Below are 57,671 nucleotides of genomic sequence, written 5' to 3'. Positions count from 1 at the left end.
CCGGTGGAGCCGCCGGCAGGTGCTGCTGCGCGCCAACGTCGTCCGAGCGGGTCTGGTGGCCGTCGTGGCCGCGCTGGTGCTGGGCGGGGTCGGCGGCACGCCGTTCTACGTCGCGGGGCTGGCCGTCTTCTCGGTGAACCGGTTCGTCCTGGCCGCGCTGTCGGCCGGCCTGCCGCACACCGTGGACGAGCCGTCGCTGGTCTCGGCGAACGCGCTGTCGACGACGTCGGGCGCGGTCGCCACGGTGGTCGGCGGGGGTGCGGCGCTCGGGCTGCTGCAGGTGACCGGCTCCGGCGACGCGGGGTACGCCGTCGTCGCGGTGTCGGCGGCGCTGCCATACCTGGGCGCGGCCGCCGTCGTCTCCGGGTTCACGCGGGCCCACCTGGGGCCCGACCACATGGCCCGCTCGGCGCGGTTGTCGGCCCGCGAGGTGGCCGCCGGCATGGTGGCCGGCGCCCGGCACGCCTGGTCGCACCCGCCGGCCGCGGCGGCGCTCACGGCGATCAGCCTGCACCGGCTGTTCTACGGCGTCCTGACGCTGATGACGCTGCTGCTCTACCGGAACACCTTCGCGGGTTCGGGGCTCTTCCCCGGCGGGCTGGTGGGGCTGGGCGAGGTCGTCGGCGCCGGTGCGGTGGGCACCCTGACCGCCGCGGCGGTGACCCCGTGGGTGGTGCGGCGGATCGGCAAGCCGCGCTGGACGACGGCGCTGCTCGCCGGTGGCGGCCTGGCGCAGCTCGCGCTCGGGCTGCCGTTCGTGCCGCCGACCATCGTCGCGGCCGGCTTCGTGCTGGGGTTCGTGGGCCAGGCGGTGAAGATCTGCGTGGACACCACGCTGCAGGAGGCCGTCGACGACGACTTCCGCGGCCGGGTGTTCTCCGTCTACGACACGCTGTTCAACGTCACGTTCGTGGCGGCGCTGGTGTTCGGGGCCTTCGTGCTGCCGCCGTCGGGCGTCTCCTACCCGATGCTCGTGGCCGTGGGCGCCGGCTACCTCCTCACCGCCGCCCTCTACGCCCGCGCCACCTCCCGCCACCGACTTCCCGGAGTGGATTCGTCGGCGTAACCCGCACGGATCCACTCCGCTCAGGCGACGAGGCGCTGCATCTCCGCCCCGCACGCGGGTCCCTCGTCCCGCAGGCGGCGCACGGGGAAGCGCAGGAGCACGAGCCCGGCCCCGTGGAGCGCGTTCTGCCGCTTGAGGTCCTCACCCCAGTCGCGCGCGCTGAGGTGGTAGGCCATCCCGTCCGCTTCGGCGGCGACACGTCTCCGACGCCAGAGCGCGTCGACGAAGTAAGTGCCGTCGGCCGTCTCCACCGGCGCGTTCCACTCCGGCTCGGGCAACCCGGCCGCGACGACCACACGCCGCAGCTCGCTCTCGCCGACCGACCGCATGCCCCTGCCCGCGTCCTGGACGGCTGCGCGCAGCCATGCCGTCGCCACCCGACCCGCTCGCCGCGTCTCCTCGGCCAGCTGGTCGACGGTCGCCAGCCCGCGCTGGAGGACGTCGGAGACGACGTGGTCCACGTCGGCCCGCCGCCGGGCGCTGAGCGACACGTCGACGGCAGCCCGCGCCGCTCCGGTGGTCCGGAGTCCGGCCAGCTCGACGGCCTCGAGAGCTCGCCGGCTCTGGTGGACGACGACGAATCCGTGCGACGCCATGTGCTGCCCGTGCTCGCGCGAGACCTCCACCATGCCGCCCTCCGGCAGTGCCGCGTAGTCACCGAGGACACCGGCGACGCGACGAGCCGCGGCCAGCTCCTCCGCCTTCGCGCCCCAGAGCCTCAATGCACTGTGGTGGGACAAGCAGGCGCCGTCGCCTGCGTAGGCGAGGGCGACGAGCCAGCGCTCCCGCTGCGTGAGACCTCCCGCGTGGGGGACGACGACGCCACGGACGGGCTCCTGCCACCTGCCGGCCCGGAGCGCCGTCCGGATGCGCGTGTTGCTGATGCCCCGCGCGCGGAGCTGGCCCCGACGGGCGACGGGGAGGTCGGATGGGAACACGGACGACACGGGCACCGCGCGATGGTGGGGGCGTGCCGAGGCGCGCGGCGGTCGCTTTCCACAGCCTGCGCCCCAACGGAGTGGATCTGTGCGCGTTACCCCGACGAATCCACTCCAGTGCGGCGGGTGCGCCACCAGGTGAGGAGCTCGTCCTCCGCCTCCTCGGGGGAGAGCGGGCCGCGCTCGAGCCGCAGGTCCTTGAGGAAGCGCCAGGCCTCGCCGACCTCCCGGCCCGGCGGGATGCCCAGCAGCTCCATGATCGCGTTGCCGTCGAGGTCCGGGCGCACCCGCGCCAGGTCCTCCTTCTCGGCGAGCTCGGCGATCCGCGCCTCGAGGGAGTCGTAGGTCGCCGCCAGCGCCGCGGCCCGCTTGCGGTTGCGGGTCGTGCAGTCCGACCGCACCAGCTTGTGCAGCCGCGGCAGGAGGTCGCCGGCGTCGGTGACGTAGCGGCGCACCGCCGAGTCGGTCCACTCCCCGCGCCCGTAGCCGTGGAAGCGGAGGTGCAGGAAGGTGAGCTTGGCGACGGCGTCGATGACGTCCTTGGGGTAGCGGAGGGCCGTCAGCCGCTTCTTCACCAGCTTCGACCCGACCACCTCGTGGTGGTGGAACGACACCCGCCCGCGCGGCTCGTGCCGCCGGGTCGCCGGCTTGCCGATGTCGTGCAGCAGGGCGGCGAGGCGGAGCACGAGGTCCGGCGACTCGTGCTCGGGGTCGGCCTCCTCCAGCGCGATGGCCTGGTCGAGGACGGTCAGCGAGTGCGCGTAGACGTCCTTGTGCTGGTGGTGCTCGTCGATCTCCATGCGGAGGGCCGACAGCTCCGGCAGGACGACGTCGGCGAGCCCGGTGCCGACGAACAGCTCCAGCGCCGCCCGGGGCGAGCCCTGCAGCAGCGTCTTCGACAGCTCGACCTGCACCCGCTCCGGGGTGATCCGCCCCAGCTCCCCGGCGAGCGCGGTCATCGCCGCGACCACCTCGTCGTCCGGGGTCAGCTGCAGCTGGGCGACGAAGCGGACGGCGCGCAGCATCCGCAGCGGGTCGTCGAGGAAGGAGTCGACCGCCGCACCGGGGGTCCGCAGCCGGCGGGTGAGCAGGTCGCCGAGGCCGCCGTACGGGTCGGTGACCCGGCGGTCGGGCCCCAGCGAGACGGCCATCGCGTTGACCGTGAAGTCGCGCCGGGCGAGGTCGTCCTCGAGCGAGTCGCCCCACGCGACCTCGGGGTTGCGCGACTCCCGGTCGTAGCGGTCCGCCCGGTAGGTGGTGATCTCCAGCCGCGCGCCCCGCACCTCGGCGCCGACGGTGCCGAACTGGATGCCGGTGTTCCACGTGGAACTGGCCCACCCGCGCAGCAGCTCCAGGGTCTGCTCCGGCCGGGCGTCGGTGGTGATGTCGAGGTCCCCCGGCACGCGCGCCGCGCCCGCGCCGGCCGAGAGGAGTGCGTCACGCACCGAACCGCCGACGAGGTGGGCCTCGAACCCGGCCGCCGCGAACCGTTCTCCCAGCTCGGTCAGCACGGGGGAGAGGTCGACGAGCTCCCGCACCGTCTGCTGCACCGCCGGCGGCACGGGCTCGGGTTCGGGACGACTCGGGGGCTCTGCGGACACGACGAGCCAGGGTAGTGGCCGGACGCGCGCTACCCTCCTGGCATGGCTGGGACGGGCGGGCGCGGACGCCCCGGCCGCCGGTTGCGCCGGGTCGACGAGACCTCCGCCGGGGGCCTGGTCGTCGCCGACGACGGGGTCAACGAGCCCCGTGCCGCCCTCATCGGCCGCACCGACCGGCGCGGACGCCTCCTCTGGTCGCTGCCCAAGGGGCACATCGAGGAGGGCGAGACCCCCGAGGACACCGCCGTCCGCGAGGTCGCCGAGGAGACCGGGATCATCGGCGAGGTCGTCGCCCCCCTCGGGATCATCGACTTCTGGTTCGTCGCCGACGGCCGCCGCGTGCACAAGACGGTGCACCACTTCCTGCTCCGCGCGATCGGTGGCGCCCTCTCGGACGCCGACGTCGAGGTGACCGAGGTCGCCTGGGTCCCGCTGTCGGAGCTGTCCGAGCGGCTCGCGTACGCCGACGAGCGGGCACTGGTCGAGCGGGCACCCGCCCTGCTGGCCGACAGCGCGTGAGGGGAACGGCCGCCGACCCCGCCGACGGCCGCTCCCGGCCGGGGTCCCGGACGGTCCTCGCCGTCCTGCTCTGCCTGACGCTGCTCGGCGCACCGCTCCTGCTCGCACCGACGCGCGCCGCCGCGGCGCCCGCCGACGACACCAGCGACCCCGACCGGCCGGTGACGCTCGAGGTCAGCCGGTTCGAGCCGCGCAGCGTCGTCCCCGGCTCGACCATCACGATCACCGGCACGCTGACCAACAGCGGGGACTCCGCGGTCTCCGACCTCGCCGTCCGCCTGCAGCGCGGCGCCGTCCTCACCTCCCGCGCCGAGCTCGCCGCGGCCGACGACGACGCCGACCCGGCCACCACGGAGGTCCCGGCCTTCCAGCCCGTCACCGACGAGCTCGAGCCGGGCGACTCGGCGACCTTCACCTACTCGGTCCCCGCCGACGAGCTGCGGCTGGACCGCGACGGCGTCTACCCGGTCCTGCTGAACGTCAACGGCACCGTCGACGGGGAGGTCCGCCGCGTCGGCGAGCTGGCCACCTACCTCGTGCGGCAGCCGGCGATCCCCGCCGGGCGGACGTCGGTGGCCTGGCTGTGGCCGCTCGTCGAGCGCACGCACCGCACCCCCTCCGGCAGCTTCGCCGACGACGGTCTCGCCGCGGCCGTGACCGAGGGCGGCCGCCTGGACCGTGCCCTGTCCGTCGTCGAGGACCTGCCCCGCGCCGCGCCCGCGGGCGGCGGCGAGGCGGTGCCGACGGTGCCGGTCACCCTCGCCGTCGACCCGGCGCTGCTCGAGGAGCTCGCGCTGATGGCCGCGGGCCCCTACGAGGTGGCCGGGCAGGACGACCCGGGCGAGGGCACCGCGGCCGCCGAGGCGTGGCTCGAGCGGCTGCGCGCCGTCGCCGCCGTCCACCCGGTCGTCGCGCTGCCCTACGGCGACGTCGACGCCGACGCGCTGGTCGCCACCGGCCTGTCCGCCGTCCTGGCGCGCAGCCTGCCGGCGAGCGGGACCGCCGCGGCGACCGCGCCGTCCGACGACGCCACCGGGGCCGGCGCCGGCATCGTCGCCGACGTCCTCGGGGTCCAGCCGCGCACCGACCTCGGCTGGCTCGCCGGCGGCGCCGTGCGCCCCGAGACCCTCGCCGCGCTCCAGGCCGGCGGGGCCGAGCGGGTGGTCCTCGGCGCCGACGCCCTCACCGGCGGCGACGCCGCGCTCGGGCTGGGCACCGCGACCGCGGCCGCCCGGACCAGCGTCGCCCTGCCGCAGGGGTCGGTCGAGGCGCTCGTCGCCGATCCGGCCCTCGGTGCGGTCGCCGCCTCCGCCGGTCAGGTCGCCGGCGGGGTGCGCATCGCCGAGCAGCGCTACCTGGCCGAGCTGGCCCTGCTCAGCCTCACCGCGCCGGCCGACCCCGCCCTGGCCCCCACCGTGCTGGTCGCGCCGCCCCGGCAGGTCGGCGCGGACCCCGACGGCGTGCGGGCGATGATGTCCGACACCGCCGAGCTGCCCTGGTTGCGCGCGGCCGCCGTCGAGGAGCTCGGCGCCGGCCCGGTCGCCGACGCCGGGGCGCTCACCCCGTCGGCCGCGCCGCTCCTGGACGGCGGCGGGCTGGCCTCCGTCGCCGAGGCGGTCGCCGTCCGGGACGACCTCGCCGGGGCCGCCGTGGGGTCCCCGGACGCCGCGCTGGCCCCGCAGGACGCCGCCACTGCCCGCACCGCGGCGGTGGCCTGGCGCGCCGACCCCGCCGGCTTCCGCACCGCCGCCGAGGCCCTCGCCGACAGCATCGAGCGGCTGCGCGACCGCGTCACGCTGGTCGCCCCCGCCGACGGCACCTACAGCCTCGCCTCCAGCGACGCCCCGCTGGTCCTGACCGTGCGCAACGACCTGCCGTTCGCCGTCCGGGTGCGGCTGGACGTGCGGACCGTCGGCAACGTGGGGCTGCGGATCGAGGACATCGGCCTGCAGGAGCTCGCCCCCGGCGAGCGGACGACGCTGCAGGTGCCGACGTCGATCCGCCAGTCCGGCCGCGTGGCCGTCACCGCCGCCCTGACCACGCCCAGCGGTGGGCCGCTCGGCGAGCAGGTGCGCATCCAGGTCAAGAGCACCGCCTACGGCGCCATCTCGCTGAGCATCACCATCGGTGCGGCCGTGCTGCTCGGCCTGCTCTTCCTGCGCCGGCTCGTCCTGTTCCTGGTCCGCCGCCGCCGCGGCCCGTCCGACGGCATCCCGACCGGCCCGGCCCCCGAGGGCGCGTCCGTGCCGCTGCCGCCCACCCGGAGCCCGGTGTGACGCCCGGACCCGAGGGGCCCGTCGAGGAACGGGACCGGCAGAACGGCCCTGCTGCAGGGGCCCGTCGCGAGCTGGCGAGCGACGGGGCGCAGCAGGGTCCTTCGACTGTCCCGCCGGCCGCCCCGCGCACGCGGGCCGGGCGCGGGCCCGCGCCGCTGCCCCCGCCGCCGTACAAGGAGGCACCCCCGCCGTCGGTCCCGTCGGCCGACGCCCTGTCCGGCCGGCCGCCGTCGGCCGAGCGCCCCGCCGTCCGGGCGCCGGCGCCCCCGCCGGTACTACCGCCCGCCGCCCCGCCGGTGCCCCCGCCGCCGGCCTACCCCGCCCACGACGCGCAGCCCCGCCGGATGCCGCTGCCCCCGCCACCGCCCCCGCGGCGGCGGTTCGTGCCGCACCCGGAGGAGGAGTTCACCCAGCTCATCCCCGTGCTGCCGCCGGTGCCCCGCGCGGTCGAGGAGAGCGACGAGGAGGCCGAGCAGCGGGAGGGCGCCCCCGGGGCCAGCCGGGGCATCCTCCGGGCCGCCAGCACCATGGCGGTGGCCACGCTCGTCAGCCGGATCACCGGCCTGCTGCGCACCATGGTGCTCGCCGCGGCGCTGGGCGTCGGCCTGGTCAACGACGCCTACAACACGGCCAACACGCTGCCGAACATCGTCTACGAGCTGCTCATCGGCGGCGTCCTCACGTCGGTGATCGTGCCGCTGCTGGTGCACGCCCAGGAGCGCGACGCCGACCGCGGCACCGCGTACGCGCAGCGGCTCTCGACGCTGGCGATCACCGGGCTGGTCGGCGTCACCGTGCTCGCGGTGCTGGCCGCCCCGCTGCTCACGAACCTCTACGGCATCGACGGCGACCCCGAGCAGGTCCGGCTGGCCAACTGGCTGGCCCGCCTGCTGCTCGTCGAGATCGTCTTCTACGGCATCGGCGCGCTGGCCACCGCGATCCTCAACTCCCGCGACGTCTTCGGCCCGCCCGCCTGGGCGCCGGTGCTCAACAACGTCGTCGTCATCGCGACCGGCCTGCTGTTCATCGCGGCCAGCGGCCCGGGGGAGCTGACGCCGGCGACCATCACGTCCGGGCAGGTGTGGCTGCTCGGCATCGGCACGACCCTGGGCATCGCCGTCCAGGCGCTGGTGCTGCTGCCGCTGCTGCCGAAGGCGGGCGTGCCGCTGCGCCCGCGCTGGGGGCTGAAGAACACCGGCCTGCGCGAGGCCGGCACCCTCGGGCTCTGGGTCATCGGCTACGTGGCGGTCAGCCAGATCGGCGTCGTCGTCGCCACCAACGTGGCCAACGACGCCGGACGCGAGGGCGGCCTCGGGTCGAGCGCCTTCGCGATCGCCAGCCTGCTGTTCCAGATGCCCTACGGGATCATCGGCGTCGCCCTGCTCACCGCGCTGCTGCCGCGGATGAGCCGCGCGGCCTCGCGCCGCGACGTGCCCGGCGTGGTCAAGGACCTCGCGCTGGGCACCCGCCTGTCCGCGCTGGGCCTCCTGCCGGTCACCGCCGCGCTGGTGGTCCTGGGCCCGCCGCTGGCCACGGTCGCCTTCGCCCGCGGGAACACCAGCGTCGCCGAGGCCCAGGGCATCGGCACCGCGCTGGCCATCGGCGCGTTCGGGCTGCTGCCGATGGCGGTCACCCTCCTGCAGCTGCGGGTCTTCTACGCGATGAAGGACGCCCGGACGCCGACCCTCATCCAGATCGGCATGGTCGCCGTCCGCGTGCCGCTGCTGCTCCTGGTCCCGGTCGTCGTCGGTCCGGAGCACGTGGTGGCCGGGCTGATGCTGGTCACGAGCGTCACCTACGTCGCCGGCTGGGTCCTCGGCGACCTCGCCATCCGCCGCTCGCTCGGCGCCACCCGCGACCGCGAGACGCTGGGACCGGTCCTCCGGCTGGTCGCCGTGTCGGGCGCCGCCGGCCTCCTCGGCTGGGGCACGGTCACCCTTCTGGGTCACGTTTTGGGCACATCGGTGGCAGGCTCGCTCGTCACTCTCCTGGTCGGTACCGTGGTCATCGGCGTCGCGACCGCTGCTGGTCTCGTGGTCGCCCGCGTCCCCGAGGTCCGGGAGCCCCTGGCGGCGATCCGGTCCCGCCTCGGGCGCGGACGAGCGTGAGACCCGGGGCGGCGATGCCGGGCCCGGGGCGCGGCGCCGCCGGGAGCGATGCGAAGAGGAGGTCGTCCGCGTCCATGACCTCCACGGTCACCGGCCTCCCGGACCGCTACCGCCCGCTCGACCAGGTCGGTCCCGACGAGCCCACCCCCACGGGGGTCATCCGCACCTACCGGGCCAAGGACCGCGTCCTCAACCGTGACGTCGCCATCCGCGTGCACACCCCCGGCGGCCCCGCGGCGCACGCCTGGATCGCCCGCGCCCTGACCGCCGGCGGGCTGGCCACCCCCGCGCTGGCGATGGTCTACGACGCCGCCGAGGGCAACGGCGACGCGGCCGCCGCCGACAGCGCCGCCTACGTCGTCAACGAGTGGATCGACGGCGAGACCCTCGCGGAGCGGCTGACCCGCGGGCCGCTGCAGCAGCGCGAGGCGCGCACCGTCGTCCGCCGGCTGGCCGAGGGCGTGGCCGAGGCCCACCGCGTCGGGCTGGCCGTCGGCGGGCTGACCCCCGAGCACGTCGTCCTGCGGCCCAACGGGCTGGTGGGCCTGCGCGGCGTCCCCGCCGCCAGCGGCACCGTGCAGGGCGACATCACCGCGCTGGGTGCGCTGCTCGAGGCCTGCCTCGGCGGCCCGACCGCGGTCGAGGCCGCCGGTCGCGGGGTGCGCAAGGGCGCCGCCACCGTGCCGCCGGACCTCGCCGCCCTCGTGCGCCGGGCCCGCTCCACCGAGCCCGGGCAGGGCCTCTCCAGCGTGGCGGCCATGGTCTCCCTGCTCAACGAACGGCCCCGCGCCGGCGGCGCCTCGGCCCTCGACCGGCACGGGCCGGAGAGCGACCGGCTGCGGTCGGTCCGCCAGGACGACGTGCCGCCGCCCGCGCTGCCCGTCGCCCCGCCGGCGCCCACCGTCAGCGTCGACGCCCCCGTCCGACTGGACCCGATGACCATGCCGCCGGTCCCGCCCGTGCGCCCGGTCGCGCACGCCGCCCCGGCGACCCAGGCCACCCCGGTGGTGCAGCCGGGTCCGCCCGCGCCCCCGGTCGAGGACCCGTGGACGGCGACCGGCGACGGGTGGCGGCGCCCCTCCGACGACCTCGACGCGGTGCTGCACGAGCCCACCACCTACGACGACGTGTACGACGACTACCCCGACACCGGCAGCACGGACCTGCCGGAGGTCGAGGAGCCCGGCGCCCGCCGGCGGGCCGCCGTCATCGGCATCTCCATCGCCGCGCTCGCCGTGGTGATCGCGCTGGCGTGGTGGTTCGGCACCAACGTGCTCTCGGTCGCCGGCTCGGTCGACGAGGTCCCCGGCTCCACGCCGCCGCCGACCTCGACCAGCGGCAGCGCGAGCAGCTCGGCGCCGGCCACGGGCGCGCCGGCGGCCATCGTCAGCGCCGAGGTCTACAACCCCGAGGGCGACGGCGAGCCCGAGAACGACGACGACGTCCCGCTCAGCTTCGACGGCGACCCGGGCACCGCCTGGTCCACGCTCACCTACTTCCGCTCGCCCGCCTTCGGCAACCTGAAGAGCGGCGTCGGGATCATGTACGACCTGGGCAGCGAGCAGCAGCTGGCCGGCGTGACGGTGACCACGAGCACCCCGGGCATCACCGTCGAGGTGCGCACCGGCGGCGAGCCCGACGGCCCCCTCGACGCCTACCAGGTGGCGGCGAGCGGCACCGTCGACGGCGAGACCCCGCTGCAGTTCCAGCAGCCGGCGACCGCCCGGTTCGTCCTGGTCTGGGTCACCGGTCTGGTGCCCAGCGACGACGGCTTCGCCGGCGACATCGCCGAGGTCGCGGTCAGCTCGGCGGGGTGACGCGCGGGCGGGGAGGGCCGCCCCGCAGGGGAATGCCACCCCTAGCATCCACGTTGTGCCGCCCGTGACGAACTCCCAGCCGACTCCCGGACCCGCGGTCTCGACCGATCCGGCCCACCCGGCCATCCCGCCGGCGGAGCACGACGGCGTCCGCGACCTGATCATCATCGGGTCCGGCCCGGCCGGCTACACCGCGGCGGTCTACGCCGCGCGTGCCAACCTGCACCCGCTGGTGTTCGAGGGCTCGCAGTTCGGCGGCGCCCTCATGACCACCACCGAGGTGGAGAACTTCCCCGGGTTCCCCGAGGGCATCCAGGGCCCGCAGCTCATGGACGACATGCGCACGCAGGCCGAGCGCTTCGGCGCCGAGCTGCAGCCGCGCGACGTCACCGAGGTCGACCTGACCGCCACGCCCAAGATCGTCAAGGTCGGCGACGAGACCCACCTCGCGCACGCCGTCATCGTGGCCACCGGCTCCAAGTACCGGTACCTGGGCCTGGACAACGAGCAGCGCCTGCTCGGCCGCGGCGTCTCCGCCTGCGCCACCTGCGACGGCTTCTTCTTCCGCGACCAGGACATCATCGTGGTCGGCGGCGGCGACTCGGCGATGGAGGAGGCCACCTTCCTCACCCGCTTCGCCAAGAGCGTGACCGTGGTGCACCGCCGCCGCGAGCTCCGCGCCTCCAAGATCATGCAGAAGCGCGCCCAGGACAACGAGAAGATCCACTGGGCGCTCGGCAAGCAGGTGACCGACGTCCTCGGCGGCGACACCGTCAACGGCGTGCAGCTGACCGACGTCGAGTCGGGCGGCACCGAGGAGCTGCCGGTCACCGGCGTCTTCGTCGCCATCGGCCACGACCCGCGCAGCGAGCTGTTCGCCGGTCAGCTGAAGCTGGACGACGCCGGCTACATCCAGGTGGAGCACCCGACCACCCGCACCAACATCGACGGCGTCTTCGCCTGCGGTGACGTGGTCGACCACATCTACCGGCAGGCGATCACCTCGGCCGGCACCGGGGCCTCGGCCGCGATCGACGCCGAGCGCTGGCTGGCCGAGACCTTCGGCGAGCGCTGAGCCGGGCATAGATCCCCCACCACGCCGGTTGCACCGACCGGCGACCTTTCGAGCAACCGATACAGGGAGTACGACCCATGGCAGGCAACACCGTGACGGTCACCGACGCCAGCTTCGCCAGCGACGTCCTGGGCAGCGACAAGCCCGTTCTCGTGGACTTCTGGGCGGAGTGGTGCGGGCCGTGCAAGATGGTCGCCCCCGTGCTGGAGGAGATCGCGGCCGAGCACGGCGACAAGCTCACGATCGCCAAGCTGAACATCGACGAGAACCCGCAGATCGCCCGCGACTACCAGGTCATGTCGATCCCGACGATGACCGTCTTCCAGGGCGGCAAGCCGGTCAAGAGCATCATCGGCGCCAAGCCCAAGGGCGCGATCCTCTCCGACCTCGCCGACTACATCGGCTGACGGCCTGCCTGCAGGGTCCCACCGCGAGCGTGCGAGTGGTGGGGGGCAGGCAGGTCCTTCTGGTCACCGGGGCCCGTCCGACCACCCGGTCGGACGGGCCTCGTCGCGTTCGGGGCGACCCCGGCTGGGCCGGCCCGGGCACGGCGGGCGACAATCGGAGCACGATGAGCGACAGCCGCATGCACCCCCTCCGTCCCGGGGACAGCGGCCCGGCCGTGGCCGAGGTGCTGGCCGCGCTGCGCAGCCTGGGCCTGCTCCCGACCGCCCCCGACGGCCTCGCCGACAGCGCGGCGGTCTACGACGCCACGACCGAGCTCGCGGTCCGGCACTTCCAGCAGGTCCGCGGCCTGAGCGTCGACGGCCGCGTCGGCGAGGAGACCTACCGGGCGCTCACCGAGGCGCGGTGGTCGCTGGGTGACCGGCTGCTGCGCTTCGACCCCGAGCGCCCGATGCGCGGCGACGACGTCACCAACTTGCAGGACCGCCTGCACGAGCTCGGCTACGACGCCGGCCCCGTCGACGGCGTCTTCGGCCCCGAGACCGAGATCGGGCTGCGCACCTTCCAGCGCGACTACGGCCTCACCTCCGACGGCACGTGCGGCCCGGCCACCCTGCGCGCGCTGCGCCAGCTCGGCCGCAAGGTGGTCGGCGGGCGGCCGCAGCTGCTGCGGCAGAGCGCCTCGTTCGTCGAGAGCGGGCCGCACCTGATCGGTCGCCGGATCGTCGTCGACCCGGGCCACGGCGGCCCGGAGGCGGGGCACTCCTCCGGCGAGACGACCGAGGCCGACCTGGTGTTCGACATCGCCTCCCGCATCGAGGGGCGGCTGGCCGCCGCCGGCGCCACCGTCTACCTCACCCGCGGCCGCCACCAGAACCCCACGCACCTCGAGCGGACCACGTTCGCCAACCAGGCCCGCGCCGACCTCTTCCTCTCCCTGCACGTCGACGCCCACCGCTCCGAGCACGCCCGCGGGGTGGCCAGCTACTACTACGGCACCGGGTCGGGGGCCTCCTCCACCGTCGGCGAGCAGTTCGCCAACCTGGTCCGCCGCGAGGTCGTCGCCCGCACCGGCCTGCTCGACCTCGGCTCGCACCCCAAGACGTGGGACCTGCTGCGCACCACCCGGATGCCCGCCGTCCGGCTGGACCTCGGCTACCTGTCCCACCCCGTCGACCGGCTGCTGCTGCTCGACGCCCGGCTGCGCAGCACCATCGCGCACGCGGTGCTGGCCGCCGTCCAGCGGCTCTTCCTGGCGCCCGAGGCCGACCCGCCGACCGGCACCTTCGTCCTGCCGGCCAAGGGCTGACGCTGTGACGGATGGAGCGGGCGGGATCGGACCCGTCCGTCCGCCGGCCGTGTCCTGCAGGCCCCCCGGACGGCGCTGCCTACACTTCTGAAGGTGGCTTCCCTCCCGCCCGGTTCCGGCGCGCACCCCGGCCTGCCCCCTGTCCCGCGGTCCTCGCGGCTGGACCCGCTGGCGGACCGGTACGCAGCACGCACGCACGGGATGAAGACCTCCGAGATCCGCGCGCTGTTCTCGGTCGTCAGCCGGCCCGAGGTGGTCTCGCTCGCCGGCGGGATGCCCGCCGTCACCGCCCTCCCGCTCGACGCCGTCGGCTCGATGATCGGCGAGCTGGTCTCCGGGATGGGCGCGCAGACGCTGCAGTACGGCTCCGGCCAGGGCGACCCCCGGCTGCGGGAGCGGATCTGCGACGTGATGGCGCTGGAGGGCATCCGCGACGCCTCGCCCAGCGAGGTCGTCGTCACGGTGGGCTCCCAGCAGGCGCTGGACCTGGTCACCCGCGTCTTCTGCGACCCGGGCGACGTCATCCTCGCCGAGGGGCCGTCCTACGTCGGGGCGCTGGGCGTCTTCCAGGCCGCCGAGGCCCGGGTGCGGCACGTGCCCATGGACGACGACGGACTCATCCCCGAGGCGCTCGAGCAGGCGCTGCTCGACTCCCGCGCCCGCGGCGACCGCGTGAAGTTCCTCTACACCGTGCCCAACTACCACAACCCGGCCGGGGTCACCCTCTCCGAGCCGCGCCGGCGGGCGATCATCGACCTCGCCGACCGCTACGACCTGCTGGTCATCGAGGACAACCCGTACGGGCTGCTGGGCTTCGACCGGGAGCCGATGCAGGCGCTGCGGGCCCGCGACTCCCAGCGGGTCATCTACCTCGGCTCGTTCTCCAAGACGTTCTCGCCGGGTCTGCGGGTGGGCTGGGTGCTGGCGCCGATCGCGGTCCGCGAGAAGCTCGTGCTGGCCACCGAGGCGCAGGTGCTCTGCCCGCCGTCGCTCACCCAGTACGCCGTCGCGCGCTACCTGGACACCCAGCCCTGGCAGCAGCAGATCAAGCACTTCATCGAGCTCTACCGCGACCGCCGCGACGCCACCCTGGAGTCGCTCGACGCGCTCATGCCGGCCGGCACCACCTGGACCCGTCCGGACGGCGGCTTCTACGTGTGGCTGAAGCTGCCGCACGGCCTCGACGCCAAGCTCATGCAGCCGCGGGCGGTGAACAACCTCGTGGCGTACGTGCCCGGGATCGGCTTCTACGCCGACGGCAGCGGCAAGGAGTACATGCGGCTGTCCTACTGCTACCCGGAGCCGCACGAGATCCGCGAGGGCGTGCGCCGGCTGGCCCGGGTGATCGAGCAGGAGCTGGACCTGCACACGACCTTCGACTCGGTCGACACCGGCCGGTTCCGGGCGATCCGGCCCGACGGGTCGCCGCACGTGCCCGACGTCGAGCCGTTCGTCGGCCCGGCCAACAGCGACCGGTACACCGACCCGCGGTCCTGATTGCGTCCGTGACGTTTCAGCCGGCCGGCCGGAGCGTCTCCGTCAGGAGTCGCCCCGGCGGCCGGTGATGTCAGGCGCCATGAGACCGACGATCCGCTGCAGGTCGTCGACCGAGCCGAACTCGACGACGATGCGGCCCTTCGCCCGGCCGATCTGCACCTGCACCTTGGTCTCGAAGACGTCGGAGAGCCGCTGCCCGAGGTCCTCCACCCCGGGCGCGCTGATCTTGCGCGTCCGGCGCTTCGCGGTGGGCTGCTCGGCGGCGGCGACCGCGACGGCCTCCTCGGTGGCCCGGACCGACATCCCCTCGGCGACGATGCGCGTGGCGAGGGCGTCCATCGCCTCGGCGTCGGCCAGGCCGAGCAGCGCCCGCGCGTGCCCGGCGGAGAGCACCCCGGCGGCCACCCGGGTCTGCACCTTCACCGGCAGCTTCATCAGCCGGATGGTGTTGGTGACCTGCGAGCGGCTGCGGCCGATGCGGCTGGCGAGCTCCTCGTGCGTGGCGCCGAACTCCTCCAGCAGCTGCTGGTAGGCGGCGGCCTCCTCCAGCGGGTTGAGCTGGACCCGGTGGATGTTCTCCAGGAGCGCGTCGCGCAGCAGGGCGTCGTCGGTGGTGTCCCGGACGATCGCGGGGACCGTCTGCAGGTCCGCCGCCTTGGCGGCGCGCAGCCGTCGCTCGCCCATGATGAGCTCGTAGCCGCCGTCCGCCCGCTCGCGGACGACGATCGGCTGGAGCAGCCCGAACTCGCGCACGGAGTGGGTGAGCTCGTCCAGCGCCTCGTCGTCGAAGACCTGCCTCGGCTGCTTCGGGTTGGGGACGACGTCGTCGACGGACACCTCGCGCAGCTGGGCGCCCGGCACCCCGACGGCGTCCTCGACCGGCGCCGGGCCCGCAGGGCGGACGACGGGTGCGGGGGGCGCCTCGGCCGGCTCGTCGTCGGACGGCGGCACCGCGGCGGGCGCCGGGGCGGCGACGACGGCGGGGCGGTCGACCTCCGGCCCGGCGGGCGGGGGAGGAGCGGTGGGGATCAGGGCCGCCAGGCCGCGGCCGAGCCCGCCACGCTTGGTCATCGGTTCTCCGTCGGGTGCTCAGGGGTGGAGACGGCGGATCCGTAGGACGGGGGAGCGACACCGGCCGGCATCCGCCCCGGATCCAGCGGCGGCAGCGCGGCACCCCGTTCGGCGAGCTCGCGGGCCGCCTCCACGTACGCCGTCGCCCCGCGGGACCCCGGGTCGTACGTCAGGACCGACTGGCTGTAGCCCGGCGCCTCGGACACCCGGACGTTGCGCGGGATGACAGCGTTCAGCACGAGGTCGCCGAAGTGGTTGCGGACCTCCTCGGCCACCTGGTCGGCGAGCTTGGTCCGCCCGTCGTACATGGTGAGGAGGATCGTCCGGACGGCGATGCCCGGGTTCAGGTGCGCGCGCACCAGGTCGATGTTGTTGAGCAGCTGCCCCAGTCCCTCCAGCGCGTAGTACTCGCACTGGATCGGGATCAGCACCTCGTCGCCTGCCACCAGCGCGTTGAGGGTCAGCAGCCCCAGCGACGGCGGGCAGTCGATGAGGACGTAGTCCGGCTTGCGGTCCTCGGGCAGGGAGTGGACGTAGGCCTCGATGGCCCGGCGCAGCCGGTACTCGCGGGCCACGACGGAGACCAGCTCGATCTCGGCGCCCGCCAGATCGATCGTCGCCGGCACGCAGGTGAGCAGCGGGCTGGCGTTCGTCTGGTGCGTGACCTCCGACAGCGGGCTGTCGCCGACCAGGGTGTCGTAGACCGAGGGCGTCCCGACCGTGTGGTCGACGCCCAGCGCCGTGCTGGTGTTGCCCTGCGGGTCGAGGTCGATGACGAGCGTCCGCAGTCCGTAGAGGGCGAGCGCGACGCCGAGGTTGACCGCCGACGTCGTCTTGCCGACGCCGCCCTTCTGGTTGGCGATGGTGATGACCCGCAGCCGTCCCGGTCTCGGGAACGGCTCCTGGTCGGCGGCGTGCAGCACGCGGGTGGCCCGCAGGGCCTCCATCGCGATGGGGCTGTCGAAGTCCGCCGGAGCCCCCGAGGCGGCGTTGTCAGCAGCGAGACTGCTCCGCAACCGCTCGCCCGGGTCGGTCATCGCGGTCCTTTCCCCTCGAACCCGCACCCGTTTCACGTGGAACGGGTCCGGGTACAGCTGTCGGTTCCACGTGGAACAGGCGTCGGCGTGCCGCCGTCACCGCTCCCCGCGGGTCATCACCACCACGGTAGTGGCAGCGTTCCCGAGCGCGGCGCCGACAGCCCGCGGATGTACGTCACGCATGCCGGCGGCCTCCAGCTCGGGCACCAGCGCGGGCAGCTCGGCGACGGCGCGGGCCCCGACCAGGGCCACCAGGCGGGTTCCCGGCCGCAGGAGCCCGCGGCACCAGGCGACCAGCCGGGGCAGCGGCGCCACGGCCCGGGCGGTGACCACGTCGACCGGCCCGACGGCCGTGACGACGCCGCGGTCCTCGGCTCGGCCGCGGACGACCCGCCACGGCGCACCCAGCTCCGCGACGGCCTCCTCGAGGAACTCGACCCGCCGCGCCATCGGCTCCACCAGGGTCAGCGCCAGATCGGGCCGCGCGAGGCCCAGCGGGATCCCGGGCAGGCCGGCGCCGCTGCCGACGTCGACCACCCGGGCCCCCTCGGGCACGGCCTCGGCCACCGCGGCGCTGTTGAGCACGTGCCGGTCCCACAGCCGCCCGACCTCGCGGGGGCCGATCAGCCCCCGCGTGACGCCGTCGGAGGCCAGCCGGGCGACGTAGCGCTCGGCCGCCGGCAGCGCCTCCCCGAACAGCGCGGAGGCCGCCTCCGGCGTTCGCGGAACGGAATCGTCCGGAAGTGTCACGCGTCCGGCAGGACCACGACGCGCCGGTTGGGCTCCTCGCCCTCGGACTCGCTGCGCACACCGCTCACGGCGGCGATGACGTCGTGGACGACCTTGCGCTCGAACGGGTTCATGGGGGTCAGCCGCTCCGGCTGGCGGCTCTGCGCCACCCGGCGGGCGGCCTCGCCGGCCAGCGCGGACAGGTCGGCCCGCCGCTTGGCCCGGAAGCCGCCGACGTCGAGCATCAGCCGGCTGCGGACCCCGGTGGACTGGGCCACGGCGAGGCGGGTGAGCTCCTGAAGTGCCTCGAGGACCTGCCCGTCGGCGCCGATGAGGTCGTCGAGCTGGCCGCCGACGATGGCGACGGAGGCGCGGTCGCCCTCCACGTCGAGGTCGATGTCCCCGTCGACGTCGAGGATGTCGAGCAGCCGCTCGAGGTAGTCGCCGGCCACGTCGCCCTCGCGGACGAGCAGGTCGTCGGCGGTGTCGACGTCCTCGTCGTCGTCGACGTCCTCGACCAGGGCGTCGTCACCGGTCGCGTCGGGATCGGGCAGCGCGGGCTGACCGTCGGGCTCGACCGCGGTGCCGGGAGCCGGGCTGAGCACGGCGCCCGACGTCACCTCGGCGGTGGCGGCGGTGTCCGGCTGCTGCGGAGCACTCACGGGGGTTCCTCCTCGGAAGGTCGGACGTCAGGTCTGCGGGCCGGCAGCGGCCGGCCGGGCGTCCGGGAGGACGCCGGAGCGCCGGTCAGCGGCGCTTTCGTTTGGCCTTGGTGGCACCGGAGCTGCCGGTCTTCGGCGTCGTCCCGTTCGACGCCGCTCGACCGCCCGCGCCGCTACCGGTCCCGCCGTCGGCGGCCGGCGTGCCCCCCGAGGTGGGGGTGCCGGAGCCGGCGGTGCCCGCCGACGTGCCGCCGTCGGCCGGGGTGGCCGGGCCGGCCGGCGCGGCCGGGCCGACCGGCTTGCCGCCCTTGCCGCGCACCGGCTTCGCGCCGGGCTTGGGGGCGAGCGCCTTCGGGTCGATCGCGGGCTTCTCGGCGGCCGCCTGGGCCAGGGCGGCGGGGGAGCCGGGGGGCGGCGGCAGCTTCTTGAGGACGTAGAACTGCTGACCCAGCGTCCACAGGTTGTTGGTGAACCAGTACAGGAGGACGCCGATCGGGAAGAAGAAGCCGGAGACGAAGAGGCTCAGCGGCATCCCGTAGAGCATGAACTTCTGCACGAGCGCGGCCTGGCCCTCGACCGGGCCCGACCGCCGCATGATCTGCTTCTGCGTGAAGTAGGTGGTCGCGCACATGATCACGATCAGCACGAACGCGACGATGCGGATGTTCGTGTAGGTGGCGATCTCGAGGATCGCCTGCTCCTTGGAGCCGGACATGTTGAACGACGCCGAGATGGGGGCGCCGAAGAACTTCGCCCGGGCGGCCTCGTCGGTGAGCTGGTCGCTCCAGCTGTAGAGACCCTCCGCGCCGGGCGCGATCCGCCGCAGCACGTGGAACAGTCCGATGAAGACCGGGATCTGCGGCAGGATCGGCAGGCAGCCGGCCAGCGGGTTGACCCCGCGCTCCTTCTGCAGCGCCATCACGGCCTGGCTGAAGCCCTGCCGGTCGCTGCCGTACTGCTTGCGCAGATTCTGGATCTCCGGCTGGATCTCCTGCATCGCCCGCTGCGACTTGATCTGCTTGACGAACAGCGGGAACAGGATGATGCGGATCGTCACGACGAGGAAGACGATCGCCAGCACCCAGGCCAGGCCACCGAGGACGCTCTCCGGGTTCGGATCACCGAACAGGGCGTTCCACAGGGAGTGCCACCGCGCCATCACCCAGGAGATGGCGGTGTAGATCCAGTCAAGCAATGGAGGACTCCTCCCGCGGGGCCCGCGTGGTCGCACGGTCGGCGTGGTGGGGACCGTCGGCGCCGGGGACCGCGGCCGGTGCCGCAGTGCTCGACGTCCGTCCGACGGCGGTGGTTCCGGGACGCGGCTCCGGCACGAGGTCGACGCCGCCGGGGTGCCAGGGGGCGCACTTCGCCAGCCGGCGCAGCGCCAGCCAGGTGCCCCGCGCGGCGCCGTGCCGCTCGATCGCCTCCAGCGCGTACGCGCTGCAGGTCGGGTAGAAGCGGCAGCGCGGCGGCAGCGCGGGGCTGATCGCCCGCTGGTAGAAGCGGACCGCGGCGAGCAGGGCCGCCCTCACGAGCGGACCCGCTCGCCGAGCAGGCGGTCCAGGCCGCCGGCCAGGTCGCGGCGCAGCCGCTCGGAGGTCGCCTCGGCGGCCTCGGGACGCGCGCGCACGACCAGGTCGGCCGCCGCGGGCAGCCGGTCCAGCTCGTCGCGGACGACCGCGCGCAGCCGGCGGGTCACCCGGTGGCGGACCACCGAGTTGCCGACCGCCCGGCCCACGACGAACCCCGCCCGCGGGCCGTCGGCGACGGCGCCCGGCGGAGCGGGACGCTGGGGGAGGTAGTGGAGCACCATGGTCGGCCGCCCGACGCGCCGCCCCGACCGGACGACCGCGGTGAACTCCGGACGCCGGCGCAGGCGGGCCTGCGCGGGCAACACCTCAGGCGGAGAGCTTCTCGCGCCCCTTGCGCCGACGGCCGGCGATGATCGCCCGGCCCGCGCGGGTGCGCATCCGCAGCCGGAAGCCGTGGGTCTTGGACCGACGACGGTTGTTCGGCTGGAACGTGCGCTTGCTCACGAGGTACTCCCACTACACGACATCGGCGGTCGCGCACCCGCCGGCCGACGGGGGCGCTCGGGGTGCGGACCCCGGAAGCTGGTTCCTGCGAGAAGCCCGGGAGACAGGTGCGACCTGCGCAGGCGCCCCGGGCGCTCTGCAGACTCGGACCAGCATAGCCGAGGATCGGCGTCGCCCGGTGGCCGGGCCGGACGACGACCGCCCAGGCTCGCCCACCGCCCGCCGTCGGCTCCCGAGGCACGCCGTGGTGACGACGGTCGGAACTCGGATCGACGCGCCCGGGAACGGCGGGCGAGCGTTGCCCGGCTGTGGACAGGGCTGTTAGCGTCGCCGTCGCTCCGCGTCGGTCCCCGCAGGTCCGACGCCGGGGCCGACCCGTCGGTCGGACCGGCGCGGCCGATCCCAGTCCGTCTGCGAACACAGGGCTCTGACCAGCACACACGTCCTCACGGAGGACCGCCAGCGGCGGCCCGCGAGGAGACGTGCGCCGGTAGTGCACAACCTGTGGACAGAGATGTGGAACGCGCCTGTGCGGGTATCCACATCCCCAGGGCCCGGGGAGTCGGCACGACGGGGCCGGGCCGGGAGCCCGGGGTCGACGACAGCACTGGGAGGACGACGGGCATGACCGATGCCACGCTGGACCTGGCGACGGTCTGGGACCAGATCCGCGAGCGGCTGGCCACGAGCCTGTCCCCACAGCAGAACGCGATGCTCAACCTGACCCGGCCGCTGGGTCTGGTCGAGGACACCGCCGTGCTGGCCGCGCCGAACGAGTTCACCCAGACCGTGCTCGAGTCGCGGATGCGCCGCGTGCTGTCCGAGGCGTTGTCCGAGCAGTTCGGCCGCGACATCCGCGTCGCCGTCCAGCTGGAGGACGCCCCGGCCGAGCCGCCGGCCGCGCCGGAGGAGCCGCCCACCCGGCGGCCGTGGTCGGCGGCCGGGAACCACCGCGCCGAGGAGGACCGGGAGAGCCGGGACCGGGCCGACGACGGCCGCAGCGCGTTCGGCGTCCGGGCCGGCGCCGCCCCGGTGTGGGAGCGGGAGACCCCGGCGTGGCCGCACGAGGGCCCGGCCTGGGACCGGGAGCCGGCCGACCCCGTGTCGGCAGCCGCCGAGCCGGGCCCGCGGCCGGTGGCCGACCGCGGGGCCCCGGAGGACTGGAGCCCGGCCGTCGCCGCGGCCGCACCCCCGGCGGCCGACGAGCACACCGCCGACGTCCTGCCGTTCGACCTGGAGCTGCCCGCCGACACCGGCCGCCGGGCCGGGGGACGGCGCGCCGAGGGCGGCCGCGCCGCCGCCCGGGGCGCGGAGACCGACCGCCGGCCGGCCGCCGCCGACCTGGGCCTCAACCCCAAGTACGTCTTCGACAGTTTCGTCATCGGCAACAGCAACCGGTTCGCCCACGCCGCGGCGGTCGCCGTCGCCGAGGCCCCGGCCCGCGCCTACAACCCGCTGTTCATCTACGGCGAGTCCGGGCTGGGCAAGACCCACCTGCTGCACGCGATCGGCCACTACGCCGCGCGCATGTTCCCGAACGTCCGGGTGCGCTACGTCAGCACCGAGGAGTTCACCAACGAGTTCATCAACCTGGTGCACTCCGGCCGGGCCGAGGACTTCCGGCGCCGCTACCGGGACATCGACTTCCTGCTCATCGACGACATCCAGTTCCTGGAGCGCGCCGAGCGGACGCAGGAGGAGTTCTTCCACACGTTCAACACGCTGCACAACGCCAGCAAGCAGATCGTCATCACCTCCGACCGGCCGCCGAAGAAGCTGACGACGCTGGAGGACCGGCTGCGGACCCGCTTCGAGTGGGGACTGATCACCGACGTCCAGGCGCCGGACCTCGAGACCCGCATCGCGATCCTGCGGAAGAAGGCCTGGGGCGAGCGGCTCCAGGTGCCCGACGCGGTGCTCGAGTTCATCGCCAGCAAGGTGCAGACCAACATCCGCGAGCTCGAGGGCGCGCTCATCCGGGTCACGGCCTTCGCCAGCCTCAACAAGCAGCAGGTCGACCTGCCGCTGGCCGAGCTCGTGCTCAAGGACCTGATCAGCGACGAGCAGGGCCCGCAGATCACCGCGGCGATCATCATGGCCGCCACCGCCGAGTACTTCTCCGTGACGATGGAGGAGCTGCAGGGCACCAACCGCAGCCGCACGCTGGTCAACGCCCGGCAGATCGCGATGTACCTCTGCCGCGAGCTCACCGAGCTGTCGCTGCCCCGCATCGGCGCCTCGTTCGGCGGCAAGGACCACACCACGGTCATGCACGCGGTCAAGAAGATCACCAACCAGATGAGCGAGCGCCGCGCGACGTACACGCAGGTCACCGAGCTGACCGCCCGCATCAAGAGCCGCGCCCGCCAGTAGAAGGACCCCGTTCCTCCCCACCCTCCGCAAGCTCGGGCGGGTCCCTGGAACGGGGCCGTTCCATCCGGTCACCTCGCCTGCGGCGGTCGACTTATCCCCACCTGTGGGGAACCGTGTGCATGGCGTAAGCGCACGTCCTGCGCGGGCGGGCGCGGGTCGTCGCCGCGGACGCCGTCGACTCGTCGAGAAGTTGTCCCCAGGGATGTGCACAGGTTGGGGATGTCTCGTGTGTGCCGGCTCACATCCGGTCACCGGCACGCGCGCCGCGGCCACCCGACCCTTGCGGACGGGTACCCGGCCGTACTCGACCCCCCGTGTAACTACACGCGTGTGACCTGCACGTTCACCTGTCTGCGCGGAGGTCCGTGATCGCGCCGACGAGGCCTGCGGACGGACTGGGGACCGACCGGGGGTGCAGCAGGGGACAGCCCGTGGACGACGGGGGTGCCGTGTGCACGGCCGTCGAGTTGTCCACGTGTCGACACAGGTGCGCCGCCGGCCGCCCACAGCGCACCAACATGTCGACTTCTCGGCCGACCTGCACGAACGGCCGTCGTCCCCAGGATCCACACCGGTGATGACGAGGATGAAGGAGATGTCCCGGAGAATTCTCGAACCCCAGTCTGGGTGGGGACGCTGCGCTGGGAGGGGCCTCCAGGGGGCACGGTTTCCACTGGAGCAGCCGCACCAGGCACGATGAGCACGACGGGGGAGCACGGCACAGGAGCACGGGAGATCCCGCGGAGGGTGGGGACGACGACGTCCTCGCTCCCCGGGAAGAGCTGGGGTGGGTCGAGACATGAAGTTCCGGGTGGCACGAGAGGTGCTCGCCGACGCCGTCGCCTGGACGGCGCGCAGCCTTCCGCCGCGACCGTCGGTACCGGTCCTCGCCGGCATCCTGCTGGAGGTCGACGGCAACCAGCTCTCCGTCTCCGGCTTCGACTACGAGGTCTCCGCGCGCGCGGAGGTCGACGTGCACGCCACCGAGGGCGGGCGCGCGCTCGTCCCCGGCCGGCTGCTCGCCGAGATCACCCGGGCGCTGCCGCCGCACCCGGTCGAGATCACCGCCGAGGGCGCGCGCCTCGCCATCGCCTGCAGCAACGCGCGCTTCAGCCTGCCGACGCTGCCGGTCGAGGACTACCCGTCCCTGCCGTCGATGCCGTCGTCGGCGGGCGTCGTCGACAGCGACGTCTTCGCCGAGGCGGTCGGCCAGGTCGCCATCGCCGCCGGCCGCGACGACACCCTGCCGATGCTCACCGGCGTCCGGCTGGAGATCGAGGACGACCGGATCACCCTGGCCGCCACCGACCGCTACCGCCTCGCGGTCCGCGAGTTCGCCTGGCGGCCGGAGACCCCGGGGACGTCGGCCGCCGTCCTCGTCCCGGCGCGCACCCTGGCCGACGCCGCCAAGACGCTGACCAGCGGCCCGGAGATCGTGGTGTCGCTGTCCTCGGGCGGCTCGGGCGAGGGCATCCTCGGTCTCTCCGGCAAGGACCGGCAGACCACCACCCGGCTGCTGGACGCCGAGTTCGTCAAGTACCGGGCGATCATGCCGAGCGAGTCGAGCGCGCACGCGGTGCTGCCGGTCGGGCTGTTCACCGACGCGGCCAAGCGCGTCGCCCTGGTCGCCGAGCGCGGCACCCCGCTGCGCTGCGAGTTCACCCCCGGCCAGGTCACCCTGCGCGCCGGCGGCACCGACGACGAGGGCCAGGCCGAGGAGCGCTGCGACGTCGAGTTCGAGGGCGACCCGCTGACGATCGGCTTCAACCCGACGTTCCTGCTCGACGGGCTGGCCTCGGTGCACTCGCCGCGCGCGCGGATGGACTTCACCAGCCCGCTCAAGCCCGCCGTGCTGTCCGGCGTCGACGAGCCGGCCACCGACGACGAGGGCAGCGGGTCCGAGGGCGCGCCCGCCCGTCCGGCCGAGCGCGCCGGCTCCTACCGCTACCTGATCATGCCGGTGCGCCTGCCGGGCTGATGAAGGACCCTCCTGCCCCCACCGCTCGCAGGCTCGCGGCGGGAACCTGCAGGAGGGCCGAGGTGTCGGGGCACGGCCGCCCGGGCACCGCGACCGCTGGGAACTCCGCAGTTCGTTCGAGAGGGGACTTCGCCGTGCAGCTGGGGCTGGTCGGTCTGGGCAAGATGGGCGGCAACATGGCCGAGCGGATCCGCCGCGCCGGTCACGAGGTGGTGGGCTACGACAGGTCCTCGCCCAGGCGGGACGTGACCAGCCTGCAGGAGCTGGTCGACGCGCTGCAGGCGCCGCGGGTGGTGTGGGTGATGGTGCCCGCGGGCGAGGCCACCCGCTCCGTCGTCCGCGAGCTCGGCGAGCTGCTCAGCGCCGGGGACGTCGTCGTCGACGGCGGGAACTCCCGGTGGACCGATGACGAGGTGCACGCCGAGGCGCTCGGCGCCAAGGGCATCGGCTACCTCGACTGCGGCGTCTCCGGCGGGGTCTGGGGCCTGCAGAACGGCTACGCGCTCATGGTCGGCGGCGACAAGGAGCACGTCGCGACCGTGCAGCCGATCTTCGACGCGCTCAAGCCGCCGTCCCCCGGCACCGACGAGTCCGGGCAGGAGCTGCCGGCCGCGGGCTTCGTGCACGCCGGCCGCGCCGGCGCGGGCCACTTCTCGAAGATGGTCCACAACGGCATCGAGTACGCGATGATGCAGGCCTACGGCGAGGGCTACGAGCTGCTCGAGGCCGCCGACCTCGTCGACGACGTCCCCGGCGTGGTCGCGTCGTGGACGCAGGGCACCGTCATCCGCTCGTGGCTGCTCGACCTGCTGGTCCGGGCGCTCGACGAGGACCCCACGCTGGAGCGCATCCGCGGCTACGCGGAGGACTCCGGCGAGGGCCGGTGGACGGTCGAGGCGGCCATCGAGCACGCCGTCCCCATGCCGGCGATCGCCGCGTCGCTCTTCGCGCGGTTCGTCTCGCGCCAGGAGGACTCCCCGACGATGAAGGCGGTCGCGGCGCTGCGCAACCAGTTCGGCGGGCACGCCGTCCGCGCGGTGGCGGCGCAGGAGGCCGAGCGCCCCGCGTGAGCGGGCACTGAGGTGCACGTCCGGCACCTGCAGCTGGCCTCGTTCCGGAACTGGGAGCGGGTCGACCTCGCGCTGCGCCCGGGCCCGACGGTGCTCGTCGGGCGCAACGGCGAGGGGAAGACCAACCTGGTCGAGGCGGTCGGCTACCTGGCCACGCTGAGCAGCCACCGGGTGTCCACCGACGCGCCGCTGGTGCGCACCGGCGATCCGCAGGCGGTGGTGCGCGCGGCGCTGCGGCGCGGCGACCGGGAGCTCCTGGTGGAGATCGAGGTCAACCCGGGGCGGGCCAACCGGGTGCGGGTCAACCGCGCGCCGCTGCCCCGGCCGCGGGAGCTGATCGGCGTGGTCAAGACCGTGCTGTTCGCCCCCGAGGACCTCGCGCTCGTCCGCGGTGACCCCACGGAGCGGCGCCGGTTCCTCGACGAGCTGCTGGTCAGCCGCACCCCGCGGCTGGCGGGCGTGCGGGGCGACTACGACCGCGTGCTCAAGCAGCGCAACGCGCTGCTCAAGACCGCCCGCCTCGCCCGCGGCGACGCGCTCGCCACCCTCGACGTCTGGAACGGGCACCTCGTCGACCTCGGCAGCCAGCTGCTGGCGGCCCGCCTGGGGCTGATCGCCGACCTCGCCCCGCACGTGGCCGAGGCCTACGCGGCGGTGGCGGGGGCGGGCGCGGCCCCGGCCGGGCTCGGCTACTCGAGCACCGTTCCGCTCGCCGGGGACGGCGGCGCCCTGACCCCGGGGGCGGCGCTGCCGACGGCGGCCGAGCTGGCCGCGGCGCTGCGCGAGCGGGTGGAGGAGCGGCGCCGCGACGAGGTCGACCGCGGCATGACGCTGGTCGGGCCGCACCGCGACGACCTGGTCATCCACCTCGGCGGCACGCCGGCCAAGGGCTTCGCCAGCCACGGGGAGTCGTGGTCGCTGGCGCTGGCCCTCAAGCTGGCCACGTTCGCCCTCTTCCGGGCCGACGGCGAGGAGCCGATCCTGGTCCTGGACGACGTCTTCGCCACGCTGGACGCCGATCGCCGGGCCGCGCTGGCGGCGGTGGCCCGGTCGGCCGAGCAGACGCTGATCACCGCCGCCGTGCTGGAGGACGTGCCCGTGGAGCTGCGCGGTGCGGTGGTGCTGGTGGCCGGGGGGACGGCGACGGCGCTGGACGAGGCGGCAGCGGGAGCCGAGCTGCAGGAGGTGCCCGGTGAGCGATGAGCGGCCGGCGCGGCCGAGCGACATCGCCCGCGCCGCGCTCGAGGCGGCCCGCGCCGCCTCGGCGGCCCGGCCGCAGCCGACCCGCCGGCGGATCGCCGGGCCGCGGCGGGACTGGACCGGGCCGCGGCCGGGCGACGACGACCCCCAGCCGCTGGGCCGGCTGGTGGACAACCTGGTCAGCGCGCAGGACTGGTCCGAGCGGACCAAGGTCGGCACGGTGTTCGGCCGGTGGTCGGCGCTGGTCGGTCCCGACATCGCCGCGCACTGCACCCCGCAGACGCTCACCGACGGCGAGCTGCTGATCCAGGCGGAGTCCACGGCGTGGGCCACCCAGCTGCGGCTGCTCGCGCCGACGATCCTGGGCAAGCTGCGGGCGCAGGTGGGCGGGGACGTCGTGACGAAGTTGCGCGTTGTGGGACCGACGGCGCCCAGCTGGAAGAAGGGGCCGCGCTCGGTGCGCGGCCGGGGGCCCCGCGACACGTACGGCTAGGCGGACGGCGGCAGCACCGCCGGCCGCCACAGGAGGACGAGGCAGCGATGAGCAGGGACCGGGACGGCTTCGACGACCGCGGGGACGAGGGCGCCGGCTGGCAGGAGCCGGCGCACCTGGGCGGAGCGGGCGGCGACCAGCCGCCCGCCGACCGCGGCCCGTCGCGGCCCGACGAGCCGGCGCCGTGGGAGCCGCCGGGCTGGTCGCTGCCGCCGGCGCAGCGCGACGAGCACCAGCCGAACACCGTCGAGCAGCCGCCCGCGGACCAGCCGTCGGTGCACCAGCCGCCGGTGGGACCGCCCGCCGGCGAGCCGCGGCGGGGCCTGTTCGGCGGACCGCGGCGGCGCACGCCCGGGGCGGCCGAGCAGGTCTTCGCGTACCAGGGCGACCTGGCCGGCGCGCAGACCTGGGCCGTGCAGCACGGCTGGGCGGTCAGCGACGGCACCGGCCCGCAGGACGCCGTCCTGGCCGAGCTGATCGCCACCGCGCCGGTGCGGCTGACCAAGGACCACCGCCCCGCGGCGGTGGTGCGCGGCCGGGTCGGCACCACCGACCTGGTCGCGTTCGACGTCGTCTTCGAGTCCCGCCGCTACCGGGTGCCCGAGTACGCCGTCACCGCCGCGCCGGTCCTGCTGCCCCTGCCGCGCATGCGGCTGGTCCCGGCCCGGTTCTGGAAGCACGGCACCGGCGGGCTGCTGCAGATCCCGAGCGGCGACGAGGAGTTCGACCTGCGCTGGGTGCTGCTCGCCACGGAGGACAGCCCCGACCTGCGCCGCCTGGTGGGCGATCCGACGCTGCGCGGCCTGCTGCTCGGCAGCGACGACGGCGACGAGTTCTGGACCGCCGCCGGCCACGTGGCGGCCATCCGGCCCGACGGGCACCGCCCCTCGCTGATCGAGCACCACGCCCGGCTGCTGGGCGCGGTGCTCGCCGCGCTGGCCGGCAGCTAGCCCGGCCGCCGGCGGTGGGCACCGACGCCGCGCCGGAGGCGGCCGCGGCCGAGGTGGCCACCGCCCGGCCGCGCGACCTGCTCCCCCTGCTGCGCCCGCACCGGCGGGCCCTCGTGCTCGCCGCGGTGCTCAGCCTGGTGGGCGGCCTGGCGGCGCTGGCCCAGCCGGTCCTCATCGCCCGGGTCATCGACGCCGTCGGCCGCGGGGAGGGGCTGCTGCTCCCGGTCGTCGTCCTGCTCGTCGTGCTGGTCGCCGCCGCGCTGCTCGGCGCGGCCCAGCAGTTCCTGCTCCAGCGGACGGCGGAGGGCGTCGTCCTCACCACCCGCCGGACGCTGACCGACCGGCTGCTGCGGCTGCCGGTGGCCGAGTACGACCGCCGGCGCACCGGCGACCTGATGTCCCGCGTCGGCGCCGACACCACGCTGCTGCGCGCGACCGTCACCTCCGGGGTGGTCGAGGTGGCCGGCTCGGCGGTGGTCGGCCTCGGCTCGCTGGTCGCGATGGCGCTGGTCGACGTCTGGCTGCTGGTGGTCACCGTGGTCGCGGTCGCCGTCGGGGCGGGGGTGGCGGTCACCGCCTCGCGGGGGGCGCGGCGGCTGTCGCGGCAGGCGCAGGAGGCGGTCGGCGCGATGACGGCCGCGGTCGAGCGGGCGCTGTCGGCGGTGCGGACCATCCGGGCCAGCGGCGCCACCGCCCGCGAGGTGGCCGTGGTCGACCAGAGCGCCACCCGGGCGTACGCGGCCGGCGTGCGGCTGGCGCGGCTGGAGGCGCTGATCGCCCCGGCCGGCGCGATCGCCGTCCAGGGCGCGTTCCTCGCCGTCCTCGGCGTGGGCGGCTACCGGGTGGCCACCGGCTCGATCGGCGTGGCCGACCTGGTCGCCTTCATCCTGTACCTGTTCCTGCTGGTCATCCCGCTGGGCCAGGCGATAGGCGCGTGGACGCAGATCCAGACCGGGCTGGGGGCGCTGGGCCGCATCCGCGAGGTGCTCGCCCTCGAGCCCGAGCACGCCGAGCGCCCCCAGCGCGGGGCGGCGACCGTGCTGCCCCGCGCGCCCGAGCCGGGGACGGCGGTCCCGCTGCTGGAGTTGGACGACGTCTCGTTCGCCTATCCCGACGGCACCGCCGTGCTGCACGGCCTGTCCCTGTCGGTGCCCGCCGGCAGCCGCGTCGCGCTCGTGGGCCCGAGCGGCGCGGGCAAGTCCACGGTGCTCGCGCTGATCGAGGGGTTCTACCCGCTCACCGGCGGGGCGATCCGGTGGGCGGGCACCGACGTCCGCGACCTGCCGCGCGCCGCGCTGCGCGGCCGGCTCGGGTACGTCGAGCAGGAGGCCCCGGTCCTCGCCGGCACGGTGCGGGAGAACCTGCTGCTCGCCGCGCCGGGCGCCGGGGACGACGAGCTGTGGGCGGTGCTGGCCGACGTGGGGCTGACCGGCATCGTCCAGCGCTCCCCCCGCGGCCTCGACGTCCCGGTCGGGGACGACGGCGTGCTGCTCTCCGGCGGCGAGCGGCAGCGGCTGGCCATCGCCCGGTCGCTGCTGGCCCGGCCGGCGCTGCTGCTGCTCGACGAGCCGACGGCCAGCCTCGACGCCCGCAACGAGCAGCTGCTGCGCGACACCCTCGCCGCCGCGGCCGCCGACCGCTCGCTGCTGGTGGTCGCGCACCGGCTGTCCACGGTGCTCGACAGCGACCAGATCGTCGTCCTCGACGCCGGGCGGGCCGTGGCCCGCGGCACGCACGCCGAGCTGGTCGAGACCAGCCCCCTGTACCGCGAGCTCGCCGCGGCTCAGCTGCTGGTCTGAGCCTCGGCGCTGCGCGCGATGCCGCGGACCATGCCGCCGAACACGACGCCGTGGAACGGGGCGACGGCCCACCAGTAGAGGTGGCCGAGCAGGCCGCGCGGGTGGAACGTCGCCTTCTGCCGCAGCCGGCCGTGTTCCACGTGGAACTCCAGCCAGGCGAGGCCGGGCAGCCGCATCTCCGCCCGCAGCCGCAGCAGCCGCCCGTCCTCCACCTCCTCGACCCGCCAGAAGTCCAGGGCGTCCCCGACGTAGAGGTTCTCCGGGTCGCGCCGGCCCCGGCGCAGGCCGACGCCGCCGACCAGCCGGTCCAGCCACCCGCGCACCCGCCAGGCGAGCGGGAAGGAGTACCAGCCGGTCTCCCCGCCGATGCCCTCCACCACGCGCCAGAGCGCCTCGGGCGACGCCGTCGTCTCGCGCACCCGCTCGTCGACGTACAGGCTGCCGCCGGCCCAGTCGGGATCGGTCGGCAGCGGGTCCGACGGCGCACCGGGGACCGAGGCCGACGACCACCGGGTGGCGACGGTGGCCTCCTTGACCCGCTGCAGCGCCAGGGCGACCGCCCGGTCGAAGCCGAGCAGGCCCTCCGGCGGGTCGGGGACCCACCGGGCGATGTCGTGCTCGCCGCAGACGACGGTGTTGCGCAGCGACTCGACGAGCGGCCGGGCGATCGACGCCGGGACGGGCGTGATCAGGCCGACCCAGTGGCTGGACAGCGACGGCGTCAGCACGGGCACCCGGAGGATCCGCCGGCGGCGGAGGCCGGCCACCTGCGCGTACCGCTGCATCATCTCCTCGTAGGTCATGACGTCGGGGCCGCCGATGTCGAAGCAGCGGTGCACCTCCGGCGGCAGCGTCGCGCAGCCGACCAGGTAGCGCAGCACGTCGCGGACGGCGATCGGCTGGATCCGGCTGCGCACCCAGCTGGGCGTCACCATCGCCGGCAGCCGCTCGGTCAGGTACCGCAGCATCTCGAACGACGCCGACCCCGACCCGAGCACGACCGCCGCCCGCAGCACGACGGTCGGGACGCCGGACCCGAGCAGGATCTCCGCGACCTCCCCGCGCGAGCGCAGGTGCGGCGAGAGCTCCTCGCCCTGCGGCTGCAGCCCGCCGAGGTACACCAGCCGGCCGACCCCGGCCGCGCGCGCCGCCCCGGCCACCACGCCGGCGGTGCGCCGGTCGGTCTCCTCGAACGCCGGCCCGCTCCCCAGCGCGTGGATCAGGTAGTAGACGACGTCGACCCCGGCGCAGGCGGCGGCCACCCCCTCGGCGTCGGCGGCGTCGGCGCGCGCGATCTCCACCTGCCCGGCCCAGGGGTGGTCGCGCAACCGCTCCGGTGAGCGGCTGAGCACCCGCACGCGGTGGCCGGCGGCGAGCAGCTCGGGCACCAGCCGCCCGCCGATGTAGCCGGTCGCGCCCGTCACCAGGCAGGTCAGGGGTTCGGTGGTCCCGGGCTCGTCCACCCCCCGAGTGTCCGCCCGCTCGAGTCGCGACCACCTCCCGGCGGCACCATGATCGCGCCATGGCGGAGACCTCCACCGACGAACGGGCCGGCGCCGACGGTCAGCCGGGCCTGCGGCGGGTCATGGGGCCCGGCCTGCTGCTGCTCTTCGTCGTCGGCGACGTGCTGGGCACCGGCATCTACGCGCTGACCGGCACCGTCGCCGCGGAGGTCGGCGGGGTCGTGTGGCTGCCCTTCCTCATCGCGTTCCTCGTCGCGCTGATCACCGCGTTCAGCTACCTCGAGCTGGTCACCAAGTACCCCCAGGCCGCGGGCGCCGCGCTCTACACGCACAAGGCGTTCGGCGTGCACTTCCTGACCTTCATCGTCGCCTTCGCGGTGATGAGCTCGGGCATCACCTCGGCGTCCACCGCCGCCCGGGCGTTCAGCGCCAACTTCGCCGAGGTCTTCGACCTGGGGCTCGGCGAGGGCGTCGGCATCACGCTGGTCGGCCTCGGCTTCATGACCCTGGTCGCGCTGGTCAACCTGCGCGGCGTCGGCGAGAGCGTGAAGACCAACGTCGTCCTCACCTGCGTGGAGCTCTCGGGCCTGCTGATCGTCATCGGCGTGGGCCTGTGGGCGCTCGGCTTCGGCGAGGGCGACTTCGGGCGGGTCACCGACTTCGACACCGGCGACAGGTCCGTGTTCGCCGGCGTGGTCGCCGCCACCGGCCTGGCGTTCTTCGCGATGGTCGGCTTCGAGGACTCGGTCAACATGGCCGAGGAGTGCAAGGAGCCGCGGCGGATCTTCCCCAAGGTGCTGCTCACCGGCCTGCTGCTCACCGGCCTGATCTACGTGCTGGTCTCCATCTCGGCGATCGCGCTCGTGCCGCCGGACCGGCTCAGCGAGGGCGACACCCCGCTGCTGCAGGTCGTCGAGGCGGGCGCCCCCGGTTTCCCGCTGGGCCTGTTCGGCGTCATCACGATGTTCGCCGTCGCCAACACCGCGCTGATCAACATGCTCATGGCCAGCCGGCTGGTCTACGGGCTCTCCCGCGAGGGCGTGCTGCCGGCGTTCCTCGGCCGCGTGCACCCGCGCCGGCGCACCCCGTGGCCGGCGATCCTGTTCACCACGGCGCTGGCGTTCGGGCTCATCACCTTCGTCGGCCGGGTGCCGGCGCTGGGCGGCACCACCGCGCTGCTGCTGCTCTGCGTCTTCACCGTCGTCAACGTCGCGGTGCTGGTGCTGCGCCGCGACCACGTGGACGGCGACCACTTCCGCACGCCGACCGTGCTGCCGCTCGTCGGGACGCTCGCCTGCGGTTTCCTCGCCACGCCCTGGGCGGGGCGGCCGGCCGAGCAGTACCGGATCGCCGGCATCCTGCTGGGCATCGGCGTCGTCCTGTGGGTCGTCACCGTGCTCGCGAACCGGTCGCAGGGCCGCTCGGCCGCCCGGCTGGACCCGACCCGGCTCTCCGACTGAGCCGCCCGCCCGGGCGAGCGCCCCGGGGACGGCGTGTCACCCCCCGGGGCTGCACCGGTGGTGGCTGGCGAGTCGTTTGTGGCGCAGATGCCGTCTGAGGGCGTGGACGACGGCATTCCTGTCGGTAAGGCAGGTAGACTGGACGACGGAAACCCCCAGCAACCGGCTGAGCGCCGTTCTGCGCCCTCCGTGCCCTTCAGCGTCGACGGGCCCGCGCGCGCCGGTTGCGCGAGAGAAAGGCCCCTCGTGGTCGCTCGACCCAAGACCGACAACTCGTACTCCGGCAGCTCCATCACCGTCCTCGAGGGGCTCGAGGCGGTGCGCAAGCGCCCCGGCATGTACATCGGCTCCACCGGCGAGCGGGGCCTGCACCACATGGTGTGGGAGGTCGTCGACAACGCCGTGGACGAGGCGCTCGCCGGCTACTGCGACACCGTCAAGGTGACGCTCCTGGCCGACGGCGGCGTCCGGGTCGAGGACAACGGCCGTGGCATCCCGGTCGACATGCACCCGGTCGAGAAGCGCCCGACCGTCGAGGTGATCATGACCGTCCTGCACGCGGGCGGGAAGTTCGACGGCAAGAGCTACGGCGTCTCCGGCGGTCTGCACGGCGTCGGCGTCACCGTCGTCAACGCGCTGTCGACCCGGCTCGACGTCCGCGTGTGGACCCACGGCAAGGAGTGGCACCAGTCCTACGACCACGCCAAGCCGGGTCCGCTGGAGGAGGTCGGCCCGACGAAGAAGCGCGGCACGGCGATCACCTTCTGGGCCGACGGCGACATCTTCGAGACGACGCACTACTCGTTCGACACCATCAGCCGGCGGCTGCAGGAGATGGCCTTCCTCAACAAGGGCCTGAAGATCGTCCTGCGCGACGAGCGGCCGGGGCAGGGCAAGGCCGAGACCGGCCTGGCCGACGAGATCTCGGTCGCCGAGGTGGCGCCGGCGCCGGGCGCCGAGCCCGAGGCGTTCGAGGCCACCGAGGTCACGTACCACTACGAGGGCGGGCTCATCGACTACGTGGGCCACATCAACGCGAAGAAGAGCCCGATCCACAAGTCGGTGATCAGCTTCTCCGCCGAGGGCACCGGCAAGAACGACATGCGCATGTCGGTCGACGTCGCGATGCAGTGGTCCGAGGCGTACTCCGAGTCGGTCTACACCTTCGCCAACGTCATCAACACGCACGAGGGCGGCACGCACGAGGAGGGCTTCCGCGCGGCGCTGACCTCCATCGTGAACCGGTACGCGGTCGAGAAGAAGCTGCTCAAGGACAAGGCCGAGGACAAGCTCACCGGCGAGGACATCCGCGAGGGCCTCGCCGCGATCGTCTCGGTGAAGATCGGCGACCCGCAGTTCGAGGGCCAGACGAAGACCAAGCTCGGCAACACCGAGGTCAAGGGCTTCGTGCAGCGGATCTGCAACGAGCAGATCGGGCACTGGTTCGAGGCCAACCCGTCCGAGGCCAAGACGATCATCACCAAGGCGAGCTCGGCGGCCCGCGCCCGCCGCGCGGCGCAGGACGCGCGCAAGCTGGCCCGCAAGAACGTCCTCAACAACAACTCGCTGCCGGGCAAGCTGGCCGACTGCCGCTCGACCGACCCGCGCAACTCCGAGATCTACATCGTCGAGGGCGACTCGGCCGGCGGTTCGGCGAAGTCCGGCCGCGACTCGATGTTCCAGGCGATCCTGCCGATCCGCGGCAAGATCATCAACGTCGAGAAGGCGCGGATCGACCGGGTCCTCAAGAACACCGAGGTCCAGTCGATGATCACGGCGTTCGGCACCGGCATCCACGACGAGTTCGACCTGTCGAAGCTGCGGTACCACAAGATCGTGCTCATGGCCGACGCCGACGTCGACGGCCAGCACATCCGCACGCTGCTGCTGACCCTGCTGTTCCGCTTCATGCGGCCGCTGGTCGAGGCCGGGCACGTCTACCTGGCCCAGCCGCCGCTGTACAAGATCAAGTGGGGCGGCAAGACCGGTGACGAGTACGTCTACACCGACAAGGAGCGCGACGCCGTCCTCAAGGCCGGCGCCGAGGCCGGGCGCAAGCTGCCCAAGGACGACGCGATCCAGCGGTTCAAGGGTCTCGGCGAGATGAACGCGACCGAGCTGTGGGAGACCACGATGAACCCGGAGACGCGGATCCTGCTCCAGGTCACCCTCGAGGACGCCGCCACCGCCGACGAGCTGTTCAGCGTGCTCATGGGCGAGGACGTCGAGGCCCGCCGCAGCTTCATCACCCGCAACGCCAAGGACGTCCGCTTCCTGGACGTCTGATCGAGGACCCCCTCGCCCCCACGCCTCGCTCCGCTCGGCGTGGGCCCCTGCGAGGGGGCCGACCCGACGTCGCCATCGCACTGGACCTTGAGGACTTGAAACCGTGACGGAGACCCCCTTCCGCGACCGCGTCGAGCCGGTCGACCTCCAGCAGGAGATGCAGCGCAGCTACATCGACTACGCGATGAGCGTGATCGTGGGCCGCGCCCTGCCGGAGGTCCGCGACGGGCTCAAGCCGGTGCACCGGCGGGTGCTGTTCGCGATGTACGACCAGGGCTTCCGCCCCGACCGCGGCTACGTCAAGTGCGCCCGCGTCGTCGGTGAGGTCATGGGTAACTACCACCCGCACGGCGACTCGGCGATCTACGACGCCCTCGTGCGGCTGGCCCAGCCCTGGGCGATGCGCTACCCGCTGATCGACGGCCAGGGCAACTTCGGCTCCCCGGGCAACGACCCGGCCGCGGCCATGCGCTACACCGAGGCCCGGCTGACCCCGCTGGCCATGGAGATGATGGCCGGCATCGACGAGGAGACCGTCGACTTCCAGCCCAACTACGACGGCAAGAACCAGGAGCCGCTGGTCCTGCCGTCGCGCATCCCCAACCTGCTGATCAACGGCTCGGCCGGCATCGCGGTCGGCATGGCGACCAACATGCCGCCGCACAACCTGCGCGAGGTCGCCGAGGCCGTCTACTGGATGCTCGACCACCCGGAGGCCGAGCCGGAGGAGGCGCTCACCGCCTGCATGGCCCGCATCCAGGGGCCGGACTTCCCGACCTACGGCCTGATCGTCGGCCGCGAGGGCATCGAGGACGCCTACCGGACCGGCCGCGGCTCGGTCCGCATGCGCGCCGTCGTCACGGTCGAGGAGGACACCCGCGGGCGGGTGCAGCTGGTCGTCACCGAGCTGCCCTACCAGGTCAACCCCGACAACCTGGCCGAGGCGATCGCCGACGCCGTCCGCGACGGCCGGCTGCAGGGCATCAGCGAGATCGCCGACGAGTCCAGCGACCGCGTCGGCCGCCGGCTGGTCATCACCCTGCGCCGCGACGCCGTGGCCAAGGTCGTGCTGAACAACCTCTACAAGCACACCCAGCTGCAGACGACGTTCGGCTGCAACATGCTCTCGATCGTCGACGGCGTCCCGCGGACGCTGCGCCTCGACGAGCTGGTGCGCTACTGGGTGCTGCACCAGATCGAGGTCATCGTCCGGCGCACCCAGTACCGGCTGCGCAAGGCCGAGGAGCGCGCGCACATCCTGCGCGGTCTGGCCAAGGCGCTGGACATGCTGGACGCGGTCATCCAGCTGATCCGCAACGCGGCCTCGGCCGACGCCGCGCGCGGCGGCCTGATGGAGCTGCTCGACATCGACGAGATCCAGGCGACCGCGATCCTGGACATGCAGCTGCGCCGGCTGGCCGCCCTCGAGCGCCAGCGGATCTACGACGAGCTGGCCGAGCTCGAGGCCCGCATCGCCGACCTGCAGGCCATCCTCGCCTCGCCGGAGCGGCAGCGGCAGATCGTCCGCGACGAGCTCAAGGAGATCGTCGACAAGTACGGCGACGAGCGTCGCACCAAGTTCGTGCCGAACGAGGGCGACGTCTCCATGGAGGACCTCATCGCGGAGGAGGAGGTCGTCGTCACCATCACCCGCACCGGCTACGCCAAGCGGACCAAGAGCGACCTCTACCGGTCGCAGCGCCGCGGCGGCAAGGGCGTGATGGGGGCCCAGCTCAAGCAGGACGACATCGTCGACCACTTCTTCGTGGGCTCCACCCACGACTGGATCCTGTTCTTCACGAACAAGGGCCGCGTCTACCGGGCCAAGGCCTACGAGCTGCCCGAGGCCAACCGCACCGCCCGCGGCGCGCACGTGGCGAACATCCTGGCGTTCCAGCCCGACGAGCGGATCGCCCAGGTCATGCAGATCAAGGACTACGGCGTCGCGCCGTACCTGGTCCTGGCCACCGCCAACGGCCAGGTGAAGAAGACCCGGCTGACCGACTTCGACTCCCCGCGCAGCGGCGGCATCATCGCGATCAACCTGCGCGAGAGCGACGAGCTCATCGGCGCCGCGCTGATCGACCCGGAGCAGGACCTCCTGCTGGTCACCAAGAAGGCGATGTCGATCCGGTTCAAGGCCGACGACACGACGCTGCGGCCCATGGGCCGGGCGACCGAGGGCGTCCGCGGCATCTCGCTGTCCGACGACGACGCGCTGCTGTCGATGATCGTGGTCGAGGAGGGCGTCGACGTCCTGGTGGCCACCGAGCGCGGCTTCGCCAAGCGGACCGGGATCGAGAACTACCCGGCCCAGGGCCGCGGTGGCAAGGGCGTGCTCACCGCCGACCCCAAGGCGCGCAAGGGCAACCTGGTCGGCGCGCTGGCCGTCACCCTCGGCGACGAGCTCTACGCGATCACCTCGGGCGGCGGCGTGATCCGGACGCCGGTCAACGGCGTGCGCCACAACAAGGACCGCGCCACGATGGGTGTCAAGCTCATGAACTTGCCGGAGGACGTGAGCATCGTGGCTATCGCTCGTACCACGGACAATGACGAGGCCTCAGCCTAGGGTGAGCGTTGACAGGCGAGGGTCCGGCTCCGCGTCGTAACCTGCGATGGCGGACCGCGTCCTGTCGAACCACGGACCTGACCGCTCCCCGGGTGCTGCTCGGCACGCACCCGGGGGACCGGTCGACAGCGAGCGGCGCGCGGCGCCGGGGGACGGGAGACTGGGATGAGCGACCGGCAGGGCTCGGTGCGCACGCAGGACGCCGCCGGCGACCCGGCCGCCGCGTCGGTCTCGACCACGCAGGCGATCCCCACCACCGGGAGCCAGCGTGCCCAGGTCGCCGGCGGCGCGTCCCCGGCGACCGGCGCGTCCCCCGCCGTCGCGCCGGTCGGTGCTCCCGCCGGTGCCCCCGTCGCACCGGCGGGCGCCCCCGCCGGTGCCGTGGCGGCGCCGGCCGGCGGCAAGAAGCCCGGCCGGCCGGGCAAGGCATCTGGTCGCGGCCCGCGGCGGGCCCGGCTGCAGCTGCGGCACGTCGACATCTGGTCGGCCTTCAAGATCTCGCTGGTGCTGTCGATCGCGCTGTTCTTCATCTGGATGGTGGCGGTCGGGATCCTCTACGGCGTCCTCTCCGGCCTGGGCGTCTTCGACACCCTCAACGACCTCTTCGGTCAGCTCGGCAGCGCCTCGGGCGGCGACGGTGGCAGCGAGGTCATCACCCCGGGCATCGTCTTCGGCGGCGCGGCGGTCATCGGCGCGATCAACGTGGTCCTCATGACCGCGCTGTGCACCGTCGGCACGTTCATCTACAACCTCTGCTCCGACCTGGTCGGCGGCCTCGAGCTGACCCTGTCCGAGCGGGACTAGGACCCCGGCGCCCGGCCCCGTCCTGAGGCCGGTTAAACTGTTCGAGGTTCACGGGCCTGTAGCTCAGGCGGTTAGAGCGCATCCCTGATAAGGATGAGGCCGGAGGTTCAAGTCCTCCCAGGCCCACCCGTGTGCCGGTGGCCCCGGCGCCCCGAGGAGGTAACCCGTGCTGAAGAAGCTGGCCCTCGCGGCGGCCGTCGCCGGCGCGATCACCGCGATCCGCAAGCGCTCCGCCGGCAAGGCGGAGGCCGACCTGTGGCACGAGGCCACCAGCGGCCCCGGCGCGGTCAGCACCCCCACCGCGCGCTAGACCCCGCACCTCCGGGGTCACCCCCGGGGACGTAGCTCAATTGGCAGAGCACCGCCTTTGCAAGGCGGGGGTTAGGGGTTCGATTCCCCTCGTCTCCACTCCTCCCCCATCCGGGACGAGCCGGTCCGAGCGGCGCGCGACCCGCATCGGCGGCACCCTCCGGTCATGCCGACGTCCGCCGTCCCCGGTCGGCCCCGGCGCCGGTCCGACCCGGTGCGGTGACCGTCGGCCTCCTGCTGACCCTGCTCGTGCTGCTCGCCGGCACCGTCGGCGCCGGGTGGCTGCCGCCGCGGGCGCGGGAGGGCAACCGGTCGTCCTCGCTACCGCGGTGCGCACCACCCGACGGACGTCCTCGCCAGCGCGCTGTTCGCCGTCCCGTGGCTGCTCACGGTCCTGCGGCTGCTTCCCCTCCCACCCCGCGCGCAGCGAGGGGTGGGAGAGTGGGGGACGTGACCGAATCGACTCCCGCGCGCAGCGCCGTCCTGCACACCAACCACGGCGACATCCGCGTGAACCTGTTCCCCGACCACGCGCCGAAGACGGTGGCGAACTTCGCCGACCTGGCGGAGGGCCGCCGGGAGTGGACGCACCCGGAGACGCGGCAGAAGACCACCGAGCCGCTGTACGACGGCACGATCTTCCACCGGATCATCGACGGCTTCATGATCCAGGGCGGCGACCCGCTCGGTCAGGGCTACGGCGGTCCGGGCTACCAGTTCAAGGACGAGTTCCACCCCGAGCTGCAGTTCGACCGGCCGTACCTGCTCGCCATGGCCAACGCCGGCCCCGGCACCAACGGCTCGCAGTTCTTCATCACCGTCGGCAGGACCCCGCACCTGAACATGCGGCACACCATCTTCGGCGAGGTCGCCGACCAGGAGAGCCGCGACGTCGTCGACCGCATCTCCAAGGTGTCGACCGGCCGCAACGACCGCCCGGTCGAGGACGTCGTGATCCAGTCGGTCGAGGTGCAGCGCAGCTGAGCGAGCCCCAGCCGGCCCCGCCGACCACCACCTGCTACCGGCACCCGGACCGCGCCACCGGCATCTCCTGCACCCGCTGCGGGCGGCCGATCTGCCCCGAGTGCATGGTCCCGGCCTCCGTCGGTTTCCAGTGCCCGGAGTGCGTGCGCGCCGGGCAGGCCGGCGTGCGCCGCGTCCGCGGCGGCGGGGTGCGGTCGGCGGGGCGCCGCTGGGGGCCGGTGACCCTCACGCTCATCGCGGTCAACGTCGCGATGTTCGTCGTCACCGCGGTCTCCGCCGGTGTGGCGGGGCACAACCCGCTCGACAACTACGACTCGACGGTCTTCTTCTGGCTCGCCCAGTACCCGATCCTGGTCGACCAGGGCGAGGTGTGGCGGCTGGTCACCGCCGCGTTCCTGCACGTCGGCCCGGTGCACCTGGCGCTCAACATGCTGGCGCTGCTGATCTTCGGCTCCGAGCTCGAGCACGCCCTCGGCCGCTGGCGCTACCTGGCGCTGTACTTCCTGTCGATCCTCGGCGGCGCGGCGGCCGTGGAGCTGTTCAGCCACCCCGGCATCCCCGTCGCGGGCGCCTCCACGGCCCTGTACGGCCTCATGGGCGGGCTCGCCGTCCTCATGGTCGCCCGCCGGCAGGACCTCCGGGGCATCGTGACGCTGCTCGTCATCAACGTGCTCGTCAGCGTCCTGGTCCCGGGCATCTCCATCGTCGGCCACCTGGGCGGCCTGGTCGCCGGCATCGCCGCGAGCGCGCTCCTGGTGGGCGCCCGGCGCAACCGGCCGGTGCAGATCGCCGGCGTGGTCGTGCTCGCCGTCGTCCTCCTCGTGCTCTGCCTGACCGTGCCGACGGTCGCCGTCCTCTAGCGGGCCAGCCCCCGGAGGGTTCGCGCGACCTCCTCCGGGTCGGTCCCGAGGTCGCGCCGGCCCAGCAGCACCAGGACGCCGTCGTCGTCCGGCCCCGCGGCGGTGTCCAGCTCCAGCGTGCGGCTGCGCAGTCCCCAGCGCGACGTGGTGCGCACCTGCACCCGCAGCCCGCCCCACGGCAGCAGCCGGCGGCCACCGAGGGTGCGGACGACGACGCCGTCCGGCTCGGCGGACAGCCGGGGTCGCAGCAGGGCGTCGCGCGCCGCCAGCCCGAACATGAGCAGGGCCGCCGCGCCCACGAGCACCCGGCCCAGCGGGTCCACCAGCAGGACGGCGAGGGCGAGGCCGAGTCCGATCGCGGCGAGCGCGGCCGTCTCGGCCGCCCGGGGGGACCACTGCACGGGCCCAGGCTGCCAGCTCCCCGGTCCACAGGGCGGCGGGTGTGCCCGCACCGGTGCGCACGGTGAGCGCCGCGCGTGCGGATCCCCACCCCCGGGGAAGGGAAAGCCGCAGGTCACCGCCTCGCGCAGGCACACAAGTCGACTTCTCCACAGCTGTGTGCACAGCTGGGGACAGACTCACACGGGTGTAGTTACGCCGGTGGGGACGTCGTCCCACGAGTCTCAGCGACGGCGAAATCGCAGGTCAGCAGTGTGACGACCGGGTCCCTCTCTCCACACTCGGTGGACAACCCTGGGGGTGGAGCGTCATGTCGACCTGTGGACGGGGCGGGGCGCTGTGCACAGAATCCCCAGCCGGGAACGACCGAGGCCCCCGTCCCCAGGGGGACGAGGGCCTCGTGTAGGAGTGGGGACCGGCTCAGCGCCAGCGCATCGACATGACCAGGCCGGCCACCATGGCGCCGAAGCCGATCGCGAAGTTCCACGCGCCGAGCGAGACCATCAGCGGGATCTTGTCGCCGGCCACGTAGTACACGACGATCCAGGCCAGGCCCAGCAGCATGAGGGCGACCATGAGGGCGGCGTACCAGCGGGGGCTGGGCTGCGCCGCCTTGGCGCGGGCTCCGCGCGCCTCCAGCACGTCGGCCGGGGGCGTGTAGACCGACTTCTTGCGCACCTTGGACTTGGGCACGTGCGAACTCCCTCCGCGGGCCGGTCCGTCGTCCCCGGCCGTGACTGCCTCCCAGCCTAAGCTCCGGAGGGACGCCGGTGGTGGTGCGCCGTGGTGTTCCTCCCCCAACGTGGGCGACCGACGCCGGAAGGAGGCCGACCGTGGCCCTCTCGGCGCTGCGCGTGCGGCGGCCGCTGCGCCGTCCGTCGGCCTGGTCGGCGCTGGTCCCCGTCGTCGCCCTCGCCGCCGGCCTGCTCTTCGCCACCTCCGGCCGCACGGCCCAGGGCACCGACCTGCGCGCAGGGGAGGTCACCGAGCTGTCGGAGCTGATCGTGCAGCGCGGGCAGGCGATCGAGAGCCAGCAGGCCCAGCTGACCGAGCTGCAGGGGGAGGCGGAGCGGCTCACCGACCTCGCGGCCTCGCGGGACGGCGACGTCGCCGCCGTGCAGGAGGCGGGAGAGGCCGGGGAGCTGTCGGCGGCGCTGGTCGCGCTCACGGGGCCGGGCATCGAGATCGTGTTGGACGACGCCCCGCCGCGCAGCGACGGCACCCTGCCCGTGAACGCCCGCCCCGACGACCTGGTCATCCACCAGTCCGACGTCCAGGCGGTCGTGAACGCGGTCTGGGCCGCCGGCGCCGACGGCGTGGCCATCATGGACCTGCGGCTGATCGCCACCAGCGCGGTGCGCTGCGTCGGCAACGTGCTCCTGCTGCAGGGCCGCACGTACTCGCCGCCGTTCGTGATCACGGCGATCGCCGACGCCGACGCCGTCCGCGCGCAGCTGGCCGCCTCGCCGCAGGTGGCCGTGCTGCAGCAGGCGGTGCAGGCGTTCGGGCTGAGCTTCACCGTCCGCGAGCGGCCCCAGGTGGACCTGCCCGCCTACGCCGGGGCCCTCGACCTGGCGTACGCGACGGCCCGCTGAGCAGCGGGAGCACGCGGGCGGGGGGCGACGGGCGCGCCGCGGCCGTGTACACCTGAGGGGTGCACGCCACCCGGCCGGTCCTCGTCGTCGACAACTTCGACAGCTTCGTCTACAACCTGGTCCAGTACCTGGGTCAGCTCGGCGTCCGCTGCGTCGTGCGGCGCAACGACGCCGTGAGCGTCGACGAGCTGGCCGATCTCGACGTGGCCGGGGTGCTGCTGTCCCCCGGGCCGGGGACGCCCGCCGACGCCGGCGTGACGGTGCCCATGGTCCGGGCGGCGGCCGAGGCCGGCACCCCGGTGTTCGGCGTGTGCCTGGGCCACCAGGGCATCGCGGAGGCCTTCGGTGCCGAGGTGGTCCGGGCGCCCGAGCTGCTGCACGGGAAGACCAGCGAGGTGGTGCACGACGGCGTCGGCGTCCTGGCCGGGCTGCCCTCCCCGTTCACCGCCACCCGCTACCACTCGCTGGCGGTCGACCCGGCCACCGTGCCCGACGAGCTCGAGGTCACCGGGCACACCCCCTCGGGCGTCGTCATGGCCCTGCGGCACCGCGAGCTGCCGATCGAGGGCGTGCAGTTCCACCCCGAGTCCGTGCTCACCGAGGGCGGTCACCACATGCTCGCCAACTGGCTCACCACCTGCGGACTGACGCCCGACCCCGAACGGCTCGAGGCCGCGGCGGCCGGTGCCCGCCGCCTGGCGGCGGCCTCCGCCTGACCGACGCAGAAGGGCCCCTCCCGGTCCCGGGAGGGGCCCTTCTGCATGTGCGCCTGTCCGGTCAGTTCTCCGGTTCGGTCGACGCCGGCTGCACGACGAGCTGGATACGCTCGCCGGCAGCCGCCTGCTCGCCGGCGCCGGGCTGCGTGCTGACGAAGGTCGCCCCGTCAAGGCTGGCCTCGTTGCCGTTGGGGTCGACGACCGCGATGTCGGTGAAGCCGAGGTCATCCAGCTGGTTGAAGGCGTCGCGGGCCGGGGTGCCCTCCTCAATGCTCGGCACCGTGATCGTCTCGGGCTCGGCGGGCGCGGACGCCACCTGCAGCGTGATCTCGGTGTCGGCCGAGGCCTGCTGGCCCTCGCCCGGCGTGACGCCCAGGACGGTGCCGGCCGGCTCCTCGGACTCGACCTGCTCGACGGTCACGTTGCCGAACCCGGCCTCGGACAGCGCCTGCTCGGCGGCGTCCTGCGGCTGGCCGACGACGGCCGGGATGGGGGCGTCGCCGTCGGACACCGACAGGGTGATCTCGGCGTCCAGCGCCGCCTCCGAGCCCTGCGCCGGGTCGACGTCGACCACCTCGCCCTCGGGGGCCAGGCTGTCGACCTGCTCGGTGTTGATGTTCCCCGTGAAACCGGCGCCGCGGAGGTTGTCGCGGGCCTCGTCGACGTCCAGGCCGATGACGGCGGGGACGGCGACGGTGTTCGGCCCGGCGCCCACCGTCAGGTCGACCTCGGTGCCCTCGTCCACCGAGGCACCCGCGGCGGGGTCGGTGGAGAGCACCTGGCCTGACTGCTCGGCCGTGCTGGGCGCGGTGGTGACGTCGCCGACGACCAGCCCGGCGCCGGTGATCTGGCTCTCGGCGTCGGCCTGGGCCAGGTTCACCACGTTGGGCACGGCGACCTGCTGGGTGGCGGGCGGCTGCTCGTCGTCGCCACCGAGCAGGAGGAAGAGGGCGACGGCGCCGCCGATGAGCACGACGGCCGCCGCGACGATCGCGATGATCCGGTTGCGGCGCTTGCGCCGGGCCGCCTCGGGGTCCTCGTCCCAGTCGTCGTCCCCCGGCGCACCCGGCCCGCCGGGCGTGGCCGCCAGCAGCGTCGTCTTCTCGGCGTCGTTCATCACCGGCGTGGCCTCGACCCGCTGTCCGGCCAGGGCCCGGAGCAGGTCGTTGCGCATGTCGGCGGCCGACTGGTAGCGGTTGGCCGGGTTCTTGCTCATCGCCTTGAGCAGGATGGCGTCGAGCTCCGGCGGGACGGCGGGGTTGATCGACGAGGGCAGCCGCGGGTCCTCGCGCACGTGCTGGTAGGCCACCGACACGGGGGAGTCGCCGGTGAACGGCGGCGCGCCGGTGACGAGCTCGTAGAGCAGGCAGCCGACGGAGTAGACGTCGGAGCGGGCGTCGACGCTCTCGCCGCGGGCCTGCTCCGGCGAGAGGTACTGGGCCGTGCCGATGACCGCGGCGGTGGAGGTCATCGTGGCCGCGGAGTCGGACACCGCGCGGGCGATGCCGAAGTCCATGACCTTGACCGAGCCCTGGGGCGTGATCATCACGTTCCCGGGCTTCACGTCGCGGTGCACGATGCCGTTGCGGTGGCTGAAGTCCAGGGCGCCGCAGATGTCGGCGGCGAGGCTCATGGCGCGGTCGGGCCGCAGGACGCCCTCGCGCCGCAGCACGTCGCGCAGGGTGTCGCCCTCGACGTACTCCATGACGATGTACGGGGTGGCACCGCTGGCGCTGCGGTCCTCGCCGGTGTCGTAGACGGCCACGATCGCCGGGTGGTTGAGCGACGCGGCGGCCTGCGCCTCGCGGCGGAAGCGCACCTGGAACGACGGGTCGCGGGCGAGGTCCTGCCGGAGGACCTTGACGGCCACCTCGCGGCCCAGGCGCAGGTCGCGGCCGCGGTGGACCTCGGCCATGCCGCCGCGGCCCAGGACCCCGCCGATCTCGTAGCGCTCGCCGAGCACTTGCGGGGTGGTCATACGAGGTCCTCTCGGGGGGTGCCGTGCGCGCCCCGGGGGAGCCCCGGGCGGTGCCGGAGGGGGCCGTCGGCCACCCTAACCGGCACGGCGCCGGGATCCCGGGAATCGGCGGGGGTGAGGACCACTACGCCTCACCCTGCACAGCGGCCGCACCCTGCAGCGGCTCTTCGGCCTGCTGCTCCTCACCCACCGGCGGCTCTTCCTCCTCCTCGGGAGGGGGTTCGGACGCCGAGGTGCCGGGTTGGCTGGGCGGCTCCGACGACGGCGTGGTCGTCGTCGGCGTCGTCGTCGTGGTCGTGGACGACGACGAGGAGGAGCTCGACGACGAGCTCGAGGACGACGACGTGGTCTGCGGCGGCTGCGTCGTCGGCGCGCCGTCCTCGGGCGTGTAGCCGTCGCTCGCCACGAACAGGGTGACGCCCGAGCCGACCGGCACGGTCGTGTCCGCCGGGTCGGAGCCGGCCACGGCGTCGGCCGCGAGCTCCTGCCCCAGCTCGGCGAGCTGCGCGTCCGAGGCCTCCGCGCGGGTGACCTGCAGCCCCTGGCCCTCGAGGCGGGCGCGGACGTCGTCGTAGTCCTGGCCGATGAAGCCGGCGGTGTCGATCGCGACGGTGCCGGCCGAGGTCGGGGTGGCGCTGGTCGTCGCCGAGGTGCCGGTGCTGGTGGCGGGGGGCTGCTCCTCGCCGCCACCGCCCAGCAGCAGCCAGCCGCCGCCGGCCAGCAGCAGCACGGCGAGGACGACGGCGGCGATCCACAGCCAGGGGCGGCTGCGGCGCGGTGGCTCGTCGTCGGCCCAGCGGTCGTCCTCGTCGTCCGGCGCCTGCAGCGGCGGCATGGGGCGCGGCGACGTGGAGGGACCCGCGACGGCGGCGGCACCGCCGGTCGCCCCGCCCAGCACCCGGGTGCCGTCCTCGGGCATGGTGATGACCTCGGTGGTCGCCCCGGTCACCGGGCCGGCCGCGGCGGCGGACGTCGTGCCGTGCGCCGCCACCGCCCGGACGGCCTCGGCGAACGCCCCGCCGTCGGCGAACCGGTCGGCCGGGTCCTTGGCCAGGGCCCGCTCGACGAGCTCCCGCACCGCCCGCGGGACCTCGGCGGGCAGCGGAGGGGGCTGGCGGTTGATGTGCGCGAGCGCGATCGCCACCTGCGAGGTGCCGTCGAACGGCCGGCCCCCGGTCAGGCACTCGTAGGCGACGACGCCCAGCGAGTACACGTCGGAGGCGGCGGTGACCTCGAAGCCCTGCGCCTGCTCGGGCGACAGGTACTGGGCGGTGCCCACCACCATGCCGGTGCGGGTGAGCGGGGCGGCGTCGCGGGCCTGGGCGATGCCGAAGTCGGTCAGCTTGACCACGCCGTCGGGGCGGACCATGAGGTTGCCCGGCTTGATGTCACGGTGCACGACCCCGGCGCGGTGGGCGGCGGAGAGGCCCTCGGCGGCCTGGCCGAGCACATGCAGCGTCCAGTCGACCGGGAGCCGGCCCTCCTCGTGGAGGATCGTGACCAGCGGCTGGCCGTCGACGAACTCCATCACCAGGAAGGCCAGGTTGTGGCCGGTGCGGTCGTCCACGGTCTCGCCGTAGTCGTAGACCGACGCGATGTTCGGGTGCGAGAGCGCCGCGGTGTGCCGCGCCTCGTTGCGGAACCGGGCGAGGAAGTTCGGGTCCCCCGTGAACTCGCTGCGCAGCACCTTGGCCGCGACGACCCGGTCGAGGACCCGGTCGCGGGCGCGCCAGACCTCGCCCATGCCGCCGACGGCGATGGGAGCCGTGATCTCGTAGCGCCCGGCGAGCAAGGTGCCCAGCGACAGCGCCATCAGCCCCCCTGTTCCCCGAAGTAGGCCTCCATCACCTGGCGGGCGATGGGTGCCGAGATGTCGCCGCCGGTGCCCTCGACACCGCTGGCGCCACCGTTGCGGACGAAGACCGCCAGCGCGATCTGCCGGTCGCCCTCGCCGCCGAAGCCGATGAACCAGGTGTGCGGGCTCTGCCCCTCCCCGATCTCGGCCGTGCCGGTCTTGCCGCCCACGGTGACGCCGTCGACCCGGGCCCGGCGGCCGGTGCCGTCCTCGACGACGCTCACCATCATCTCGCGCAGCTGACCGGCGACCTCGCCGGAGACCGGCTGGCCCATCTCCTCCGGCTCGGTCTGGTCGATCACCGTGAGATCCGGCGCGCGCACCTGGTCGACGAGGTAGGGCTGCATGAGGGTGCCGTCGTTGGCCACCGCCGCGGCGATCATGGCCGCCTGGATGGGGGTCATCTGCACGTCCTGCTGCCCGATGGAGCTGATGCCCAGCTGGGCGTCGTCGGCGATGTCGCCGATGGTGCTGCCCGCCACGGACAGTGGCATGTCGAAGCCCTCGCCGTCCATGCCGAAGGCCTCGGCCATCTCGCGGACCCGGTCCTCGCCGAGGTCGATGCCCAGCTGCGCGAAGGCGGTGTTGCAGGAGATGGTGAGCGCGTCGATCAGCGGCTGCTCCTGGCTGGGGTCGCAGACCTCGCCGTTGAAGTTCTCCAGCTCGGTGCTGGTGCCGGGCAGGGTGAGCAGGTCGGGCGCGGGGATGACGGTCTCGGGGGTGTAGCCGTCCTCCAGCGCGGCCGCGGAGACGATCACCTTGAACACCGACCCGGGCGAGTAGCGCTGGGAGATCGCCTGGTTGATCCGCGGGTCGGGGTTGGCGGCGTCGAGCTGCGCGGCGTAGTCGCGGATCGCCGCCGGGTCGTGGCTGGAGAGCAGGTTCGGGTCGTAGGTGGGGGTGCTCGCCATGGCGAGCACCGCGCCCGTGGAGGGGTCGAGCGCGACGACGGCCCCGACCACGCCGTCCAGGGCCTCCATCGCCGTCTGCTGGAGCGTGGGGTCCAGGGTGAGGACGACGTCGCCGCCGGAGGGGTCGCGGCCGGTGAACAGGTCGGCCAGGCGGCGGGCGAACAGCCGCGGGTCGTTGCCGGCGAGCACGTCGTTCTCGGCCCGCTCCAGCATCCAGGTGTTGTAGATGACCGAGTAGTAGCCGGTCACCGGGGCGTAGACCGGCCCCTGCGGGTACTGCCGCAGGTAGGTCAGCCGGTCGTCGGTGCGGATCGACATCGCGATCTCGGTGCCCTCGACGACCATCGAGCCGCGCTCGCGCTCGTACTCCTCGAGCAGCACGCGGGTGTTGCCGGAGTCGGTGCGCAGCTCGTCGGAGCGGACGACCTGGATGTAGTTGACGTTGATGATCAGCAGGGTGAACAGCACCAGCACGCTGATCGCCACGCGGCGCAGCGGCGCGTTCACGACTGCACGACCTCCGTCGGGGCCTCACCCAGCCGCGGCGGCTGCGCGGCCGGCGGCGCGGCGGGACGGCGGGCGGCGTCGCTGATCCGGACCAGCAGCGCCACCAGGCCGAAGTTGGCGACCAGCGAGGAGCCGCCGTACGCCAGGAACGGCGTGGTCAGGCCGGTCAGCGGCAGCAGCCCGGTGACCCCGCCCAGGACGACGAACACCTGCCAGGCGATGGCGAAGGACAGGCCGGCGGCGAGCAGCTTGCCGAAGGCGTCGCGGACGATCAGCGAGCTGCGCAGGCCGCGCTCGACCAGGATCAGGTAGACGATGATCACCGCGACCAGGCCGAAGAGGCCCAGCTCCTCGCCGATGGCGGCGGTGATGAAGTCGCTCTTGGCCACCGGCACCTGGTCGGGGCGGCCGCTGCCCAGCCCGGCGCCGAACAGCCCGCCGGTGCCGAGCCCGAACAGCGACTGGACGAGCTGGTAGCCGGCGTCGTCGCGGTAGGCGAACGGGTCCAGCCACACGTCGACCCGCCGCTGCACGTGGCCGAAGATCTGGTAGGCCAGCAGCGCGCCGGCGGCGAACAGGCCCACGCCGATCACCAGCCAGCTGGCCCGCTCGGTGGCGACGTAGAGCATCACCACGAAGATGCCGAACAGCAGCAGCGAGCTGCCGAGGTCGCGCTCGAAGACCAGCACCAGGATCGAGAACGCCCAGGCGACCAGCACCGGCCCGAGGTCGCGGCCGCGGGGCAGCTCGAGGCCCATCACCTTGCGGCTGGCGAGGGCGAGCACGTCGCGCTTGTCGACCAGGTAGGCCGCGAAGAAGATGACCAGGCAGATCTTGGCGAACTCACCGGGCTGGATGGAGAACCCGGCGACGCGGATCCAGATCTTGGCGCCGTTGACCTCGGAGATCGACGACGGCAGGACCGCCGGGAGGGCCAGCAGCACCAGGCCGACGAGCATCAGCGTGTAGGCGTAGCGGGCGAGCACCCGGTGATCGCGGATGACCACCAGGACGGCGACGAACAGGGCGACGCCGATCGTGGCCCAGAGCAGCTGGGTGGGGGCGCTCTCGCTGGTGTCCGAGCCGCCCTCCATGCTCCCGGCCAGGTCGAGCCGGTGGATCACCGACAGCCCGAGGCCGACCAGCAGCGCCACCGACGGCAGGAGCAGCGGGTCGGCGTACGGCGCCCACTTGCGGACGACGACGTGCGCGACGGCCCACAGCGCGGTGATCCAGATGCCGAAGGTGGCCAGCTCCGGGCGCAGCGAGCCGGTGACCGTGAGGTCGACGATGCACTGCGCGGCCAGCGTGATGACGACGGCGAAGGACAGGAGGGCCAGCTCCGTACCCCGGCGCTTGGGCGCACCGGCGGCGGCGACGCCGCGCGGGTCGGTGGACGGGCCGGCCATCACTTCTCCTCCCGGCAGTCCACTCCCGGCTCGAGGGACGACGTCGCCCGGGTCTCCGTCGCGGTGGTCGTGGACGGGACGGTCGGCGTGCCCGGGTCCAGTGTCCCCGACGGCGCGGTGCCGGCCGGGGGCAGGCCGGTGGACGGCGTCCCCGTGGGCGCCGACTCGGAGGTCTGCTCGGGGGTCGTGCTGGCCTTGCCGCCCTCGGGGCACGGCGGCAGCTGCTGGTCGCGCAGCGCGTCGAGGATCCGCTCGGCGTCGGCGGCGTCGTCGGCCTCGATGCCATCGCGCACCCGGCTGCGGGCCGCCGGCTCGAGGTCGCCGACCGTGAGGTCGGTGGCGTGGTCGAGCCGGTAGAGGTCCACGCCGAACGGGGAGGTGTGCAGGCCGCGGAAGACCGCCACCTGCTCGGCGTCGCCGGTGCCCTCGACGCCGACGAACCAGTGCTGCAGCGCCCAGACGTAGGTGCCCACGCCCCCGGCGACGAGCAGCACGACGAGGCCGAGGGCGACGGCCACCAGGCGCCACGGCCGGCGGCGCTTCGCCGGGGGGCTCGCCACGGACTGCACGACCGGGGGCGGCGGCGGGGGCGTGGGGTCGGCGAGGGCGGCCCGGCCGGCCGCCGAGTTCGGGTCGACCCGGCGCTGGCCCACGTTGTCACCGGCGGCGCCGTCGACGACGGGCTCGATGAGCACCGGCCCGCCGGTGTCCTCGACGACGTCGGCCACGATCACGGTGATGTTGTCGGGGCCGCCGCTGCGCAGCGCCAGCTCGATGAGCCGGTCGGCGGTGGACTGCGGATCGGGGTCCTTGAGCGCCTCGGCGAGGGTCTCCTCGCTGACGACGCCGGAGAGCCCGTCGGAGCAGAGCAGGTAGCGGTCGCCGGCGCGGGCCTCGCGCATGGACAGGTCCGGCTCGACGTCCTGGCCGTTGAGCGCGCGCAGCAGCAGCGAGCGCTGCGGGTGGCTGTTCGCCTCTTCCGGCGTGATGCGGCCGTCGTCGATGAGCGTCTGCACGAACGTGTCGTCGTGCGTGATCTGCGAGAACTCGCCGTCGCGCAGCAGGTAGGCGCGGGAGTCGCCGACGTGGCACAGCGCCAGCCGGCCGCCGGCGAAGAGGATCGCGGTGAGCGTCGTCCCCATGCCCTCGAGCTGCGGCGCCTCGCGGATCACCTCGCGCAGGTGCTCGCTGCCCTCGAAGACCGCCTGCCGCATCGACTGGAGCATGTCGCCGGAGGGCGCGTCGTCGTCCAGGTGCTCGAGGGCGGCGATGACGACCTTGCTGGCGACGTCCCCGGCCGCGTGCCCGCCCATGCCGTCGGCGACGGCGAGCAGCCGGGGCCCGGCGTAGACGGAGTCCTGGTTGTTGCCGCGGATGAGGCCGCGGTCGGAGCGCGCCGCGTAGCGCAGGACGAGGCTCATGAGCGCAGCTCCAGCGCCGTCTGGCCGATCCGGATGACCTGACCGGGCTGCACGAGCATCGGACCCTGCACGCGCTGGGTGTCGAGGTAGGTGCCGTTGGTGGAGCCGAGGTCCTCGACGTACCACTGGCCGCCGCGGTTGGTGAGACGGGCGTGCCGGGAGCTGGCGAAGTCGTCGGTGAGCACGAGCGTGGAGTCGTCGGCGCGGCCGATGAGGATCGGCTGATCGCCGAGGGTGATCTTCGTGCCGGTGAGCGGGCCGGCGGTGACGACCAGCGTGCGGGGACCGCGGTTCTTCTTCTTGCCCGCCGGGGCCGCCCGCGGCGGGACCGACGCGACCCGCCCGGCGCGGCCGCCGAAGAGGTCGGCGCGGACCACCCGGAACGCGGCGAAGATGAACAGCCACAGCAGCAGCAGGAAGCCGAAGCGGAAGATCTGCAGGACGATCTCGGCGGTCATGCGCCCACCCCGCCGGTGAGAACCGCCCCCGTGCGCCGCAGCGGCGTCACGCGCCGTCCTGCCGGTAGACCAGCACCGAGTGCCCGATGCGGATCACGTCGCCGTCGGCGAGCGGCTGGCGGTTGATCCGGCGGCCGTTGACCAGCGTGCCGTTGGTGGAGCCGAGGTCCTCGGCGATGGCCGTGCCGTTGTCGAGGACGACGTCGACGTGCTTGCGGCTGACGCCGGTGTCGGGCAGCCGGATGTCGGCCTCGGTGCCGCGGCCGATGACGTTGCGCCCGCTCGTGAGCGTGTGCCGCGTGCCCGGGCCGTCGACCACGAGCACGTGCTGGACCCGCGAGCCGGCACGGCCGACCATCGACGGCGACTGGCGGCCGGTGTCGGTGGCGGTGCGCCCGCGCAGGGGCGGGAGCGGCGGCAGGGCGGGGTGGGCGGCGCTCGCGTGGCCGTTCACCGGCGGCGCCAGCGGCGCCTCCCGCGACGGCGGCCGGCCGCGGTCGGCGACGTGCGAGCTGACCTCGAAGACGCCGGTGGGCAGCTCCTCGGCCAGCTCCAGCGCCACCTGGACGTCGCCGAAGGTCTGGTAGCCCTCGCCGGAGATGTGCTCGGACACCATGTCGGCGAGCTCACCGGCGAGCTGGTCGGACCACTCGGCGAGGTTGTCGTAGTCGACCTGGCCCAGGCGCACGGTGTAGAGGTTCGGCGCGAGGACGCGCCCCTCGCCCAGCACGTTGCGCTGCTCGTCGGCCTCGCGGGTCAGGGCCTTGGCGATCTCCGCCGGGTGCACCTTGCCCTTGAAGAGGCGGGCGAAGGCGAGGCCGACCATGCCCTCGAGTCGTCGCTCGAAGCGCTGCAGCACACCCACAGTCGCTCCTTTGCGCTCGCCGCCGACGTCTGACTGGTGATCGTAGCCGGGCGCACGGCCGGTGACCGGCCAGGAACTCGCGACGCCCCGGAGGAACGTCGTCCCACCGGGTCGGACGTCGGCCCCTCCGGAGATCTTCCCGGACGGGCTGATACTGTCTTGTCGCGCCAGGGCAAGTGGCGGAATGGCAGACGCGCACGGTTCAGGTCCGTGTGTCCGGAAGGACGTGGGGGTTCAACTCCCCCCTTGCCCACCAGCCCCTGGGGAATCCCCAGGGCTCGGGACAGAGACCGGCAGCGCCGCCCCAGGGCGGGGCTGCCGGTCCTCTCCGTCCGCCGGCCTGTGGTGCGGCGCGACGATCCGCCGCCGGTGACTTCGCCGCTGCCGAGGCGACTGCGCCCGAGCGGCGACCCTGTGCCGGCGGACCGTCGGCCACCCGGAACGCCGGTGGTCACCCGACCCTGCTCGCGTCAGAGGTCGCGGCCTCGGATGGCGCGAACGGCGGCGGCCAGGAGCACGGCGGTATAGGCGGCCAGCACCAGGAGACCTGTCGACGGTGCCAGGTACCCGGGCCGCCGGTAGAGCTGGATCGCCGCCTGTCCGGCCTGGCTGGGCAGGAAAGGTCCGACGGTCTCGGCGATGCTGGCCGGCAGCAGCCCCACGAGTACGGGGAGCAGGAAGAGGGCGCCGGTGAGCAGCACGACGGCCGCCGCGGTGGAGCGCAGCAGCGTGCCCACGGCCAATCCGAGCAGCGCGACGAGGACGAGGTAGACGGCTGCGCCGACGACCGCCCGGGGCACGCCGGCGCCGGTCAGGCCCACGGGCAGCCCTTGCCCGCGGAGGATGCCCAGGCCGGCGGCGGCTCCCACGGTGGTGGCCAGGAGCGCGGCCGGCACGGCGAGGGCCAGCAGGAGCAGTGCCTTCGCGGCCAGCAGCATTCCGCGCTGGGGGACGGCGAGGCCGCTGACGGTGATGGCGCGGGAGGAGAACTCCGCGGTCACCAGCAGGGCGCCGAGGAGGGCGAGGGCCACCTGGCCCATGAACACGCCGCTGAGCGCCTCGGCCACGGGCTCGATCCGGGCCCGCTCGGACGGCGGCAGCGATCCCACGTCCCGGGTCAGCGGGATGGCCACCGCGAGGACGACCATGATGCCCAGGAAGGTCCCGAGCGCCGTCCACGTGGAGGGCAGCGACCGGGCCTTGACCCACTCTGCCGAGACGGCGCGGAGCAGCTGGCGACGTCGCCGCGGTGATGTCCGCGCCAGTCGGTCGGCGAGAACGCCGGGCGGGGCGGCCGTGCCTGCGGACGGGGCGCTCATGCGGCGGCACGCCCGCGGTACTGCGCCGCCTCGCCGGTGAGCTGGAGGTAGGCCTCCTCGAGCGACCCCTGCCGGGCCGTGAGCTCGAGGAGGGTGACCGCGTGCGCGGCGGCGATCCGCCCGACCTCGTCGGTGCTTCCGGCGCGCACCCACAGCGCCTCCCGGTCGCCGGCGAGCGGTCCGTCGGACGAGACCTCCAGTCCGCGGGCTCTCAGCAGATCGGCGAACGCCTCCGGGTCGGGCGTGCGCACCCGCACGCCGGACCCTTCGGCCCGGGCGGTGACGTCGGCGACCGTGGTCTGGGCCAGCAGCCGCCCACGCCCGATCACGACCAGGTCGTGGGCGGTCATGGCCATCTCGCTCATCAGGTGCGAGGACAGGAGCACGGTGCGGCCCTCGGCGGCCAGCTCCTGCAGCAGCTCGCGGATCCAGATGATGCCTTCGGGGTCCAGGCCGTTGACCGGCTCGTCGAGGACCAGGAGGGCGGGATCGCCCAGGAGGGCGCCCGCGAGGCCCAGCCGCTGACTCATGCCGAGGCTGAACCCTCCGACCGGGCGGCGCGCCACCTCCTCCAGGCCGCAGGTGGCCAGGACCTCGTGGACGCGGCCGGCGCTGATGCCGTTGCTGCGTGCGAGCGCCAACAGGTGCGCGCGGGCACTCAGCCGGGGCGCGACCGCCCGGGCGTCGAGGAGGCTGCCCACCAGGTGCAGCGGAGCGCGCAGCTCCGCGTAGCGCCGGCCGGCGATGGTTGCGGTGCCGGCGTCGGCCCGGTCCAGGCCGAGCAGGATCCGCAGCGAGGTGGACTTGCCGGCGCCGTTCGGGCCCAGGAAGCCGGTCACGGTCCCCGGTCGGGCGGTGAAGGAGAGCCCGTCCAGCGCGCGAGTGGTCCCGTAGTGCCTCACCAGCCCGTCGACCTCGATCATTCGAGGGACCCCGCCGGCGCCAGTACTTCCATGATGGAAGTAGTAGCATCCGCCGCGTGGACGCGCAACGGGCCGGTGAGCTGGTCGCCCTGCTGCGCGAGTTCAGCCTGGCCAGCGACCGCTTCGCCGATGTCGTCGCCCGGCGGCACGCGCTGCACCGCACCGACCTGGAGGCCCTGGGGCACCTGTGGGGCGGCCAGGTCCGTCATGACCCGCTGACGCCCAGTCGGCTGGCGGCAGCTCTGTCGTTGAGCGCGCCCGCGACCTCCGCGCTCATCGGCCGCCTGGAACGCGCCGGGCACGTGGCCCGCGTCCCCGCCGAGCACGACCGGCGGAGCAGCGTGCTGATGCTGCCGGAGCAGGCGCGGGACCTGACCGCCGCTGCCTTCCGTCCACTCGGCGGCCGGTTGCAGTGCGTGATCGCCGACCTGCGACCCGACGAGGCGGAGGTCGTCGAGCGGTTCCTGCGGGCCTGCGTAGACGCAGCCCGGGCTGCCACCGCGGATGGGGCCGGTGACGACCCGCCGTAGTCGGCACAGGGCCTCGGGCGCATCGGGTCGGGCGATGCCGGCGCGCGGTACCGGCCGCGTACAGGCGGGCCCTCTCGGCTGCGGACCCTGATCACCAGGGCGTCGGACGCGACCCGTGAGGGCTCCCCTCTGGGGGATCTCCCGGTGACCCACCATCAGCGCCCTTGCCCAGCCGGAGAGCGAAGGCCGCGGGAGCCCCTCCGGCGGCCTTCGTCGTCCCGGGGGTGCCGACGGGGGCGCGGCCCGCCGATGAGGAGGGCATGCGTGCCCGTCGTGTCGCCACCGCCCTCGTCGCCTTCACCGCCGGTGCCGCCGCCTCCGCGGTGCTCCGCCGGCTGACCGCCCGCCGTCCCGCGTCGCCCGCGGTCGCCGCGCTCCCCGCCGCCCCGGCGCCGGAGGCCGTGATCCTGCCTTTCGCCCCGCGGGCGGCCGCCGCGCCGGCGCCGGTGGCGCCGACCCGTTGCGGCGACACCGGCGGGGTGACCAAGGCCGGTGCGCCGTGCGCCGCCCGTCCCACCGCCGGCGGCCGCTGCCGGCACCACCAGCTCGCGGCCTGACCGGCACCTTCCGGCGTCTCAGCGGGTCAGGCGCTCCCGTTCGCGCGGGCGCACCCAGGCGCCGCGGCCGAGGGTCTGGGCGAGCAGCACCGCGCCCCAGGGGCCGATGACCCACATCGGCCAGAAGTAGAGCAGCGACCCGCTGGCCAGCGAGGTGATGAGCCAGATGGTCAGCACGATGACCGCGGTGCCGGTCCAGCTGCTCCACGCCGCGCGGGTGGACGAGCCCAGGCCCCACGGGTGCCGGCCCCACGCGCCGGCACCACACGCACCGGTGTAGGCAGGGCGGTGCTGGGTGGCGGGCGCGGCCGGGCGTGCCGGCTCGAGCGAGGGCAGGTCGCTGGTCACTTCGGCGAGGTCGCCGTAGGTCTTGGCGGCGTAGGCGCGGGCCGAGCGCTCCTCGTACTCGGCCACGGTCAGCCGTCCGGCGGCCATGTGCTCGCCGAGGCGGTGGACGACCGCCTCGCGGTCCTTGTCAGCGGCGCGCATGCGGGGCTCGGGCATGGCTCCAGTCTTCGCCGCCGGGCCTGCTCCGGACCACTGACGGACGTCACGACTTCCCGGTGGCAGGCCTCAGCCTGCGCGGGCGAGGTGGGGGTCGTCGGCGGGTGGCCGGATCACCAGGATCTCGGTGCCGTCGGGGCGGTAGGTGTGCCACCGGCCGGCGGTGTCCCGCTCGATGCGGAAGCCGTGGTGGACCTGGGTGTGGTGCCGTTCACAGAGCAGCCCGGAGTTGTCCAGGCTGGTCTCGCCGCCGAGCGCCCAGGCCAGCAGGTGGTGGACCTCGCACCAGTGGTGCGGGGCGTCGCAGCCGGCGAACACACACGTCGTGTCGCGGGCGATCACCGCCTGGCGCAGCGCCGGGGTGACCAGCCGCCGGGTGCGGCCCAGGTCGAGCGGTTCCCCGTGCGGGCCGAGCACGATCCGGGTGAGGTCGGCGTCGCAGGCCGCCCACCGGGCCCGGGCGGCGGAGAGGACCGCGCCGAAGCCGGTGCGGGCGGCGCCCCGGCCGGTCGCGGGATCGAGCAGGTCGGCGAGGTGGACGGTGACCGCGACCTGCGGCTTGACGGTGCGCAGCAGCGGCAGCGTGCCGCAGCCGAGGTGGAGGTCGGCCAGCTGGACGGCGGCGTCGGCCTGCCGCCGCGCCAGGCTCCGCTCATCCCCGGCCGGCCGGTGGGCCTGCTCGAGCGCGGTGATCGCGGCCTGGAACCTCTCCCCGCCGACCGCGTCCAGCTCGCCGCGGAAGAACAGCCGCCCGTCGGCGCGCCGGGTGAAGGTCAGCGACCGCTGCTCGGTGGGGTCGGGTTCGGGGCCGTCGGTGTCGAGCCGCTCGAGGAAGGCGCGCACGGCCCGCTCCAGGTCGGTGTGCGGCGCCGCGGCGGCCAGCCGGGCCAGGATGGCGGCGGTCTCGGCCAGGTCGATGCCCTGGGCCGCGGCCAGCGCGACCGCCCGCGGCTCGCCGATCGCGGCGATCGTCGACA

At 74.3% G+C, this 57,671-nt stretch carries 51 protein-coding genes and 3 tRNA genes (1 of these 54 running past the window's edge); 30 read left to right on the top strand and 24 right to left on the bottom strand.

The window, feature by feature from the left end:
- Window positions 1-1,066, top strand: partial view of an MFS transporter gene (locus tag ACI797_RS04045; RefSeq protein WP_456857221.1) — the 3' portion only. The gene continues 236 nt to the left of window position 1, outside the view; the window shows 1,066 of its 1,302 coding nt (coding positions 237-1,302); its start codon lies beyond the left edge, outside the window; its stop codon occupies window positions 1,064-1,066.
- A gap of 20 nt (window positions 1,067-1,086) precedes the next feature.
- Here the strand turns inward: ACI797_RS04045 and ACI797_RS04040 are convergent, their stop codons facing one another.
- Together ACI797_RS04040 and ACI797_RS04035 are read right to left on the bottom strand one after the other, a co-directional pair.
- The gene (locus ACI797_RS04040; protein ID WP_456857220.1) at window positions 1,087-1,788 is read right to left on the bottom strand and encodes a hypothetical protein; all 702 of its coding nucleotides are present in this window, start codon (window positions 1,786-1,788) and stop codon (window positions 1,087-1,089) included.
- A 311-nt stretch (window positions 1,789-2,099) separates the two neighbouring features.
- Window positions 2,100-3,605: a CCA tRNA nucleotidyltransferase gene (locus tag ACI797_RS04035; RefSeq protein ID WP_456857219.1), complete on the bottom strand. Its 1,506-nt coding sequence runs from the start codon at window positions 3,603-3,605 to the stop codon at window positions 2,100-2,102.
- Between the two features lie 42 nt (window positions 3,606-3,647).
- On the opposite strand from ACI797_RS04035, the gene ACI797_RS04030 reads away from it, so the two are divergent.
- The 8 genes from ACI797_RS04030 (at window position 3,648) to ACI797_RS03995 (ending at window position 14,611) form a co-directional block, all read left to right on the top strand.
- The gene (locus ACI797_RS04030) at window positions 3,648-4,124 is read left to right on the top strand and encodes an NUDIX hydrolase (RefSeq protein ID WP_456539463.1); all 477 of its coding nucleotides are present in this window, start codon (window positions 3,648-3,650) and stop codon (window positions 4,122-4,124) included.
- A complete protein-coding gene (locus ACI797_RS04025) occupies window positions 4,121-6,400 on the top strand; it encodes a DUF6049 family protein (protein WP_456857218.1) in 2,280 nt (759 codons plus the stop codon). Before ACI797_RS04030 ends, ACI797_RS04025 begins: the two co-directional genes overlap by 4 nt.
- On the top strand, window positions 6,397-8,508 hold the full coding sequence (gene murJ / locus ACI797_RS04020) for a murein biosynthesis integral membrane protein MurJ (RefSeq protein WP_456857217.1): 2,112 nt from the start codon (window positions 6,397-6,399) through the stop codon (window positions 8,506-8,508). Before ACI797_RS04025 ends, murJ begins: the two co-directional genes overlap by 4 nt.
- 74 nt (window positions 8,509-8,582) lie before the next feature.
- On the top strand, window positions 8,583-10,325 hold the full coding sequence (locus ACI797_RS04015) for a hypothetical protein (RefSeq protein WP_456857216.1): 1,743 nt from the start codon (window positions 8,583-8,585) through the stop codon (window positions 10,323-10,325).
- A 55-nt stretch (window positions 10,326-10,380) separates the two neighbouring features.
- Window positions 10,381-11,400 carry a thioredoxin-disulfide reductase gene (gene trxB / locus ACI797_RS04010; protein WP_456857215.1) on the top strand — a complete coding sequence of 340 codons (1,020 nt, stop codon included), beginning with the start codon at window positions 10,381-10,383 and terminating at the stop codon, window positions 11,398-11,400.
- Between the two features lie 77 nt (window positions 11,401-11,477).
- On the top strand, window positions 11,478-11,807 hold the full coding sequence (gene trxA, locus ACI797_RS04005) for a thioredoxin (RefSeq protein ID WP_456539458.1): 330 nt from the start codon (window positions 11,478-11,480) through the stop codon (window positions 11,805-11,807).
- Between the two features lie 164 nt (window positions 11,808-11,971).
- The gene (locus tag ACI797_RS04000; RefSeq protein WP_456857214.1) at window positions 11,972-13,114 is read left to right on the top strand and encodes an N-acetylmuramoyl-L-alanine amidase; all 1,143 of its coding nucleotides are present in this window, start codon (window positions 11,972-11,974) and stop codon (window positions 13,112-13,114) included.
- A gap of 93 nt (window positions 13,115-13,207) precedes the next feature.
- Window positions 13,208-14,611, top strand: a complete 1,404-nt coding sequence (locus ACI797_RS03995) for an aminotransferase-like domain-containing protein (RefSeq protein WP_456857213.1) — start codon at window positions 13,208-13,210, stop codon at window positions 14,609-14,611.
- 42 nt (window positions 14,612-14,653) lie between these two features.
- Here the strand turns inward: ACI797_RS03995 and ACI797_RS03990 are convergent, their stop codons facing one another.
- From ACI797_RS03990 to rpmH, 8 genes are all read right to left on the bottom strand, one after another.
- On the bottom strand, window positions 14,654-15,682 hold the full coding sequence (locus tag ACI797_RS03990) for a ParB/RepB/Spo0J family partition protein (RefSeq protein ID WP_456857212.1): 1,029 nt from the start codon (window positions 15,680-15,682) through the stop codon (window positions 14,654-14,656).
- Window positions 15,679-16,719, bottom strand: a complete 1,041-nt coding sequence (locus ACI797_RS03985; RefSeq protein ID WP_456539454.1) for a ParA family protein — start codon at window positions 16,717-16,719, stop codon at window positions 15,679-15,681. Before ACI797_RS03985 ends, ACI797_RS03990 begins: the two co-directional genes overlap by 4 nt.
- A gap of 96 nt (window positions 16,720-16,815) precedes the next feature.
- On the bottom strand, window positions 16,816-17,469 hold the full coding sequence (gene rsmG, locus ACI797_RS03980) for a 16S rRNA (guanine(527)-N(7))-methyltransferase RsmG (RefSeq protein ID WP_456857211.1): 654 nt from the start codon (window positions 17,467-17,469) through the stop codon (window positions 16,816-16,818).
- Window positions 17,466-18,110 (bottom strand): Jag family protein, encoded by a 645-nt coding sequence (locus ACI797_RS03975; RefSeq protein ID WP_456857210.1) that lies wholly within the window; start codon window positions 18,108-18,110, stop codon window positions 17,466-17,468. Before ACI797_RS03975 ends, rsmG begins: the two co-directional genes overlap by 4 nt.
- Window positions 18,111-18,195: 85 nt before the next feature.
- Entirely contained in the window at window positions 18,196-19,305 is a 1,110-nt protein-coding gene (gene yidC, locus ACI797_RS03970; RefSeq protein WP_456857209.1) for a membrane protein insertase YidC, read from the bottom strand.
- Window positions 19,298-19,642 (bottom strand): membrane protein insertion efficiency factor YidD, encoded by a 345-nt coding sequence (yidD, locus tag ACI797_RS03965; protein ID WP_456857208.1) that lies wholly within the window; start codon window positions 19,640-19,642, stop codon window positions 19,298-19,300. The genes yidC and yidD overlap by 8 nt, the downstream gene beginning before the upstream one ends.
- Window positions 19,639-20,007: a ribonuclease P protein component gene (gene rnpA / locus ACI797_RS03960; protein ID WP_456857207.1), complete on the bottom strand. Its 369-nt coding sequence runs from the start codon at window positions 20,005-20,007 to the stop codon at window positions 19,639-19,641. The genes yidD and rnpA overlap by 4 nt, the downstream gene beginning before the upstream one ends.
- 1 nt (window position 20,008) lies before the next feature.
- Window positions 20,009-20,146, bottom strand: coding sequence for a 50S ribosomal protein L34 (gene rpmH / locus ACI797_RS03955; protein WP_089305879.1), 138 nt, complete (start codon window positions 20,144-20,146; stop codon window positions 20,009-20,011).
- Window positions 20,147-20,770: 624 nt separating this feature from the next.
- Between rpmH and dnaA the strand changes: the two genes are divergently transcribed.
- From dnaA to ACI797_RS03920, 7 genes are all read left to right on the top strand, one after another.
- Complete coding sequence (dnaA, locus tag ACI797_RS03950; RefSeq protein ID WP_456857206.1) at window positions 20,771-22,519, top strand: chromosomal replication initiator protein DnaA; 1,749 nt, start codon at window positions 20,771-20,773, stop codon at window positions 22,517-22,519.
- 799 nt (window positions 22,520-23,318) lie between these two features.
- Window positions 23,319-24,497 carry a DNA polymerase III subunit beta gene (gene dnaN, locus ACI797_RS03945; RefSeq protein ID WP_456857205.1) on the top strand — a complete coding sequence of 393 codons (1,179 nt, stop codon included), beginning with the start codon at window positions 23,319-23,321 and terminating at the stop codon, window positions 24,495-24,497.
- Between the two features lie 134 nt (window positions 24,498-24,631).
- On the top strand, window positions 24,632-25,567 hold the full coding sequence (gnd, locus tag ACI797_RS03940) for a phosphogluconate dehydrogenase (NAD(+)-dependent, decarboxylating) (protein WP_456857204.1): 936 nt from the start codon (window positions 24,632-24,634) through the stop codon (window positions 25,565-25,567).
- A gap of 12 nt (window positions 25,568-25,579) precedes the next feature.
- Window positions 25,580-26,770 carry a DNA replication/repair protein RecF gene (gene recF, locus ACI797_RS03935; protein ID WP_456857203.1) on the top strand — a complete coding sequence of 397 codons (1,191 nt, stop codon included), beginning with the start codon at window positions 25,580-25,582 and terminating at the stop codon, window positions 26,768-26,770.
- Window positions 26,760-27,260, top strand: a complete 501-nt coding sequence (locus ACI797_RS03930) for a DciA family protein (protein WP_456539444.1) — start codon at window positions 26,760-26,762, stop codon at window positions 27,258-27,260. Before recF ends, ACI797_RS03930 begins: the two co-directional genes overlap by 11 nt.
- Window positions 27,261-27,307: 47 nt before the next feature.
- Window positions 27,308-28,210 carry a hypothetical protein gene (locus ACI797_RS03925; RefSeq protein ID WP_456857202.1) on the top strand — a complete coding sequence of 301 codons (903 nt, stop codon included), beginning with the start codon at window positions 27,308-27,310 and terminating at the stop codon, window positions 28,208-28,210.
- Between the two features lie 14 nt (window positions 28,211-28,224).
- A complete protein-coding gene (locus tag ACI797_RS03920; RefSeq protein WP_456857201.1) occupies window positions 28,225-30,009 on the top strand; it encodes an ABC transporter ATP-binding protein in 1,785 nt (594 codons plus the stop codon).
- Here the strand turns inward: ACI797_RS03920 and ACI797_RS03915 are convergent.
- Window positions 29,994-31,472, bottom strand: a complete 1,479-nt coding sequence (locus tag ACI797_RS03915) for an SDR family oxidoreductase (protein ID WP_456857200.1) — start codon at window positions 31,470-31,472, stop codon at window positions 29,994-29,996. The two genes, ACI797_RS03920 and ACI797_RS03915, sit on opposite strands and share 16 nt — an antisense overlap.
- A gap of 59 nt (window positions 31,473-31,531) precedes the next feature.
- Between ACI797_RS03915 and ACI797_RS03910 the strand changes: the two genes are divergently transcribed.
- The 9 genes from ACI797_RS03910 (at window position 31,532) to ACI797_RS03870 (ending at window position 40,747) form a co-directional block, all read left to right on the top strand.
- Window positions 31,532-32,932 carry an APC family permease gene (locus tag ACI797_RS03910; protein WP_456857199.1) on the top strand — a complete coding sequence of 467 codons (1,401 nt, stop codon included), beginning with the start codon at window positions 31,532-31,534 and terminating at the stop codon, window positions 32,930-32,932.
- 246 nt (window positions 32,933-33,178) lie between these two features.
- Window positions 33,179-35,218 (top strand): DNA topoisomerase (ATP-hydrolyzing) subunit B, encoded by a 2,040-nt coding sequence (gene gyrB / locus ACI797_RS03905; protein ID WP_456857198.1) that lies wholly within the window; start codon window positions 33,179-33,181, stop codon window positions 35,216-35,218.
- A 103-nt stretch (window positions 35,219-35,321) separates the two neighbouring features.
- Entirely contained in the window at window positions 35,322-37,790 is a 2,469-nt protein-coding gene (gene gyrA, locus ACI797_RS03900) for a DNA gyrase subunit A (protein ID WP_456857197.1), read from the top strand.
- Window positions 37,791-37,955: 165 nt separating this feature from the next.
- Window positions 37,956-38,594 (top strand): DUF3566 domain-containing protein, encoded by a 639-nt coding sequence (locus tag ACI797_RS03895; protein WP_456857196.1) that lies wholly within the window; start codon window positions 37,956-37,958, stop codon window positions 38,592-38,594.
- A 52-nt stretch (window positions 38,595-38,646) separates the two neighbouring features.
- Window positions 38,647-38,720, top strand: a tRNA-Ile gene (locus tag ACI797_RS03890).
- 40 nt (window positions 38,721-38,760) lie between these two features.
- Entirely contained in the window at window positions 38,761-38,904 is a 144-nt protein-coding gene (locus ACI797_RS03885; protein ID WP_456857195.1) for a DLW-39 family protein, read from the top strand.
- 25 nt (window positions 38,905-38,929) lie between these two features.
- A tRNA-Ala gene (locus ACI797_RS03880) sits at window positions 38,930-39,002 on the top strand.
- Window positions 39,003-39,353: 351 nt separating this feature from the next.
- A complete protein-coding gene (locus ACI797_RS03875) occupies window positions 39,354-39,887 on the top strand; it encodes a peptidylprolyl isomerase (RefSeq protein ID WP_456857194.1) in 534 nt (177 codons plus the stop codon).
- Between the two features lie 143 nt (window positions 39,888-40,030).
- Window positions 40,031-40,747 carry a rhomboid family intramembrane serine protease gene (locus ACI797_RS03870; RefSeq protein WP_456857193.1) on the top strand — a complete coding sequence of 239 codons (717 nt, stop codon included), beginning with the start codon at window positions 40,031-40,033 and terminating at the stop codon, window positions 40,745-40,747.
- Here the strand turns inward: ACI797_RS03870 and ACI797_RS03865 are convergent.
- On the bottom strand, window positions 40,744-41,148 hold the full coding sequence (locus ACI797_RS03865; protein ID WP_456857192.1) for a PH domain-containing protein: 405 nt from the start codon (window positions 41,146-41,148) through the stop codon (window positions 40,744-40,746). The genes ACI797_RS03870 and ACI797_RS03865 overlap by 4 nt on opposite strands.
- 418 nt (window positions 41,149-41,566) lie before the next feature.
- A complete protein-coding gene (gene crgA, locus ACI797_RS03860) occupies window positions 41,567-41,839 on the bottom strand; it encodes a cell division protein CrgA (RefSeq protein ID WP_456857191.1) in 273 nt (90 codons plus the stop codon).
- A 140-nt stretch (window positions 41,840-41,979) separates the two neighbouring features.
- Between crgA and ACI797_RS03855 the strand changes: the two genes are divergently transcribed.
- Both ACI797_RS03855 and ACI797_RS03850 read left to right on the top strand, forming a co-directional pair.
- Window positions 41,980-42,741: a DUF881 domain-containing protein gene (locus tag ACI797_RS03855; protein WP_456857190.1), complete on the top strand. Its 762-nt coding sequence runs from the start codon at window positions 41,980-41,982 to the stop codon at window positions 42,739-42,741.
- Between the two features lie 59 nt (window positions 42,742-42,800).
- Window positions 42,801-43,457, top strand: coding sequence for an aminodeoxychorismate/anthranilate synthase component II (locus ACI797_RS03850; protein ID WP_456857189.1), 657 nt, complete (start codon window positions 42,801-42,803; stop codon window positions 43,455-43,457).
- A gap of 61 nt (window positions 43,458-43,518) precedes the next feature.
- On the opposite strand, the gene pknB is transcribed toward ACI797_RS03850, so the two are convergent.
- The 7 genes from pknB to ACI797_RS03815 form a co-directional block, all read right to left on the bottom strand.
- Window positions 43,519-45,435, bottom strand: coding sequence for a Stk1 family PASTA domain-containing Ser/Thr kinase (gene pknB / locus ACI797_RS03845; protein ID WP_456857188.1), 1,917 nt, complete (start codon window positions 45,433-45,435; stop codon window positions 43,519-43,521).
- 124 nt (window positions 45,436-45,559) lie between these two features.
- Window positions 45,560-47,248: a protein kinase domain-containing protein gene (locus tag ACI797_RS03840; protein ID WP_456857187.1), complete on the bottom strand. Its 1,689-nt coding sequence runs from the start codon at window positions 47,246-47,248 to the stop codon at window positions 45,560-45,562.
- On the bottom strand, window positions 47,248-48,708 hold the full coding sequence (locus tag ACI797_RS03835) for a peptidoglycan D,D-transpeptidase FtsI family protein (protein ID WP_456857186.1): 1,461 nt from the start codon (window positions 48,706-48,708) through the stop codon (window positions 47,248-47,250). Before ACI797_RS03835 ends, ACI797_RS03840 begins: the two co-directional genes overlap by 1 nt.
- Window positions 48,705-50,117 (bottom strand): FtsW/RodA/SpoVE family cell cycle protein, encoded by a 1,413-nt coding sequence (locus ACI797_RS03830; RefSeq protein ID WP_456857185.1) that lies wholly within the window; start codon window positions 50,115-50,117, stop codon window positions 48,705-48,707. Before ACI797_RS03830 ends, ACI797_RS03835 begins: the two co-directional genes overlap by 4 nt.
- A complete protein-coding gene (locus tag ACI797_RS03825; RefSeq protein WP_456857184.1) occupies window positions 50,117-51,538 on the bottom strand; it encodes a PP2C family protein-serine/threonine phosphatase in 1,422 nt (473 codons plus the stop codon). Before ACI797_RS03825 ends, ACI797_RS03830 begins: the two co-directional genes overlap by 1 nt.
- A complete protein-coding gene (locus ACI797_RS03820; protein WP_456539423.1) occupies window positions 51,535-51,996 on the bottom strand; it encodes an FHA domain-containing protein FhaB/FipA in 462 nt (153 codons plus the stop codon). The genes ACI797_RS03825 and ACI797_RS03820 overlap by 4 nt, the downstream gene beginning before the upstream one ends.
- Window positions 51,997-52,042: 46 nt before the next feature.
- Window positions 52,043-52,861: an FhaA domain-containing protein gene (locus tag ACI797_RS03815; RefSeq protein ID WP_456857183.1), complete on the bottom strand. Its 819-nt coding sequence runs from the start codon at window positions 52,859-52,861 to the stop codon at window positions 52,043-52,045.
- 170 nt (window positions 52,862-53,031) lie between these two features.
- On the opposite strand from ACI797_RS03815, the gene ACI797_RS03810 reads away from it, so the two are divergent.
- Window positions 53,032-53,117: transfer RNA gene (locus ACI797_RS03810), tRNA-Leu, on the top strand.
- A 214-nt stretch (window positions 53,118-53,331) separates the two neighbouring features.
- Here ACI797_RS03810 and ACI797_RS03805 read toward each other — a convergent pair.
- Window positions 53,332-54,180 (bottom strand): hypothetical protein, encoded by an 849-nt coding sequence (locus ACI797_RS03805; protein WP_456857182.1) that lies wholly within the window; start codon window positions 54,178-54,180, stop codon window positions 53,332-53,334.
- The gene (locus tag ACI797_RS03800; protein WP_456857181.1) at window positions 54,177-55,103 is read right to left on the bottom strand and encodes an ABC transporter ATP-binding protein; all 927 of its coding nucleotides are present in this window, start codon (window positions 55,101-55,103) and stop codon (window positions 54,177-54,179) included. The genes ACI797_RS03805 and ACI797_RS03800 overlap by 4 nt, the downstream gene beginning before the upstream one ends.
- A gap of 56 nt (window positions 55,104-55,159) precedes the next feature.
- Between ACI797_RS03800 and ACI797_RS03795 the strand changes: the two genes are divergently transcribed.
- Both ACI797_RS03795 and ACI797_RS03790 read left to right on the top strand, forming a co-directional pair.
- On the top strand, window positions 55,160-55,633 hold the full coding sequence (locus tag ACI797_RS03795) for a MarR family winged helix-turn-helix transcriptional regulator (RefSeq protein WP_456857180.1): 474 nt from the start codon (window positions 55,160-55,162) through the stop codon (window positions 55,631-55,633).
- Window positions 55,634-55,893: 260 nt separating this feature from the next.
- Window positions 55,894-56,190: a hypothetical protein gene (locus ACI797_RS03790; protein ID WP_456857179.1), complete on the top strand. Its 297-nt coding sequence runs from the start codon at window positions 55,894-55,896 to the stop codon at window positions 56,188-56,190.
- Between the two features lie 18 nt (window positions 56,191-56,208).
- Here the strand turns inward: ACI797_RS03790 and ACI797_RS03785 are convergent, their stop codons facing one another.
- Entirely contained in the window at window positions 56,209-56,694 is a 486-nt protein-coding gene (locus ACI797_RS03785; RefSeq protein ID WP_456857178.1) for a DUF1707 SHOCT-like domain-containing protein, read from the bottom strand.
- Window positions 56,695-56,763: 69 nt separating this feature from the next.
- The coding region (locus ACI797_RS03780) for a DUF222 domain-containing protein (RefSeq protein WP_456857177.1) at window positions 56,764-57,671 on the bottom strand (908 nt) is incomplete at its 5' end.

It is taken from the genome of Geodermatophilus sp. SYSU D00691, from assembly GCF_054050275.1.
This window is presented reverse-complemented; position numbering and strand designations above follow the sequence as displayed.

What these genes read in the sequence shown, in the direction of transcription:
- ACI797_RS03790 (WP_456857179.1), top strand. Translation starts at nt 55,894, where the DNA reads ATGCGTGCCCGTCGTGTCGCCACCGCCCTCGTCGCCTTCACCGCCGGT.
- ACI797_RS03805 (WP_456857182.1), bottom strand. Translation starts at nt 54,180, where the DNA reads ATGAGCGCCCCGTCCGCAGGCACGGCCGCCCCGCCCGGCGTTCTCGCC.
- ACI797_RS04000 (WP_456857214.1), top strand. Translation starts at nt 11,972, where the DNA reads ATGAGCGACAGCCGCATGCACCCCCTCCGTCCCGGGGACAGCGGCCCG.
- dnaN (WP_456857205.1), top strand. Translation starts at nt 23,319, where the DNA reads ATGAAGTTCCGGGTGGCACGAGAGGTGCTCGCCGACGCCGTCGCCTGG.
- ACI797_RS03895 (WP_456857196.1), top strand. Translation starts at nt 37,956, where the DNA reads ATGAGCGACCGGCAGGGCTCGGTGCGCACGCAGGACGCCGCCGGCGAC.
- ACI797_RS04015 (WP_456857216.1), top strand. Translation starts at nt 8,583, where the DNA reads ATGACCTCCACGGTCACCGGCCTCCCGGACCGCTACCGCCCGCTCGAC.
- pknB (WP_456857188.1), bottom strand. Translation starts at nt 45,435, where the DNA reads ATGACCACCCCGCAAGTGCTCGGCGAGCGCTACGAGATCGGCGGGGTC.
- ACI797_RS03840 (WP_456857187.1), bottom strand. Translation starts at nt 47,248, where the DNA reads ATGGCGCTGTCGCTGGGCACCTTGCTCGCCGGGCGCTACGAGATCACG.
- ACI797_RS03990 (WP_456857212.1), bottom strand. Translation starts at nt 15,682, where the DNA reads ATGACCAAGCGTGGCGGGCTCGGCCGCGGCCTGGCGGCCCTGATCCCC.
- ACI797_RS04030 (WP_456539463.1), top strand. Translation starts at nt 3,648, where the DNA reads ATGGCTGGGACGGGCGGGCGCGGACGCCCCGGCCGCCGGTTGCGCCGG.
- ACI797_RS03800 (WP_456857181.1), bottom strand. Translation starts at nt 55,103, where the DNA reads ATGATCGAGGTCGACGGGCTGGTGAGGCACTACGGGACCACTCGCGCG.
- ACI797_RS03825 (WP_456857184.1), bottom strand. Translation starts at nt 51,538, where the DNA reads ATGAGCCTCGTCCTGCGCTACGCGGCGCGCTCCGACCGCGGCCTCATC.
- ACI797_RS03785 (WP_456857178.1), bottom strand. Translation starts at nt 56,694, where the DNA reads ATGCCCGAGCCCCGCATGCGCGCCGCTGACAAGGACCGCGAGGCGGTC.
- dnaA (WP_456857206.1), top strand. Translation starts at nt 20,771, where the DNA reads ATGACCGATGCCACGCTGGACCTGGCGACGGTCTGGGACCAGATCCGC.
- ACI797_RS03910 (WP_456857199.1), top strand. Translation starts at nt 31,532, where the DNA reads ATGGCGGAGACCTCCACCGACGAACGGGCCGGCGCCGACGGTCAGCCG.
- ACI797_RS03820 (WP_456539423.1), bottom strand. Translation starts at nt 51,996, where the DNA reads ATGACCGCCGAGATCGTCCTGCAGATCTTCCGCTTCGGCTTCCTGCTG.
- ACI797_RS03925 (WP_456857202.1), top strand. Translation starts at nt 27,308, where the DNA reads ATGAGCAGGGACCGGGACGGCTTCGACGACCGCGGGGACGAGGGCGCC.
- ACI797_RS03830 (WP_456857185.1), bottom strand. Translation starts at nt 50,117, where the DNA reads ATGGCCGGCCCGTCCACCGACCCGCGCGGCGTCGCCGCCGCCGGTGCG.
- ACI797_RS03985 (WP_456539454.1), bottom strand. Translation starts at nt 16,719, where the DNA reads ATGACCGACCCGGGCGAGCGGTTGCGGAGCAGTCTCGCTGCTGACAAC.
- trxA (WP_456539458.1), top strand. Translation starts at nt 11,478, where the DNA reads ATGGCAGGCAACACCGTGACGGTCACCGACGCCAGCTTCGCCAGCGAC.